55 protein-coding genes, 1 tRNA gene and 1 pseudogene (1 of these 57 running past the window's edge) are annotated in these 57,671 nt (G+C 43.7%); 35 read left to right on the top strand and 22 right to left on the bottom strand.

The window, feature by feature from the left end:
• Positions 1–1,376 carry the 5' portion of a cation:proton antiporter gene (locus AACT52_RS19150; RefSeq protein ID WP_073632886.1) on the bottom strand. 544 nt of this gene lie to the left of the window's left edge, so 1,376 of the gene's 1,920 nt are visible here — the first part of the coding sequence; it begins with the start codon at positions 1,374–1,376; the stop codon falls past the left edge of the window.
• Between the two features lie 393 nt (positions 1,377–1,769).
• Between AACT52_RS19150 and AACT52_RS19145 the strand changes: the two genes are divergently transcribed.
• Positions 1,770–1,842, top strand: a tRNA-Glu gene (locus tag AACT52_RS19145).
• An 82-nt stretch (positions 1,843–1,924) separates the two neighbouring features.
• Here the strand turns inward: AACT52_RS19145 and AACT52_RS19140 are convergent.
• From AACT52_RS19140 to AACT52_RS19125, 4 genes are all read right to left on the bottom strand, one after another.
• Positions 1,925–2,506, bottom strand: coding sequence for an SRPBCC family protein (locus tag AACT52_RS19140; protein ID WP_233153995.1), 582 nt, complete (start codon positions 2,504–2,506; stop codon positions 1,925–1,927).
• Positions 2,499–4,529 carry a sensor histidine kinase gene (locus AACT52_RS19135; protein WP_233153994.1) on the bottom strand — a complete coding sequence of 677 codons (2,031 nt, stop codon included), beginning with the start codon at positions 4,527–4,529 and terminating at the stop codon, positions 2,499–2,501. The genes AACT52_RS19140 and AACT52_RS19135 overlap by 8 nt, the downstream gene beginning before the upstream one ends.
• Positions 4,492–4,653, bottom strand: coding sequence for a hypothetical protein (locus tag AACT52_RS19130; protein WP_198940956.1), 162 nt, complete (start codon positions 4,651–4,653; stop codon positions 4,492–4,494). Before AACT52_RS19130 ends, AACT52_RS19135 begins: the two co-directional genes overlap by 38 nt.
• Positions 4,654–5,347: 694 nt before the next feature.
• Positions 5,348–5,683 carry a ribbon-helix-helix domain-containing protein gene (locus tag AACT52_RS19125; RefSeq protein ID WP_073632883.1) on the bottom strand — a complete coding sequence of 112 codons (336 nt, stop codon included), beginning with the start codon at positions 5,681–5,683 and terminating at the stop codon, positions 5,348–5,350.
• A gap of 82 nt (positions 5,684–5,765) precedes the next feature.
• Here AACT52_RS19125 and AACT52_RS19120 point away from each other — a divergent pair, with 82 nt between their 5' ends.
• From AACT52_RS19120 to AACT52_RS19085, 8 genes and pseudogenes are all read left to right on the top strand, one after another.
• On the top strand, positions 5,766–6,002 hold the full coding sequence (locus AACT52_RS19120; protein WP_337251617.1) for a hypothetical protein: 237 nt from the start codon (positions 5,766–5,768) through the stop codon (positions 6,000–6,002).
• Between the two features lie 81 nt (positions 6,003–6,083).
• Positions 6,084–6,227, top strand: a pseudogene (locus tag AACT52_RS19115) (HNH endonuclease); the annotation flags it as partial.
• A gap of 42 nt (positions 6,228–6,269) precedes the next feature.
• A complete protein-coding gene (locus tag AACT52_RS19110) occupies positions 6,270–6,659 on the top strand; it encodes an alr0857 family protein (RefSeq protein WP_073632881.1) in 390 nt (129 codons plus the stop codon).
• A 140-nt stretch (positions 6,660–6,799) separates the two neighbouring features.
• Positions 6,800–7,216 carry a GNAT family N-acetyltransferase gene (locus tag AACT52_RS19105; RefSeq protein WP_233153993.1) on the top strand — a complete coding sequence of 139 codons (417 nt, stop codon included), beginning with the start codon at positions 6,800–6,802 and terminating at the stop codon, positions 7,214–7,216.
• A gap of 377 nt (positions 7,217–7,593) precedes the next feature.
• The gene (locus AACT52_RS19100; RefSeq protein ID WP_073632880.1) at positions 7,594–7,836 is read left to right on the top strand and encodes a hypothetical protein; all 243 of its coding nucleotides are present in this window, start codon (positions 7,594–7,596) and stop codon (positions 7,834–7,836) included.
• A 17-nt stretch (positions 7,837–7,853) separates the two neighbouring features.
• Complete coding sequence (locus AACT52_RS19095; protein WP_073632879.1) at positions 7,854–8,216, top strand: hypothetical protein; 363 nt, start codon at positions 7,854–7,856, stop codon at positions 8,214–8,216.
• Positions 8,217–8,488: 272 nt separating this feature from the next.
• Positions 8,489–9,028: a Dps family protein gene (locus AACT52_RS19090; RefSeq protein ID WP_073632878.1), complete on the top strand. Its 540-nt coding sequence runs from the start codon at positions 8,489–8,491 to the stop codon at positions 9,026–9,028.
• Between the two features lie 127 nt (positions 9,029–9,155).
• Positions 9,156–9,923 (top strand): ChaB family protein, encoded by a 768-nt coding sequence (locus AACT52_RS19085; protein ID WP_073632877.1) that lies wholly within the window; start codon positions 9,156–9,158, stop codon positions 9,921–9,923.
• 73 nt (positions 9,924–9,996) lie between these two features.
• Here AACT52_RS19085 and AACT52_RS19080 read toward each other — a convergent pair whose 3' ends face one another.
• Together AACT52_RS19080 and AACT52_RS19075 are read right to left on the bottom strand one after the other, a co-directional pair.
• Positions 9,997–10,419, bottom strand: coding sequence for a TIGR02588 family protein (locus tag AACT52_RS19080; protein ID WP_073632876.1), 423 nt, complete (start codon positions 10,417–10,419; stop codon positions 9,997–9,999).
• Complete coding sequence (locus AACT52_RS19075) at positions 10,416–11,309, bottom strand: TIGR02587 family membrane protein (protein ID WP_073632875.1); 894 nt, start codon at positions 11,307–11,309, stop codon at positions 10,416–10,418. The genes AACT52_RS19080 and AACT52_RS19075 overlap by 4 nt, the downstream gene beginning before the upstream one ends.
• A gap of 566 nt (positions 11,310–11,875) precedes the next feature.
• On the opposite strand from AACT52_RS19075, the gene AACT52_RS19070 reads away from it, so the two are divergent.
• The gene (locus AACT52_RS19070) at positions 11,876–12,058 is read left to right on the top strand and encodes a CsbD family protein (RefSeq protein ID WP_041036722.1); all 183 of its coding nucleotides are present in this window, start codon (positions 11,876–11,878) and stop codon (positions 12,056–12,058) included.
• A 174-nt stretch (positions 12,059–12,232) separates the two neighbouring features.
• On the opposite strand, the gene AACT52_RS19065 is transcribed toward AACT52_RS19070, so the two are convergent.
• Both AACT52_RS19065 and AACT52_RS19060 read right to left on the bottom strand, forming a co-directional pair.
• Complete coding sequence (locus AACT52_RS19065) at positions 12,233–12,505, bottom strand: GlsB/YeaQ/YmgE family stress response membrane protein (protein ID WP_073632874.1); 273 nt, start codon at positions 12,503–12,505, stop codon at positions 12,233–12,235.
• A 1,027-nt stretch (positions 12,506–13,532) separates the two neighbouring features.
• Positions 13,533–14,252 carry a response regulator gene (locus AACT52_RS19060; protein WP_073632873.1) on the bottom strand — a complete coding sequence of 240 codons (720 nt, stop codon included), beginning with the start codon at positions 14,250–14,252 and terminating at the stop codon, positions 13,533–13,535.
• A gap of 428 nt (positions 14,253–14,680) precedes the next feature.
• Here AACT52_RS19060 and AACT52_RS19055 point away from each other — a divergent pair, with 428 nt between their 5' ends.
• The 5 genes from AACT52_RS19055 (at position 14,681) to AACT52_RS19035 (ending at position 21,493) form a co-directional block, all read left to right on the top strand.
• Positions 14,681–17,074 carry a PAS domain S-box protein gene (locus AACT52_RS19055; RefSeq protein ID WP_083630410.1) on the top strand — a complete coding sequence of 798 codons (2,394 nt, stop codon included), beginning with the start codon at positions 14,681–14,683 and terminating at the stop codon, positions 17,072–17,074.
• Positions 17,075–17,463: 389 nt separating this feature from the next.
• Positions 17,464–17,895 carry a response regulator gene (locus AACT52_RS19050; RefSeq protein ID WP_073632872.1) on the top strand — a complete coding sequence of 144 codons (432 nt, stop codon included), beginning with the start codon at positions 17,464–17,466 and terminating at the stop codon, positions 17,893–17,895.
• Between the two features lie 208 nt (positions 17,896–18,103).
• The gene (locus tag AACT52_RS19045) at positions 18,104–19,432 is read left to right on the top strand and encodes an ATP-binding response regulator (RefSeq protein WP_073632871.1); all 1,329 of its coding nucleotides are present in this window, start codon (positions 18,104–18,106) and stop codon (positions 19,430–19,432) included.
• A gap of 60 nt (positions 19,433–19,492) precedes the next feature.
• Positions 19,493–20,617 carry a sensor histidine kinase gene (locus tag AACT52_RS19040; protein WP_073632870.1) on the top strand — a complete coding sequence of 375 codons (1,125 nt, stop codon included), beginning with the start codon at positions 19,493–19,495 and terminating at the stop codon, positions 20,615–20,617.
• Positions 20,618–21,058: 441 nt separating this feature from the next.
• Positions 21,059–21,493 carry a DUF2294 domain-containing protein gene (locus AACT52_RS19035; protein WP_073632869.1) on the top strand — a complete coding sequence of 145 codons (435 nt, stop codon included), beginning with the start codon at positions 21,059–21,061 and terminating at the stop codon, positions 21,491–21,493.
• Here the strand turns inward: AACT52_RS19035 and AACT52_RS19030 are convergent, their stop codons facing one another.
• Positions 21,494–21,955, bottom strand: coding sequence for a response regulator (locus AACT52_RS19030; protein WP_073632868.1), 462 nt, complete (start codon positions 21,953–21,955; stop codon positions 21,494–21,496).
• Positions 21,956–23,004: 1,049 nt separating this feature from the next.
• Here AACT52_RS19030 and AACT52_RS19025 point away from each other — a divergent pair.
• The 6 genes from AACT52_RS19025 to AACT52_RS19000 all read left to right on the top strand — a co-directional run bounded on the left by AACT52_RS19025 (position 23,005) and on the right by AACT52_RS19000 (position 29,492).
• A complete protein-coding gene (locus AACT52_RS19025; protein ID WP_073632867.1) occupies positions 23,005–23,916 on the top strand; it encodes an AAA family ATPase in 912 nt (303 codons plus the stop codon).
• A gap of 73 nt (positions 23,917–23,989) precedes the next feature.
• Complete coding sequence (locus AACT52_RS19020) at positions 23,990–25,192, top strand: AAA family ATPase (protein ID WP_073632866.1); 1,203 nt, start codon at positions 23,990–23,992, stop codon at positions 25,190–25,192.
• A 318-nt stretch (positions 25,193–25,510) separates the two neighbouring features.
• Positions 25,511–26,761 (top strand): AAA family ATPase, encoded by a 1,251-nt coding sequence (locus AACT52_RS19015; RefSeq protein WP_073632865.1) that lies wholly within the window; start codon positions 25,511–25,513, stop codon positions 26,759–26,761.
• A gap of 1 nt (position 26,762) precedes the next feature.
• Positions 26,763–27,653, top strand: coding sequence for a GNAT family N-acetyltransferase (locus AACT52_RS19010; RefSeq protein WP_073632864.1), 891 nt, complete (start codon positions 26,763–26,765; stop codon positions 27,651–27,653).
• 26 nt (positions 27,654–27,679) lie between these two features.
• Positions 27,680–28,516, top strand: coding sequence for a GNAT family N-acetyltransferase (locus tag AACT52_RS19005; RefSeq protein WP_073632863.1), 837 nt, complete (start codon positions 27,680–27,682; stop codon positions 28,514–28,516).
• A 13-nt stretch (positions 28,517–28,529) separates the two neighbouring features.
• On the top strand, positions 28,530–29,492 hold the full coding sequence (locus AACT52_RS19000) for a threo-3-hydroxy-L-aspartate ammonia-lyase (RefSeq protein WP_073632862.1): 963 nt from the start codon (positions 28,530–28,532) through the stop codon (positions 29,490–29,492).
• Positions 29,493–29,502: 10 nt separating this feature from the next.
• Here the strand turns inward: AACT52_RS19000 and AACT52_RS18995 are convergent, their stop codons facing one another.
• A complete protein-coding gene (locus AACT52_RS18995) occupies positions 29,503–29,778 on the bottom strand; it encodes a hypothetical protein (RefSeq protein ID WP_198940954.1) in 276 nt (91 codons plus the stop codon).
• Between the two features lie 101 nt (positions 29,779–29,879).
• Between AACT52_RS18995 and AACT52_RS18990 the strand changes: the two genes are divergently transcribed.
• The 6 genes from AACT52_RS18990 (at position 29,880) to AACT52_RS18965 (ending at position 34,270) form a co-directional block, all read left to right on the top strand.
• Positions 29,880–30,425, top strand: a complete 546-nt coding sequence (locus AACT52_RS18990) for an RNA 2'-phosphotransferase (protein WP_073632861.1) — start codon at positions 29,880–29,882, stop codon at positions 30,423–30,425.
• 376 nt (positions 30,426–30,801) lie between these two features.
• A complete protein-coding gene (locus tag AACT52_RS18985) occupies positions 30,802–32,304 on the top strand; it encodes a YHS domain-containing protein (protein ID WP_073632860.1) in 1,503 nt (500 codons plus the stop codon).
• A gap of 18 nt (positions 32,305–32,322) precedes the next feature.
• Positions 32,323–32,571, top strand: a complete 249-nt coding sequence (locus tag AACT52_RS18980; protein ID WP_073632859.1) for a toluene-4-monooxygenase system B family protein — start codon at positions 32,323–32,325, stop codon at positions 32,569–32,571.
• A complete protein-coding gene (locus tag AACT52_RS18975; RefSeq protein ID WP_073632858.1) occupies positions 32,564–32,947 on the top strand; it encodes a Rieske 2Fe-2S domain-containing protein in 384 nt (127 codons plus the stop codon). Before AACT52_RS18980 ends, AACT52_RS18975 begins: the two co-directional genes overlap by 8 nt.
• A gap of 12 nt (positions 32,948–32,959) precedes the next feature.
• The gene (locus AACT52_RS18970) at positions 32,960–33,241 is read left to right on the top strand and encodes an MmoB/DmpM family protein (RefSeq protein ID WP_073632857.1); all 282 of its coding nucleotides are present in this window, start codon (positions 32,960–32,962) and stop codon (positions 33,239–33,241) included.
• Between the two features lie 9 nt (positions 33,242–33,250).
• Positions 33,251–34,270, top strand: a complete 1,020-nt coding sequence (locus AACT52_RS18965; protein ID WP_073632856.1) for an aromatic/alkene monooxygenase hydroxylase subunit beta — start codon at positions 33,251–33,253, stop codon at positions 34,268–34,270.
• A gap of 5 nt (positions 34,271–34,275) precedes the next feature.
• On the opposite strand, the gene AACT52_RS18960 is transcribed toward AACT52_RS18965, so the two are convergent.
• Both AACT52_RS18960 and AACT52_RS18955 read right to left on the bottom strand, forming a co-directional pair.
• A complete protein-coding gene (locus AACT52_RS18960; protein WP_073632855.1) occupies positions 34,276–35,076 on the bottom strand; it encodes a Uma2 family endonuclease in 801 nt (266 codons plus the stop codon).
• A 132-nt stretch (positions 35,077–35,208) separates the two neighbouring features.
• On the bottom strand, positions 35,209–36,588 hold the full coding sequence (locus AACT52_RS18955) for a lipid-A-disaccharide synthase-related protein (RefSeq protein ID WP_073632854.1): 1,380 nt from the start codon (positions 36,586–36,588) through the stop codon (positions 35,209–35,211).
• 150 nt (positions 36,589–36,738) lie between these two features.
• Here AACT52_RS18955 and AACT52_RS18950 point away from each other — a divergent pair, with 150 nt between their 5' ends.
• From AACT52_RS18950 to AACT52_RS18940, 3 genes are all read left to right on the top strand, one after another.
• Positions 36,739–38,862, top strand: coding sequence for a BamA/TamA family outer membrane protein (locus AACT52_RS18950; protein WP_073632853.1), 2,124 nt, complete (start codon positions 36,739–36,741; stop codon positions 38,860–38,862).
• Between the two features lie 35 nt (positions 38,863–38,897).
• Positions 38,898–40,103 (top strand): RNA-guided endonuclease InsQ/TnpB family protein, encoded by a 1,206-nt coding sequence (locus AACT52_RS18945; protein WP_073632852.1) that lies wholly within the window; start codon positions 38,898–38,900, stop codon positions 40,101–40,103.
• 212 nt (positions 40,104–40,315) lie between these two features.
• A complete protein-coding gene (locus tag AACT52_RS18940) occupies positions 40,316–41,998 on the top strand; it encodes a serine/threonine-protein kinase (RefSeq protein ID WP_073632851.1) in 1,683 nt (560 codons plus the stop codon).
• A 47-nt stretch (positions 41,999–42,045) separates the two neighbouring features.
• Here AACT52_RS18940 and AACT52_RS18935 read toward each other — a convergent pair whose 3' ends face one another.
• A complete protein-coding gene (locus AACT52_RS18935) occupies positions 42,046–43,038 on the bottom strand; it encodes an SGNH/GDSL hydrolase family protein (RefSeq protein ID WP_073632850.1) in 993 nt (330 codons plus the stop codon).
• Positions 43,039–43,482: 444 nt separating this feature from the next.
• Here AACT52_RS18935 and AACT52_RS18930 point away from each other — a divergent pair, with 444 nt between their 5' ends.
• Positions 43,483–43,914 (top strand): hypothetical protein, encoded by a 432-nt coding sequence (locus AACT52_RS18930; protein ID WP_198940953.1) that lies wholly within the window; start codon positions 43,483–43,485, stop codon positions 43,912–43,914.
• Here the strand turns inward: AACT52_RS18930 and AACT52_RS18925 are convergent.
• The 3 genes from AACT52_RS18925 to AACT52_RS18915 all read right to left on the bottom strand — a co-directional run bounded on the left by AACT52_RS18925 (position 43,880) and on the right by AACT52_RS18915 (position 47,141).
• Positions 43,880–44,785, bottom strand: a complete 906-nt coding sequence (locus AACT52_RS18925; protein WP_443216658.1) for a DNA-methyltransferase — start codon at positions 44,783–44,785, stop codon at positions 43,880–43,882. The genes AACT52_RS18930 and AACT52_RS18925 overlap by 35 nt on opposite strands.
• A gap of 385 nt (positions 44,786–45,170) precedes the next feature.
• A complete protein-coding gene (cynS, locus tag AACT52_RS18920) occupies positions 45,171–45,611 on the bottom strand; it encodes a cyanase (protein ID WP_073632849.1) in 441 nt (146 codons plus the stop codon).
• 132 nt (positions 45,612–45,743) lie between these two features.
• On the bottom strand, positions 45,744–47,141 hold the full coding sequence (locus AACT52_RS18915) for an RNA-guided endonuclease InsQ/TnpB family protein (RefSeq protein WP_073632848.1): 1,398 nt from the start codon (positions 47,139–47,141) through the stop codon (positions 45,744–45,746).
• Positions 47,142–47,216: 75 nt separating this feature from the next.
• Between AACT52_RS18915 and AACT52_RS18910 the strand changes: the two genes are divergently transcribed.
• Positions 47,217–47,414: a hypothetical protein gene (locus AACT52_RS18910; RefSeq protein ID WP_073632847.1), complete on the top strand. Its 198-nt coding sequence runs from the start codon at positions 47,217–47,219 to the stop codon at positions 47,412–47,414.
• Between the two features lie 362 nt (positions 47,415–47,776).
• Here AACT52_RS18910 and psaB read toward each other — a convergent pair whose 3' ends face one another.
• Positions 47,777–49,993: a photosystem I core protein PsaB gene (gene psaB, locus AACT52_RS18905; RefSeq protein WP_073632846.1), complete on the bottom strand. Its 2,217-nt coding sequence runs from the start codon at positions 49,991–49,993 to the stop codon at positions 47,777–47,779.
• A gap of 123 nt (positions 49,994–50,116) precedes the next feature.
• The gene (psaA, locus tag AACT52_RS18900) at positions 50,117–52,375 is read right to left on the bottom strand and encodes a photosystem I core protein PsaA (protein ID WP_073632845.1); all 2,259 of its coding nucleotides are present in this window, start codon (positions 52,373–52,375) and stop codon (positions 50,117–50,119) included.
• Positions 52,376–53,014: 639 nt separating this feature from the next.
• Here psaA and AACT52_RS18895 point away from each other — a divergent pair.
• Positions 53,015–54,790 carry a hypothetical protein gene (locus tag AACT52_RS18895; protein WP_233153992.1) on the top strand — a complete coding sequence of 592 codons (1,776 nt, stop codon included), beginning with the start codon at positions 53,015–53,017 and terminating at the stop codon, positions 54,788–54,790.
• 59 nt (positions 54,791–54,849) lie between these two features.
• Positions 54,850–55,017: a hypothetical protein gene (locus AACT52_RS18890; RefSeq protein ID WP_158054692.1), complete on the top strand. Its 168-nt coding sequence runs from the start codon at positions 54,850–54,852 to the stop codon at positions 55,015–55,017.
• A 366-nt stretch (positions 55,018–55,383) separates the two neighbouring features.
• On the opposite strand, the gene AACT52_RS18885 is transcribed toward AACT52_RS18890, so the two are convergent.
• From AACT52_RS18885 to glsA, 3 genes are all read right to left on the bottom strand, one after another.
• A complete protein-coding gene (locus AACT52_RS18885; RefSeq protein WP_233153991.1) occupies positions 55,384–55,980 on the bottom strand; it encodes a hypothetical protein in 597 nt (198 codons plus the stop codon).
• A 65-nt stretch (positions 55,981–56,045) separates the two neighbouring features.
• Positions 56,046–56,510, bottom strand: coding sequence for a MarR family winged helix-turn-helix transcriptional regulator (locus AACT52_RS18880; RefSeq protein WP_073632912.1), 465 nt, complete (start codon positions 56,508–56,510; stop codon positions 56,046–56,048).
• Between the two features lie 56 nt (positions 56,511–56,566).
• Entirely contained in the window at positions 56,567–57,481 is a 915-nt protein-coding gene (gene glsA / locus AACT52_RS18875; protein ID WP_073632843.1) for a glutaminase A, read from the bottom strand.
• Between glsA and AACT52_RS18870 the strand changes: the two genes are divergently transcribed.
• Positions 57,482–57,671: hypothetical protein (locus AACT52_RS18870; protein ID WP_233153990.1), on the top strand; the 190-nt coding region annotated here is incomplete at its 3' end.

The following is a 57,671-nucleotide window of genomic DNA, read 5'->3' as shown; positions in this document are numbered from 1 at the left end:
TCTTCCAAAACACCACTATCCAAGGCGCTGCTGGCTATCACCCTGAGATTTTGCGCTTCGGCTTGTTCGCAACGTTTTGGGTCAGTATCAATCATCACCACTGGTTCTTCCCGTTCTTGAAACAAGCGGGCAATCAATAAACTCAACGGATTACAACCGACAATCACCGCCCCAATGGCGTCTTTTGAGGTGATTTGTAACCACTTGGCAATCCAGCCCGCCGTTAGCCCTTGGCAAACCACGGTCATAATAATTGTGAGAAACACCAAGGCTTTGATGGCTTCTCCACCATTGACACCACGCTGCGTTAGTAAAATCGCAAATAAAGACGCAACGGAGGCAGAAACGATTCCTCTTGGCGCAACCCAGCTTAAAAACAATTTCTGTCGCCAATTAAGATCACTGTTCCAGGTACAAAAGAGGATGTTAATCGGGCGAACGACAAACATCAGAACCAAGACGGTGAATACACCACCCCAACCTAAGGCAAATACACTGGCAATAGATAGGTCAGCGGCTAGCAAAATGAATAGCACCGAAATGCTGAGAATCGTCAGTTGACCTTTGAAACGCCGCAACAATCGTTCTTCTGGCACTGAGGAAGCACCAAAAACGACTCCTGCGACGACAACTGCCATCAATCCCGACTCGCTACGAATCATTTGTGATAGGGCAAATAAGCCCCACAACCCCGCTAAGACGACCAGGTTTTTCAGTTCAAACGATAGAAAATTGGCACGTTTGCTAATTAACGACATCAGCCACGCGCCTGCTGCACCAATCACGCCACCAATGCCAAGGCGCATTACGAGGCTGCTCATTGCCGTGATGAAGTCGGTGTGGTTGTTTAATATCGTGTTTAGCACCACCACGGCGAGGATAGCTCCCACTGGGTCAATCAGAACGCCTTCCCCTTCCAAAAGCGTTGCGACTTGTCGATCCACATTAATTTGTTTGAGCAGAGGACTAACTACGGTTGGTCCTGTCACCACAACGAGGGAAGCGAAAAGAAAAGCAATAGACCAAGGGAATTCACCTAGCCAGTGAGCCGCCATACTGCCCCCAAGCAGCGTGATCATCGTTCCCAGGGTGACGAGCAATTGCAGGCTCGTCGAAACTTTGCCTAACTCTTGCAGATCCAGGTTGAGCCCGCCTTCAAACAAAATGATTGCTGTGGCTAAAGCGACGATAACTTCCAGCCCAATGCCTAGCATATGGGGGTGCAAGACCCCAATGCCATCAGAGCCAAGCAGGATGCCAAACATCAACAAAAACACGATGCTGGGTACCCGAAGGTATGCAGCCAGCACTTGAGCGGTAATGCCTGCAAAGACAGTAATCACAATCTGCAGGGTGATTTCAAAAGATGCTTCCATGCGATAGATTTTGAGTGATATATTTCAAAATCTTTTGTAAAGGATAGTAAATATTAACTCTACTGGGTGCAACATGACACCCACTGTCCCTTACTAAGTCGAGCTTTGTTTGATACTTAGTTTGATATACTACAGCATTTTTTTGTTTTTTGTGAAACAGCAGTGGCGCTCGCCTCTGGTGTAAAGGAAGAACCTACCTTGCAAAGAAACCCCTACTTTGGAGTATGCAGTCATTCTAAACTCTCAAATCTGAGTTTTGCTTCCTCATTTTTAGGTACTTTTGCTTATTGACAGTTGGAATGTCCCAATTTTGGATCAAGCTCAGAAATTTTTTTTTTAACCTGTTGACATAGAGAGCGAAAATCGATAGATTTATATAAGTCTGAGCCTTGCGCCCCCATCGTCTAGAGGCCTAGGACACCTCCCTTTCACGGAGGTAACGGGGATTCGAATTCCCCTGGGGGTACTAAAAAACGAAAAAAGAAGAGGGAAGATAGACACTATAAATTTTCTCTCTTCTTTCTTCATTATTGTCTCTTCCTTCTTGATTATTGTGACGCCCTTTGGCGAATTGCAAGAAGGTTCAACCGCATATCGTTACTGAGACGACGTTCAATGATTCCGACTGGCATAGTACGTTTCGGCCAAACCTTGACAGTGTAGCACAGATGAGTTGCTTTCTGCTGATCAAGGGAATCAGGCTGTAGTAGCCAGCTACCAGAAAAGTCTTTAAAATCTCCTTCTACCATACGGAAATTAATTTCCTTGGGGAAGTATTCTTCTAAGTCGAGAACGACACGCGCACAAAAGTTAAACCCAACAAAGCGCCCAGAACCCACTTGTTCTAAACGAATACCTCCTTGAGGATGCTCAAGGAGGCGGCTTTTCGTTAAGTTGGGCACGAAGTCAACTAAAGCTTCATAATCTGTGAGTACTTTCCAGACTTGTTCTACTGGTTGGGGAATTTGGAGCATAGCAGTAATTTGTCGCTGTCGTTCTGCTATTTTCTCGATTTGGACTTCTACAGCTTGTAAATCATCTGTATCAGCAGGCGAATTCAAATCGAGATCGCTGTCGTCGCCGATGGCTGATAAATCCAGTTCCTGTTGGATGTTGTGTTCTTCAGTCACTTTGGGAATATGAGTCAGTTTCAGTGGAAAATTGGGGCAGCGTCAGAGTAAAGCAGATTTTGCTTAAGCTGGAATCCTCAATGGGCGTACTCTCCACTGCAATTGCCCCATTTAGATGTTGCACTAAAGACTTGACGAGCGCAAGTCCCAAGCCAGTTCCTGGAGTCCATCTGCCTTTACCCCGACGGAACCTATCAAATATGTAAGTGGCTTCTTCTTCTGAGATGCCATGCCCTATATTGATCATTTTAATAATAACTTGATCAACTTGTTGATTGACTTGGTGAGTCGCTTGCAAATGCACAACAGTGTCATGTTGCGAGTATTTGCTAGCATTTGTTAATAACTCTTGCAGAATACGGTCAAAACTTTCTACTTCGGTTTCCAGTGTGAGTCGCGAATCTGGTAAATCTAGAGAAAGGCTTATGCCTTTGTCTGCGAGTTTGGTGTCAAAAGCGGCTGCTAAATCATGAATTTTCGCATTTAAATCCGTCGTTTCTAACTGCGGGCGTTCGTGACGAGTTTCCAATTCCTGGAGGGTTAGTAAGTCATTAATCAAATTAATTTCATCGGTGCAATCTTGCTCTATCATGTCGGCGTATTTAACTTGACGCTCGTTTAATTGCCCAATTTGACGTAAGTTACGGATAGCCAAACGCATCCTTGTGAGTGGATGACGCAAGCGATCGCTCATATTGCTTAAAAATTCATCCTTCAAATCGTTAAGCTTTTGCAACTGTTCTGTTTGTTGGCGCTTAACTTCGTAAAGTTTTGCTTGGACTTCCAAACTGCGTTGCAGTTGTGCTGTGCGTTCATCTACCAACGTTTGTACTTGCCGCAATGTTTGTGTTTGAATTATGGCGTTGCTAAGTTGAGCACAGACCATTTGCACTATATTAAGTTCTGTTGATTGCCAATTGCGAGCAACTGCTTGCTGTAACACCAGAAATCCTAATACTTTGCCTTGAATCTCTAAGGGCATTAATAGCACTGCAGGCAGCACTTCTAGTGTAAATACTGGGGCTACTGTTAAAGTATCTTGTAAATCTGTATCGTCATTGATGATTAAAGGTTTTCCAGAGTCTAAAAAGGCACGTTGGCATAAACTGCAGTCGGCAAGAAAAAAGGAAGTCTCTGAAGTGTCTAACTGATGAGTTAGGGCAATTTCTGTTTCTTTATGCCATTTTCCTACAACCGTCGCTTTTGCTTTGGGAATTTGTTTTTTTGCTCGAGTTCTAAACAACGGATCAGTATATTTTAGTAGTATGAGCAAACCACGATCCGCTTGCAGAGCTTCTGCTGTCGAAGCAAGCGCTAACTGAAGCATTTGATTTAATTCCAGGTTGCTACGACTAAGTACAGTGAGTTGCTTGATCAAGCTTTGATGCTGGACATAAGTTTGCACGTACTGATTTTGGTCAGCAATCTGCTGTGCTTGTGCGACTTGAGAAAATGCGATCGCGCAACACGGTTCTACTGCATTTAATAGTTTTTTTTCGGATTCACTCCAATTGTATGGCTGCGATTTGATTAAACTAATGACGCCGTTATTTTTACCACCAAACCGAGTGGGGATTGCCAAAACAGCCTTTATAGTCAGTGGCAAAGATTGCCGTCCAATTGCCAAACTTTTTTGAATTGTTGAAATATCCTCAATGGTCAATGTTTCACAAGCGCATTCCATCACTGGTAAGTCTAATTGCTGCGCACTAGAGAACATTTCATCTCTTTCAGACAACTCTAAATTGTCTTGGATAGACCAATTAGCCGTTATTGGCTCGCTGGACACCTCAAGTGATACTGTCACTAAGCTACAGCAATCTACTTTAAAGGCAACTCCTAGCACTTTGGCAATTTCTTGCAGCATCCTTTTTGGAGTTGAGCTACTGGCGATGATTTTATTAATTTTTTGTACTAAGTGGTAGGCTGGTTCTTCCTGATGCTGCATCAGCGCTCCATGCGGGTATTGTTTTTGTCGATCTAGTTCACTTAGGCGCTTTGACGGCAATAAAGGCTTGTTCATTCTTGGCACACTCTTGAATATTGACCTCATTTTCTTCGTAAGCAACCTCTCGGCATATCTCACCCAAAGCTTGTGCTACTGCACCCTGATGAACCGCAAATCTTTTCTTAAAACTATCTCTCACCTGTTATAGCCCCTTTCTATTTGAGATGACCAATCGAGATGATGGAATGCCTCGTATCTTAAACGACCTATTTATTTTTAGAAAAAAAATATTAAAAATCTATCTATCTAAGATGCTGTAGTCAAAGAATGCTTGAGTGTTCTTCGCCTTCAATCACTTACTCACCTTGAGATAGAATATCCTGTTTGGCTTTATACATAAACCGTAATTTCTCTGGAATTTAAGCTAAAATGCCATAATTTTATCCGCGTTAACACTGATAGAAAAAACCAAAAAAAAGTAATATTTCTTTCACGTTATCCTTCTATTGAATGGGTGAGAACTCACTGAACTAGCCAAAAGAAAATACTGTAGCGCGGAAAGCTTCACAGATCCTTTATGACCAGATCCCATAAACAGCCAAAAATTTTCTTCAGCGTTATTCTGTGACTTATATCCTTTACAATACTTTACTTTTTTCTCAGGCTTAGGTTTTTATGTGTGAAGTGTTGTTCGAGATCCTGCTCGTGAAACAGCATCAGTCGTCTGGAAGGCGTGCAAATCTGTTAGGGTTGACCATTTAACAATTTGATGAGTATATAACCAATTATTTATCTAATTAAATTTGCTTGTTACAAAAATAGAGCCAAAAATGAATGCAGCTTAGTTGCAATATCACATGGCGCAACTAAGCTGCATTCACTTGAACAAAAGTTTAAGGAGCTAAACTCTCGACACTTAGAGGAACCATATCGCCATTTCTTGTAAGTCCTAGTAACATCGGTTGTTTCGGCGCAATGAGTTGACCTGTCAGTACACAGCGTTCTTCTTGTTGTGCTGTTGCGGCTATGCTAGCGCGAATATCGGCTCGCGAAAATCGGGGTTTCCATTCACCTGATTTTTGCTGGACGTAATTCCAGAGGATGTCTCGAATCAGAGCTTGATATCCCTGATTGCCAGCGAGTTCTTTGAGTTTATCTTTCAACTCCCGCTCTAGGCGGATGCTGGTGACTTCCATGTCGGTGGTTGGTGTGCGAGCTATTGTATGCATCACTTTTTCTCCTTAAAGTATGGACAGGATAGTAATACAAGTGTAGTATGTTTAAAGGAATGTTCAATAGGTGAAATTTTCTGTGAAATCCGTTTACCCCATCTCTACTTCCTTGCGTGTTGCCAACTGCCGATTTAGTTGGAAATCAGCCGCTGTGGGAGTGGAGTATTTATTTATGGGAGACGAAAGCCTGAATAAATGGCAACTCACAGAGGGTAATCATGATTCTCGATATGACAACATTGGTGTACTGAATGCAGTACCAAAACTAGAACAACGAAGCGGGAGGTACAGGCAACAGCATGCTGTACCGATATAGAAGCAGAAGACTTAAAGGTCAAATTCTAACCCCCGCTTTCAGCAAACAAGAAGCGGGGGTTTGTTTATAAGGAGTCAAGCTGTGACAAGCGCGATGCAAGTTTTAGAGCAATCTGTGGTGGTGTTTTCTCAAAATTACTTGCCACTATGTCGGGTTAATATTAAGCGGGCGATTGTACTGTTAGTGGCAAATAAGGCTGAGCCACTAGACTTGGACATCCAAAGCAGAATGTGCAAGCAAACCTGGAATAACAGGAGAGCATAAGGAATGCTGAAATTAACATACACCGAAACGAGCTTTTGTTTAGAATGTTTAGCTCAATCGCTGGAAGAATGGGTGCAAGCGCGAGTGATTTTGGCAGTGCGAGTCGGTCAATGTCTATGCGTTGAACCCAGTACTGCTTCCTTTTTGCTTCCTGTTCATTTGCCAGGAGTAGAAATGCTTAAGGCTCTTGTTAAAACAGAAGACAGTGAAATCATTGCTCTGTGCGGTTGTGATCACGAATATGTGGAAGTCACTCTGCGGGGTTGTTGGCTATCAAATGGTTCTCAGGATGCTGAGGGTGTGTTTGTCACGGCGATCAGTGAAGCCACTGAGTTCTTCGTTTACAAACTTTGGCAAGAAGCTCAACACAAAGCCTCTGTCATGAGCGAATGATCAGCTTTTAGCTTTCAGCCTAGTTGCTGAAAGCTAAAAGCGATTGGAGATTTCATAAGCCTCACATCAGCAGGTGCAACTCCTGCACCCGTTACCATAAACACAGATTCTTATGATTGTGCGAGAAGCAAGGTTAGACGATGCATAGCGCGATCGCCAAAGTTCATGTAGATACTTGGCGAACGACATATTCTAGCATCATACCAGATGAATACCTCGCTAATTTGTCCTATGAAAAGCGAGAGAGTCGCTGGGGACAAATGCTCAGTACAGCAACACAGAACCAGCATTTTATTTATGTTGCCGAGAACGCAACTGGGCAGATTATTGCTTTTGCCAATGGTGGTCCAGAACGAACTAGTGACCCAATATATAAGGGTGAGTTATACGCTATCTATATTCAAGCTGACTACCAGCGACAGGGACTTGGACGCCGCTTGACCCAATTAGTCGTTGAAAGGCTGTCTGAGATAGGGTTGCACTCGATGTTGGTCTGGGTTTTAGCCGATAATCCTGCGTGTAGATTCTATGAAGCCCTTGGGGGTCAGAAGGTGTAGAAAAAGCACATTGAGCGTGGTGGAGTCACCCTAAAAGAATTAGCTTATGGCTGGAAGGACATAAAAATACTATATAGCTGGGTATAGCCGGACGTAGCTATTAGGTAGTTAGTGGTTGTATCTACTGTTTATTGTTAAAAAATAAAAAATTTACATACGAATTTCATATGTTAAGATTGTTTACCATATTAGTAAGAATTACATAGTTAATGCAATTAGCAATTAGAGCTTAACCTGCCAAAATTGCACAAAATTTATCTACCTGTGGATTGATTCTGTATATAAGTACAGAAAAAAAGTTTCAGTCTACAGGTCGATTCATATGTCTGTGTATTCAAAGTAGAAAGAAGATTAGCCTGACCCTTAACGAAATCTCATTGGCAGCAGCAATCAAGCAAGTAAAAATAGAAGCGCAGCTATATTTTAACACTCAAATTGACAAAATTAAAGCATACGCTTCTGTGTTGAAAGTTAAGATTGTTTTGCAACCACTGCTCAAAACTTTCTCGAGAGATACCAAATTGGGTAAGCTAGAGTGTATCCAAGATTCACAACAGACAGTATTTATGATGCTTGTCAAGCCTTGGGGTGTAACCAGGCGTGATTTTTGGATAGCCTAATTTTTGGAGGAGTTTAAATGAAGAATATTGGTTTTGATTTATCTATGTTGCGTCCAGTGCGTTTTATCATAGTGGCATTTACTTGTGCCTTACTGATTTTCTCTTATGCTTTGCCCGCTGCTGCGACGATCGGTAGCCAAACGAGCAATCCTGAAGATGAGGTTACACAGCTAACTGGAATTCAGAAAGAAACAGACAAACTATCTACACAAGCACCTCCAGGATTGGAACAAACACAACGGAGATCAAACGAGGGACTTAACGAGATTCAGGGATCTGCTGATATTGAGAAGATGAACCGTCCTGAGAATTCTCAACAAGCAAAGACAGTAGAAGATCAAGTTAAGAACGCGTTGGGTAAACTCACAGGTAACCAGTAACCTGCATTTCATGGTTTTTATCGAGAGTGTGTTTTGAAAGTGGGTGTGACAAATAAATTATTGCTCAATGTTCTAGCGTTTTGAGCAGTTTGCATAGTTATCACCGTTTAGTAGACATCTTGATTGCCTAGTCAAGATGTCTATTTCTATTTAATGAGAAAAGTCTGATTTTTCCTCTTGATGAAAAAAACACAATCCTTCCTTTGGTTGATGATTGTAGGGGATGGAATTTGTGAAGGTTAGTAAAGAAGCTCGCTGAGGGATTTAAAGTAATGCGCAAGATAAACATTGGTTTGACGGAAGAACAACGTCAAGGTGTGATTAATCTGTTGAATCAAGATTTGGCAGACGCCTATGTACTGTTGGTGAAAACGAAAAAGTTCCACTGGGATGTTGTCGGACCTCAGTTCCGCAGCCTGCACCAAATTTGGGAAGAGCATTACCAAGCACTGACTGAAACTATCGATGCCGTAGCTGAGCGGGTTCGTGCCTTGGGCGGGTACCCTGTTGGTACATTGGAAGGATTTCTCAAGATTGCGACTCTCAAGGAAGAAGCTGGTAACGTTCCCACAGCAACTGGGATGGTGGCTCGGCTGGTAGATGACCACGAGCAAGTTATTCGGAACCTGCGTGATCATGTGGATCAGACTGCTGAGCAGTTCCACGATCAGGGAACCTCTGACTTCCTGACAGGACTGATGGAAGGGCATGAGCAGATGGCTTGGATGCTGCGCTCATTTATTGAAGGGCAGTCACTGCAAGCAGACGGTTCTAACCAGATAGCAGAAACCAAAACCCCTGTAGGCGTGTAGCCAGCAGCAGATTTAACCCAAAGCATAGCGTCTCTTGTTGACAATGGCAGACTGAGGTTTCCTGCATCTACCGCATCTACCCCCCTCAGTCTGCCGACTGGAAAAGCAAAATTCAAGGAGTCTTTAAGTGCCTGAAACATATACAGCAGAACGTACCATCTCAGCTGTTTTTAAAGAGCAGAAGCAAGTTGATGATGTGATTCGGCGTTTACTAGACCGGGGTGTTTCCAGGGATCATATCTCGGTATTGGGCAGAAACTTCCAGTCAGAAACTCGAATTGCTGGCTTTATTAGTAAGAGGGATGTGATTCTCGGAGGTTTGAGAACCGGGGCAATCTTTGGTTCCTTGTTCGGTTCCTTCCTCAGCTTACTCACAGGTGTAGGCGTACTGTTCATTCCTTTTGTCGGTCCGATTGTAGCAGCAGGTCCTATTGGTGCAGTGCTGTTAGGAGCCGCAAGTGGAGCGATCGCAGGTAGCGCAGGTGCAGGTTTGGTCTCTGTTCTCACCGCATTGGGAATGCCAGAAGACAAAGCCGCAGTTTACCAAACTCGCTTGCAAGCTGGCGAGTTCTTGGTGATGGCAGAAGTTGCTGGCGATCGCGGTGGAGAATTCCAATTGCTGATCGAGAGCGCTGGTGGCGAAGAAGTGCACACAATTGAGACAACTCTGGCTCGTGCTTGTACCAGTGGCTGCAACAGCCCAGAGGATTTGTCTCCTGAGGTTCGCTCTCATCTTTCTGAGCAAGCTCAGCGCACATTTATTGAGCGCTATAACACTGCATTAACTGAGACAAATGACCAAACAAAGGCTGAACAAGCTGCCTGGGAGGCAGTTCATCAGCAATATGATGAAGATGAGAATGGCGTTTGGTCTAAGGCGAAAGCGACTGTTTAGTCAATTGGTAATAGTCAAAACAGTCAATAGTCAACAGCCTATAGTAATTGTTGACTATTGACTCTTTTGGCTATTAGGGCAATTTGTAACCAGCAACTCTTATTGTTAACTGACCCTGTCGAGGGTCACTTCTGAAGATAAACGCTCCTTCTTCCTTCTCACCACTAGATAAAAAGTCAATCTGCAAATCCCCCGTTTCTTCTACTTCACCCTTCATTTGCAACTCAGCCATAATTTGAATAGACTCAGCTGTTTCTCCTCCAGTATTCACAACCTCAAAAGGAACATAAAACTGTCCATTCACTTCACGAATTGTCTTGTTGCTGACAGAAAGGACAGGGGGTTGATGCTTTTCGTTGAGCCACGTATAACCTACCAAACTCACAACCACTGCTAGGAGAAATGAAGCTGCACCGAAAGTTACCCGTTCAGCTGGTGTTCTCTTTGGTTGCTGTTGTTCTTTTTTCCCATTCGTTAATTCATTTGTTTGACTCATACTGCTAACCTTCCTGCTGCACCGCCGATAGTTGCAGGTAATCCCAGCAGCAAAGTGTGTTCAAGCCAAATGGTCCAAGGGTCCCCAAATGTCAATTTTTGAAAGAACCACAACATGAAAGCGGCTGCTAGCAGTGACACCAAGTATGCCACCACAGTTTCGCTTGTAGGTCGTTGGAAAATTCCTTGTTGCTGCCTGCGCTTTTGCTGATCTGAAAAGCCTGCTTCAAAAACAATACCATAGGAAATGAGGATAGATGTGGCAATAATTGCCAACAACCACGGCGGTGTCACTGCTGCTGCTAACATAGGAATCTCATCTGTTGGCGCGATGTTAAATGCAATTACAGTTGCACCAATCAAGGTTGCACCTATATCGGCAAAGGTGGCAGATAACTCGTCTGGTTTCTTTGTGGTGTCATCACTTGCTTGAGCTCCCGTTCGCCCTTGAGCATTGGCATCACGAGTATCTCCTAAAAACTGGTTGGCTAATGCCACGCCTAAGGTAAATGGTACACCTTCATAGACAATTTTACCCAAGGCTTCCTTAAGGGGAGTTTCAGGTGTCAGTTCTTGGAGTAACAAAAGCACAAAGGCGGAGCAAGTCAATCCAATCGCTATTGCTTCTACAGTATCTGTGACTGATCCGTAGGGTGGTGAGTTCCGTTTGCTTCTACGAAAACCTTCTGTCCGGTTAAGTAGGAAAACCACGATGAATGTCAGTGCGATCGCCAACATCATCATTGAAGGTTTTGCCAGTGATCCTATCCACCAAACCTCCATTGTGTAGAGCAAAGGAATGCCAAACAAAAAACCTCCACATACACCCCGAATAATGTCATTAATCTCATTGACCCATACATTTTTTCTACGCTTTCTTCCTACACCCATACTTTGCTTGTCATGAGTAGTTTCTTTTATGGTAGGTATTTCGTTATCAAAAATCTGTTAGAGACGCGTTGTATCACAAGTTCTCGGCTAAGAAAGCCAAAGAAATCATTGCTCATTCTTTCTCTAATTATTTCAAACGTATTTATCCTGATATCAATTCTCTGTAACAATGCGCTTAATAATTACCCCCCCTTGAGACAAGTGGCGTGGGACTATAGGGGGGTCGAATTCAGCTCAACTTCATAGAGAAATGGTATGAGCGACAAATTAGCCTTTATCTTTCCTTAAAGGTCTACATTTATTTCCTCACAGCCCACTTATTAGGAAATTTGACAATATTTAATCTGGGAAAGATATTTTTTATCTTACTTTATTGATATTTATTACTTGCATCTATCATGAGATAGGACTATATATTAATTTATATCAAGTAATTTTCTCGAAAAAAATTAATAAAAGTATGCTTTTTTTATGCATCAAATCCTTCTTCTGATAGGTACGCAGCAAAGCAAATCCTGATACTTTCTTTGATATAGAGAAATAATAGCTAAGAGAAGAGGTACGATATGAGCGTTGAGAAGAGAATAGAAGCAACAGCAAAAAATATCGAAGGCAAAATTCAAGAGGTAGTTGGTGACTTAAGTGGCAATCCGCAAGATAAGGCTGAGGGTCAAGCCAAGCAAGCTGAAGCCCAAGTTATTCACACTACCGAGAATTTAAAAGATGAGGTGAAGAAAGTTTTAGAATAGTCTATTCGCGTAACTATGTTCAAAAGTTCAGTGAAATTGTTCATTGACACAATCTTTTATAAAATATTCCACTGTGTATAACTACATTACACAGTGGAGTATTTTGATAGCTTGGAACAAAAAAAGGTTAGCCCTAAAAAATCGGCTCTAACCATTGTTTCTACTATCATCAAGCTAAACAGCGCTGCGACGAGTGATTAAGCCCCATATGAAAATGGCTATCATTGCGCCAAGAATAGCAACAATCAAACCAGGAATACTCAGGGTAGCTGCAGTTAGTTGGATTGTTCCTGTCTGTAACAAGCTAACTATGCTACCTCCAACAAATGCTCCAATAATACCTAAAATCATAGTGGAAACAATTCCACCACCTTGACGACCAGGATAAATAGCTTTACCAATTGCGCCAGCTATAAGACCAAGAACTATCCAAGCAATAATATTCATATTTTGATTCTCCAATTCCTTAACACTGCCATCTTTAATCTATCAATTCAAACTAAACGGCTCTTCTACCGCAAGTCCAGTAGCAATTCCGTCGCAAGAGATAACTGTTAGAAATAAAGCCTAATGATTTCTGTAGAGACGTAGTATGCACTTTCACTACACTCATGCAATTGTCACAAATCACACTTAAGTGAACGGTATTGTATTAAGTAGGTCGGTACAAATAAAGTTAACAAGTTTTGGCAGTCATTAGTCATTAGTAAGGATTTTAGGCGTTTTTACATTTCTTAAGGTAGTTCTGTTTATTTCCACCTATCTACTTATATTTAAATTAAATATACTTTTGCTTATCAATATTTTTAATCAGGCAAAACTGACCGATTGCACTAGCTGGATTCCTGGTAAAAATTCTTAACTTTTGGCTGATATTGAAAGTTCTTATATAAGGACTTTGCAGTTATTTAGCAAGAATATAATTCTATGAAAATACAAATAAATTATCAGCCAAGAACTGGAAGTTTTTGGCTGATATGAGGAATTATTGAGAAGGCTGCAAAATATCAGTCCGAAAGTTAAATGCTATCTAGGACATAAACCAACTTCTTATTTCTTCGCTGGTCAATGTCATGGATGCTTTATAAAAGTCATTAAGTTATTCGTCATAAGTCAAAACAACAGACAAGAGGAGAAATGATAAAAGAAAACCGCTAAATCTACAAATTGGCATTCACACTACAACAGACTGTACTCAAGTGAGTGTTTGGAAGACTGAATATTGAACCTAGCACGTTAGAGGAAGTGCAAAGTAGATTAGAGTGTTTGAACTCGTGTTCATCACTCAACTTAAAGGTTATAGGCACTCTTGTATGCGCACTTTTGCTGGGAATTTCAATCTGTGATCAGATTGTGACTGCAATTGTCAGAATTCTACAGTGCATTTCCTCTTGAGAGTAGGGCGCTGAGGCAAGTGATTCACGTTGGGCTAATTTGATGATTGACAAGGCTCAATCCAAAATCAGTATATGCTTCATGCGACTAAGCCAGAACGTAAAGCGCGAACAGCAGCTTGGGTACGATCATCGGCACACAGTTTATTCAGGATGTTGCGGACATGGGTCTTAACGGTACCAACTGTGATGTATAGTTTCTCAGCAATCTGTCCGTTGCTACACCCAGCGACAATCAACTCTAAAATTTCCAGTTCTCGTTGTGTGAGTGGATAAGTTTCTAAAACTTGCTCGTACTCAGATGACAGCGCCTCAATTTTTACAGTCTTGGGCTTATCAGATGCCTGGTTTTCTGGGATACCTTGCCGCATTTGCTGCAGCACCACGTTAGCGATGGCCGGATCGATCCAAGAGTTCCCTGTGTGAGTCGCTTGAATTGCTTCCGTCAACTTATCGATGCTTGTATCCTTCATATAGTAGGAGTCAGCCCCGGCTGCAAAAGCCGCAAGCACAGCATCTTCTGAATGATCCATTGTCAGAACAAGGATTTTCGTTGATGAATCATTTGTCTCTGTTTGGTACTGTCTGAATCTTCTGGTGAGTTCAATTCCATCTATGTCAGGCAAACCAATATCTACAACAGCTACATCTGGCTTAGCTGTTTCCAAAAGTTTCAGCCCTTTTGTCCCATTTGGTGCTTCACCAACAACTCGAAGTGTGCTATTTGACTGTAGTGCAGCCTTTAGCCCCATTCTTGTCAGGTCATGATCTTCAATTAAAACGATACTAATTTCACTCATTGCTACACTCACTCTGTGTAAATTGCATCTGTCAAGAGCCGACCTTTTGCAAAGTGTTTCTTTTATTTTCCAAAACCAAAGATAGATGATATTTTATCAAACTTGCATCCACCGATAGAAATAAGGAGCTTACTATCTTCCTCTCATTTGACAGAGGCTAATATCTAGCTTGGGATATATGGAATATTTATGAAATATTATGAAATACTTGTACACATTCCAACTGGTACCCCTCAAATGACGCAACTACCTATTTACCAGACGGATGAAAGCAATTACCTTTGATCGAAGAATGTATCTTTCCTAGTCATTGAGTCCTAATTAAGCATTTGTTACTCGTTTTTCGCTACCAAATAACTCTGGCTGAAAATTCAACTATAACGCTTATTTTCTATCATCTTTAAGAAAAATTAACAAAAAACAAAGGTATGGTTCAATATTTCAAACCTGCTGACACCAATACAGAGAAATTAGAGCAGGTCGAAGCAGCTTTACGAGAAAGTGAGCTACGTTTTCGTGCCATCTTCAACCAGACCTTTCAATTTATGGCATTAATGAAGCCAGATGGCACTCTCGTTGAAGCTAATCAAACAGCCTTAGAATTTGGAGGACTGACGAACGCCCAACTGATTGGTCGCTTCTTTTGGGAAGTGAACTGGTGGGATTTAGCAGATCAGGCAACCTTACGAGAAGCAATTGCTCATGCAGCCAAAGGAAAATGCATTCGCTGTCAAGTCAATGCCGCTCGCTCAAACAATCCACTCGCAACTGTTGACTTCTATATTAACCCATTGCGAGATGAAACTGGGCAGATAGTATTATTAGTTGCAGAAGGTCGCATTTTCCCCAATGGGAATTTAGAGCATTCGCCAAATCACCGAATTGTTCAACAATTGCAGCGTGAACAAGCCCAAGTACAGTTGGAGGCACTGAACGGACAACACCAGCTTTACAGGGATATTGTCAATAATATGCAATTCGGCTTGGTTGTGTGGCATTTAGAAGACCCGAACGATATTACCTCGTTGCGGTTAGTGACTACAAACCCTGCTGCATCGCGCCTGACTGGAATATCTCTCGAACAAGATGTTGGCAAGCAAATTGTTGATTGTTTTCCTAATATGCTCCTGCAAAGGAGAACATCTTTGGAACTGTACGCAGAGGTTGCCTATTTTGGTCGAGCAATAGATCAGTATGAAGTTTATTACGGCGATGAACGCATACCAGGTAGCTATTTCAGCGTTAAAGTGTTTCCATTACCAAATCGGTGTATTGGAATTGCCTTTGATAACATTACTGGGCGCAAGCAAGCCGAACGGGCGTTGCAAGAAAGTGAGCGCAGGTGGGCAACTCTAGCACAAGTGTCGCCTGTGGGGATTTTTCGGACAGATTTGTCGGGAAACTGTCATTATGTTAATGAACGATGGTGTGAAATTGCTGGACTTTCTCTAGAAGATGCTCTGGGAAAAGGTTGGCGATCTGCTGTCCATCCAGAAGATTTAGAGCGTATCGACTCGCAAGTCAAGCAAATTATTCCAGAATACCTGCCATTTGAGTATGAGTTTCGCTTTGTCCATCTTAATGGGAGGATAAATTGGGTGTTTTCACAAGCAGTGCCAGAAACTGACGACGATCAGGTGATTGGCTACGTTGGGACAGTGACAGATATTACTGAGCGCAAGCAGTCAGAACAAGCGTTGCGGGAAAGCGAGAAAAGATTCCAAGCGATGGCAGAAAATGCTCCGGTGATGATTTGGGTGTCTGGTTCGGATACGCTGCGTACTTACTTTAATAGTGGTTGGTTGGAGTTTACCGGACGCACAATCGAACAAGAACTAGGCAATGGTTGGACTCAAGGAGTGCATCCTGAAGATATCGAGCATTGTTTAGAGACATATATTACTGCGTTTGATGCTAGGGAACCGTACGCGCGTGAATACCGCCTCAGACGTTTTGATGGTGAATATGGCTGGATTTTAGATAAAGGGACTCCCCGGTGGAATCCAGATGGCAGTTTTGCTGGGTACATTGGTTCGTGTATTGATATTAGCGATCGCAAAGAAGTAGAAATTGCTCTCCAGCAAAGAGCAGAAGAACTCACGCGCATGAATACAATCTTGGCGCAAACGACGACATTGTTGAAAAAACGTAACGATGAACTTGACCAGTTTGCCTATGTCGCGTCTCATGATCTTAAAGCACCCTTGCGGGCGATCGCCAGCCTTTCAGAATGGATAGAAGAAGACCTCGCAGATACACTTCCAGAGGAAAACCAACACCAGATGCGCCTGTTACGAGGGCGAGTCAGTCGTATGGAAGGGCTGATCAACGGTTTGCTAGACTATTCACGAGTTGGACGCACTCAAACTCCATCGTCAATGGTAAATGTTAACGCATTGCTGAGGGAAGTGATGGACTTGCTCGACCCACCAGAAACTTTCACGATTGAGGTCGAACCAGGAATGCCTAGCTTTGTGACCAAACGACTACCTCTTTTCCAAGTGTTTAGCAACTTGATTGGTAATGCGATTAAGCACCACAACAGAACAGATGGTCATGTGAAAGTTTCCGTACTAGACCAAGGACAGTACTATGAATTTGCTGTATCTGACGATGGTCCCGGCATTGCCCCTGAGTATTATGATAAGGTCTTTCAAATCTTCCAAACGCTAGAAGCTCGCGACCAAAAAGAAAGCACAGGAATTGGTTTAGCAATTGTTAAGAAAATAATTGAAACAGAAGGCAGTACCATTACCTTAGAGTCCCAGCTAGGAGTAGGAAGCACTTTCCGCTTCACTTGGCTCAAGCAACCACTTCAATAGACTTGATGCCAGTTAGTTGTAAGGAAAAGGGGAAGGGGTTTGTGGAAATGGGGAAAATTCTTCCCTTTCCCCTTTTCCCTTTAACCGTTCCCCTCCCCGAAGGGCTGTTGACACTCTTGTGGGGAGTTAATATGTACTTCTGACCAAGGGGTGAAGACGGGTGCATCACTGTGTGTCTAGAATTATGATGAGCTAAAGGGGGTATTTTCTTTTACTCTGATTTGGCTGTGTCTGCTTTTTATATAATCATTCTCAGCCCAGTTGGGCTGTTTGTGCTAGTGCTTTAGTGCTATGACACATCCACAGGCAATTATCTGCCATCTTAATTCCAGTAATTTTTATCAATCCGCTGGAATGTAGAGCAAACAGGTTGTATTCAATCAAAGGAAATGTCAGAAAAAGTGATTAACATACTACTTGTGGAGGATGACGAAGTTGATGTCATGAATGTAGAGCGGGCATTCAAGAAAGTAAATATTAATAATCCACTTTATGTTGCTACCAATGGAATTGAGGCGCTAGCAATGTTGCGTAGCAAAAACGGTGAGCCGCCCGAGGTTCCTGTAGAGCGACGCTTGATTTTACTAGACTTAAATATGCCAAAAATGGGAGGAATAGAGTTCCTGCAAAAATTACGTTCTGACCCTCAATTAAAACCAACCCCTGTGGTAGTTATGACCACCTCAAACCAAGATAAAGACCGCGTAGAAGCGTACAACCTCAACGTTGCGGGCTATATCCTTAAGCCTGTGACTTTCGCGAACTTTATTGAACTCATGGCAACGCTGAATAAGTATTGGACATTGTGCGAAATGCCATAAGCTAATATTTGGGGCAATTTGAGGTTTGAGATCTGAAAATAGTGTTGTTAGTGATCAATGGTTGGTTGTTTAACTAGCCTTCTTCGACTATAAAATTTAACTAAATTTTTTTTAAAGCAACTTCTAACAATAAAATCTTAGACATTTGCTCAGAAAAGATAACTGATATAAAGAAAAATAGTGTGTTTCATGGCAATGGCTAGAAGTAATGGAAGAGAAACTCAAAATTTTAGTAGTAGACGATGACGAAGTAGACCGAATCGCAGTGCGTCGTGCGCTTACCAAAGCAGGCGTTGAAATGGAACTGTCTGAGGTGGGCGATGGCAAAAGTGCGATCGCTCTCCTAAATAATGGTACTTCGTATGACTGTGTATTTCTTGACTATCGCTTACCAGACCAAGATGGTTTAAGCCTGCTGCAAAACCTACGTTCCAATAATATCAGAGTGCCTGTTATCGTCCTCACAGGTCAAGGAGACGACCAGATAGCAGTTGAACTGATGAAAGCAGGTGCTAGCGATTATCTCTCCAAGTCGCGGTTATCATCAGAAATCTTGGCACAGATTTTGCGCAATGCCATCCGGGTTCACCGCGCAGAAATGCAAGTCGCTTTAGCAAATCAACAACTGCGCGAAAGTAATTCGCTACTCATTCGTAAGAACCAGGAACTGGAAGCACAGCGGCGACATATAGAACTACAAAATTTGAAACTCATTGAAGCATCACGCCTGAAGTCGCAGTTTCTGGCAACAATGTCTCATGAATTGCGGACTCCCATGAATGCCATCATTGGGTTTTCTCAGCTCTTGTTGCGTCCTAAGTGTGGTGAACTGACAGATAAGCAACAAGATATGATACAGCGTATATTCAACAATGGCAAGCATTTGCTGATGCTGCTCAATGAAGTTCTCGACTTTTCTAAACTAGAGGCAGGAAGGTTAGATTTAAAACCAGAAATCTTTGATTTGTCAAAGCTCGTCAATGCTACCGTGCAAGAGATGCGTTCTCTGGCAGAGGAAAAAAATCTGTCTTTGTTGATTCAAATTGAGTTGCAAAACCTTGTCGTGTTTAATGATCCAACTCGTATACGACAGATTTTAACAAACCTGCTCTCAAACGCCATCAAGTTTACAGAGTCTGGCAGTATTGCAGTTGAACTTAAGGAAGTGCCAGGAAATCAAGTGGAAATTGCGGTTTGCGATACTGGCATAGGTATTGCTCCTGCGGATCTAGAAAATATTTTTGAAGCTTTTCGGCAAGTTGATCAAAGTACCACTCGCAAATATTCCGGGACAGGATTGGGTTTGCCAATCATAAAAGCGCTGGTGCAAATGATGGGTGGTAACATCACCGTTGAAAGTCAGTTAGGTCAAGGTTCTGTCTTTCGGATTCAACTTCCCCGTCAAATATCATCTTCAATGCAACATGGTGCAGATGGGGCATCAAATACTCCTGCGTCCGCCAAAAAAAGTTTTTGGAAGCAGGAAATTTCTCACTTTGCTCAAGAAGGTCTGCAAAACAAGAGTAGAGACAGGTAACTCTAAAATAGAAAACGGAAATCAAACTATAAATTTTTATTCTCTATAAAGCAAATAACTATGTTAGACGAAGAAGCTTCTAAAGTAGAACGTATACTTGCCGTTGATGATAATCCTGATAATCTCGTGTTGCTACAGACAATTTTAGAGGTTGAAGGATATGAAGTTGGGTTAGTAGACAATGGTATGGATGCTTTAGAGCAAGTTGTTCAGTCTCCACCCGATCTGATTCTGCTAGATGTCATGATGCCGGGAATGGATGGCTATGAAGTGACACGCCGCATTCGTAAGAATCCAGAAATATCATATATTCCAATACTGCTGATAACGGCACATCATGATGCAAGTGTTGTCGAAGGCTTGGATGCAGGAGCAGATGATTTTATTCGCAAACCATTTAATCATGAGGAGTTACTGGCAAGAGTGCGATCAATGCTGCGACTCAAACACAGTATTGATGAACAACAAAAAATGGCACGCCAACGCGAGGACTTTGTTTCACGTCTGACTCACGATTTGCGAACTCCCTTAGTAGCTGCAGATCGGATGCTGCTTTTGTTTGAGCAAGAAACATTCTGCCCAATTTCTGACGACATGAAATCCGCTATATCCGCCATGATGCGCAGCAACCAAAATTTGTTGCAAATGGTGAACAACCTCCTTGAAGTTTACCGCTTCGAGGCAGGGAAAAAGACCTTGCAAATGGAAAGCTGCAATATGGGGCTTTTGGTTGAAGAAGTTGCTCAAGAACTCAGTTCTCTTGCAATGGAGAAGGGGTTGGCTGTGAATGTAGACAAGAGCAAGTTAGATCCACAAGACGAAACTGCTGGTGTGGTGAAGGGCGATCGCCTAGAATTACGGCGCGTGATCAGCAATCTTATAGGCAATGCTATTAAGTTTACAGATACAGGAAGTGTAAATATTACTATTTCTGAAACACCCTCAAACCCTCACGGTAATCCTTGGGTGATCATTGAGGTACAAGATACAGGATACGGCATTGCAAAAGAAGACCAAGCAAAAATCTTTGAGCGGTTTCGCCAAGGTAAAAACAAACGTGCTGGCAGCGGCTTGGGATTGCATCTATCTAGCCGGATCATTGAATCACACAAGGGAAATATCGAGGTTTTCTCTGAACTTGGCAAGGGCAGTGTCTTCGCTGTACGTTTACCGAAGCAAGCTTGAGTGTAACTCTCATTCCAAAGGCTGCTTGACGTGGGTGAATTAGGCTTGCTTCTGAGTAGCAAAAACGCTACTTTGTTAATGTAGCCTGTGCCCAGGACTACCGCAGTGCGCTCCACGCCATTGCAGCTTTCGGCTGAATATACGTATCAGCCCTTATGCCAAGAGGTGAAATAGAAATTTTTGAGAAATACTGCATTCGGATGGTGAGTTTCCGCAATTCTTCCCAATATAATTTTATCAGTAATTAGGGATTCCTGAGTTTTTTTACACTTAATGATAAACCTACACTGCTAACGACAACTCAAAAACTAAACAGACGTAGTTTGGGGTTTTAACTCCAAGCAAGTATGAGCGACGCGTCAGAAGTTCAGTAACTCATAATTCATCACATGACTTTCTGGCTTGTCGTTAGTGGTCTAAATCTCTAGGAAAAAGAAACACATGAGTACATCAACACCAACTCGCGGTCAAGTAGAAAGAACATTAGCACAACGTATTCAAGCTCTGTATCGTGACCAACTTGGACATCAACCCACTAAGGTGATCTGTCAGCTATCGGAGCAAAATGTAGTGATTGTCATGGAAGGTTCGATCACGGCACCAGAACTCTTGCTGGCTCATACAGGTCGGCTAGAACTGGCTGAACAGGTTCGCTCAGATTTAGATGATGCTATTCAGCCACAACTTAAGGCACTGATTGAAGAAACTTTAAATGTTACAGTTATAGAAATACTCAGTGATGCCACATTAGAGACTGGTCGTACTGGTATTATTGCTGTTTTGACGGATACACCTACTGTTCGCACTCCGACTCCAAATCACAAGGCAAGGAGAAGAACTTTATCGGACACAAGTTTGACTCCAAAATCTGCGTGATTATGATTCATCCTCACATAAGTTAAAAACGGAATTTGGATTCAATTTCTTACAGAGGTAGCGGCGCACTAGAGCTTCTAAGTCTTCTATCATGTAAGGCTTACTGATGTAGTCGTTGAAACCTGCATTGAGGATGTGTTCTCTGTCTTCCGCACTAGCCAATGCTGTCACTGCAATAGCTGCAATGTTACTAGTTAGCGGTTCCTGTTTCAGAGAACGCACAATATCAATCCCACTCACACCAGGTAACAAAATATCTAGCAGTATCAAGTCTGGCTGATACTCTTTGGCAACAAGTACTGTTGTTAAACTATCTTTTTGACATATTAGCTTACAACCGAGCGACTCAAGAGCATAACTCAACAACAGTAAGTTATCTTCATTATCCTCAACCGCCAATATTAAAGGCGACTGGGATTTGTGCTTCATTTTATCACTTATAGCGACTTGTGCCTGTTCCATTTCTTCTCCATAAGATTCATATGATGTTCATCATCTGTCTTGAGAGAACAAACGAGGCATTCTGTGAGCGGTCTGTTGGCGCTCACATTAGACTGGCTCGTGTCTCAACTCTGTCAAGTTGATGATCTTTGCTCACCCAATTAGCTCCAAGGAAAGAATACCTCAAGCAGACAAAGTGAGAAGACACTTTTTCATTATATGTAAAGTGGACAAAAAGTTTAGCAAAGAAATCATAAGTACTTAATATATTTAATAATAATTTAACGTAACACCCTGGAAGATACATATCTGCATGGCATTTTCTTATACAAAGTTAACCAACCTCTTTAGGAACTGGGGTATTGGCTTGTAGCGTGTAGTGCCTTTTTAGGGCTGCAAGCGAAGAATATCGGTTATATCAAGTCCGCTTAATTACTTATAATTCCTGCTTGACTTCGCCCCAACCCTGTTCTTAGCAAGGAGAGGGTTGGGGTGAGGTTCTTCGTTTTTCATAAGTGTTCATCCGGACATGATATTACACCCATACCCTCTTAGCCTCATACCGCACAAAGAAAGCGCGGCTCAACACTCCTTATTTATTCTGATGGTATAAAAATGGAAAAATTTTTGTCTAGCTCCTTGACACACCATGTAGTATTGAAGTAGTATAAAAGGCAAAATAAACAAAAACCAAAAATTTCTCAATCAATTTGCTTGTCTAGTTGCTGCTGAAGGAGCGCATACATAAACAAGAAGGTGTCACCGCTAAGCCCTTTGGGCAGGCTACGCATGCCTCGCGGAGCGAGAAGCTTACGCGCTTGGCGCAGCCTGCGCTTTGCGCTTATGCTTAATTCAAAATTCAGGATTCAAAATTATCAATCCCGATAACTAAAGTTAGGGGCTTGAAGCGGCAACTAAGACCACAGCATGAGTGTCCCTAGAGTGAATCTTTTTTTACCAAATTGCCACTACAAGTTATACGAGATTATCTTAGATAAGGTGAGATGTGTATCCCAGGATCTAAGTGGATATTGCTTACTCTACTCAATAACTTGTAAAAGGGATGGGATATGGCTTTTTGGGATAATGAGATTGAAGCTGAACTGCAACGCATGAAAGCAGAGCTAAAGCGCTCTGGAAAAAAAAATTATACAGATCAATCTGATTTGAATCCTGAAGGTTTGGAGATTGTTCTTGAGCAGCTAAATAATCTTGTGGGGATGCAGAATGTTAAAGATGAGATAAATACTCTGATTAACTTCCTTAAAATACAGAAGCTTCGCGAGGAAAAAGGACTTGCTAATATTTCTGTCACATTGCACTCTGTATTTTGTGGACCTCCTGGAACTGGAAAGACGACAGTTGCTCGTCTAATGGGTGAAATATACAAACAGCTAGGGATACTCGCTAAAGGTCATCTTGTGGAAACTGATAGATCAGGATTAGTTGCAGGGTACGTTGGACAAACTGCAATCAAGGTAGACCAGCTTGTTGAGTCAGCATTGGACGGGGTGCTGTTTATTGATGAAGCTTATGCACTTGCACCAGAAGGATCTAAGAATGATTTCGGACAAGAAGCCATAGACACTCTATTGAAAAGAATGGAGGATTCTAGAGACAGATTGGTAGTCATTGTTGCTGGCTATAGTGAAGAGATGTCAAGATTTATTGATGCCAACCCTGGGCTACAATCAAGATTTAATAAGTATTTTTACTTTGAAAATTATAAACCTAATGAGCTACTCAAGATTTTTGAAAAAATTTGTAGGCAGAATCATTTCAAGCTAACGGAAACATCAAAGCAGGTATTACTGAAGAAATTCACTGAATTATACACAAATCGAGATAAGAAGTTTGGAAATGGAAGGCTTGTGAGAAATATCTTTGAAAAGACAATTGAGAGGCAGGCAAACAGACTCGTAAAATTTTCTGGAGTCAGCAAAGAAATGATGATGACAATCATGCCTGAGGATATCTTTTAAGTATGCTATCGTGCGTGAGTAAAGCTTAATGCACCGATTTGTAAAGCTGTTATACTGCTGCACAACTGACAATATGGACTTTGAATACTATAGAAACAATGAAGGCGGTTCTGCCAATAGTAACCGTCAAAGCTTACTGGCAACAGGCTGGCGACCCTTCCATAGAGAGTTGGACTGGGAGTTTATATGGCAACTGTTGTCTAACGACACGCGGGAGTTTACTCAAAAAAGTTTGAATCTAGCAAGTAATATTGCTGAGGTATTGGGACGGAATAATTATACTTGGTGGGCTAATTTCTTAAATATTGTATCTGATAATACGCGCTACGAAGTAGAAAAATATTGGAATTACGTCACACCCGACCCCCTAACACCAGATCATCGTTACAAAGACGTTTTAAGTACGGAAACGCCTATCGTCCAATTTGTCAGCCGTAACAGTATTCCCATTGATTATGTTCTTAATCGTCTTCAAGAAATTACTGTGTTACGCGTTTTAGATGTGTTGGGACGTCCTGATATCATCACGCAATATTATATGGAACGGGATTTTTATCTGCCAGTCGAGAAATTTGTGAACTGGGAGCGTTTGGACGTTGTTAACACCGTTTATGCTTACTGGTCTAAGGATGACATTTGGCTACAAATAGATTCCTTTGATAGAGGACGACGGCAGTATACTTTAATGGCAAAAAATCTGACTCCACTGATTAACAAAGCGACATACGACCTGGCAATTATGCTGAGTGGATATCAAAGCCGTGTGGGTAAAGTTAACAGTCAATTTCCCGTTCGGAGTTTCCCCACGGATATTCAAGGGTTTACTGATTCAGTTCAGCAGGCGATTCTTAATCAGAAGCAGTTAGCGGTTTTGGTACATGGAGAACCAGGTACGGGTAAAACTGCATGGACGCAAGCAGTCGCAAAAGAAATTTTGATGCCTTTGGGGTATGTGATTTTTATTTTGGATCATGATGCGATCGCCAACTTTGTCCCGCCAACATACTTAGAAAGAATTTGTATCATTATTAATGAAGCTGATAATTTAGCACAAAATCGTGCTTCTGAGGTGGCGCAGTACAGTAACAAAACCGAACATATTTTGAGTTTGCTGGATGGAACGTTGTACCAAAGTGTGATTGATGAGGCTGGTATTCATATACAGCAGCGATTAGTTGTGTTGATGACTTGCAACACCACAGAAAGATTAGACCCAGCAATGCTACGTAAAGGCAGGGTAGATTTGATGTGTGAGTTTACGCAACGGTTTGTTTAATGGATGGGTTTCTTAGCCTAGCGTCTTGAAGTCATTATGTTTACGTTAGAAAAGCGAATTCTTCTGTAGTAAATATCTGGAATTTGTTTCAAAGCTTTTGTAGAGATTGTAAGGAAAATCTATTCCCACAAGATAACAAATTACTCCTATCCCGCCAAAAGATTACCTATTAAAAAAACCGCCAAGAGCGCCAAGAAAAAATAGGTAATCATGCACAGGGAAGGGAGTAGGAAAGCGACAATACGCTTTAGAAGTAGGGTGGGCATTGCGCACCTAAAATAAACGTGTCTTTCAACAAATTTCAAAGTACTTAAACTCGTGAAAACTCAACAACTGATTTTAGAAGCACTTAACCTTCCTACTAACGCCATTACCTATTATGTCAGTCAGGAATTAGCAGCACTTTATCCGAAAAAAGCACTGCTAGAAGGTAGTGATTATGCTTTTGATTTAGAGAGGTACGCTGAGGCAAATTTCTGTACTATTAAAACATCTGATACCTACATCCATAATCAGATTATTTCTGGTTGGGATGGCATGGAAAACAAAATTGATAACTCTACTGAAAATGGCAACTTTGAAGTGACATGGGAAGGATATAACTTAGATGTCCTGCTCATAAGTTTTCAGGATGGTTATTGTAAAACCAGATATTATTGGATTTTGGCTGACAGCAAAGACATTGCTGAAAAGTTTTTTGCTGCTGTTTGTGAGTGGAACTCGGAAGTTAGAAGCGAAATTTTGGTATTTGAAGAGGGTTATTGGTCAAAAAATACAGAGTTGTTTGAGTCAATTCAGAATGCAAATTTTGATAATCTGATTTTGCCCAGCGCTCTTAAACAAGAAATTCAAGACGACTTGGCAAAGTTTTTTGATTCACAAGAGACTTACGAAGATTGCGGTTTACCTTGGAAGCGAGGGATTTTGTTTATCGGCTCTCCCGGAAATGGCAAAACCCACGCCGTCAAAGCTTTGATTAATAAGATGCAGCAGCCGTGCTTGTACGTCAAAAGCTTAAAGTCGGAGTACGAGAATCCTCACCACAACATTCGTCAAGTCTTCCAAAGAGCGCGACAGTCCGCACCGTGTATTCTAGTTTTAGAAGACCTTGATTCCCTGGTAGACGCGGAAAATCGCTCGTTCTTTTTGAATGAACTTGATGGTTTTGCCATCAATACGGGAATAGCGATTTTAGCCACAACGAACCATCCAGAACGTATAGATCCAGCAATTTTGGAGCGCCCCAGTCGCTTTGACCGCAAATATTATTTTGAGTTACCAAGTTTGACGGAGCGCGTAGCATATATAAACTTGTGGAACGACAAATTTCAACCTGCAATGCGCTTGTCTGAAGCAGCAATAACTCAGATTGCTGAAATGACGCATGGCTTTTCCTTTGCCTATCTTAAAGAACTCATTCTCTCATCTATGATGCACTGGATGCAAACAATGGAAGCTGGTGGAATGGAGAAAAGCATATTTTTACAACTTGCTGTTTTGCAACAACAAATGAATAGCGCAACTGTTGAGTCAGGAGCTACGAAGAGGAGCGAAAATTCAGGAGAGTGAGATGAAACTCCATCGGTTTGAGGATGCAAGTCAATTTTATGAGCGGGTGAAAGACTACTTGCTGAGTCAGGAAGCATTGCATTGCCTGTTACTAGGAATTTGCAATACTTTAATTCACCATCCACAACAATATGATTGCCAACCGTACCTGGCAAGTGTAGAGATGGATGGAAAGATTGTTGCAGTGGCAATGAGAACACCGCCTCGCAGGTTGATTTTATCAAAGATAGAAAAGTTTGCAGCAGTGGAGGCGATCGCCTGCGGCACTGCGCTCCGCGCAATCGCGGAAGATTTGCATTCTGAGCAGCAGCAGTTACCAGGCGTCAGTGGTTTAGCTGCGGAAGCTCTTGCTTTTGCTCAAGTTTGGCAAGATATTACGAGTCAGTCCTATAAACTAGAGAAGCAATTACGAATTCATCAACTTGACAAAGTGCAGCCAATTTCTAGGTCAAGTGGGTACTTGCGCCTGGCGACTGAGGATGAGTCGTTTTTCTTAGTAGATTGGTACAAAGCATTTGCAATAGAAGCCTTTGGATCTGTTGAGGGAAATGAAGAACGCACTATAAAACATTATTTAAGCCAGAACAGTCTCTATGTTTGGCAGGATCAAGTACCAGTATCAATGGCTCGTAGTAGACTATTCACACCGAGTAGTGCATTGATTGGACCTGTGTACACGCCCCCAGAGTACCGAAGAAAGGGCTATGCTACTTCTTGTGTGGCGGCTTTAAGTCAAACCCTTTTAGATCAAGGGTGTCGATACTGCTTTTTGTTCACTGATTTGGCAAACCCAACTTCAAATCATATTTACCAGGCGATCGGCTACCAAAGAGTCGGAGATTGGAACGATTACTCTTTCAGCAAAAACATTACCGTTGATGCTACAGCATAATTCTGTCACTACCATAAGTGATGTTAATGAAAATCAATCGTTTTGAAGATGCAAACCAATTTTACGAGCGGGTAAAAGACTACTTGCTCAAACAAGAAGCACTCCATAATATGCTACTTGGACTTTGTAACGCCTTGATTCACAACCCCGAACGCTTCGAGGAAAAGCCCTACTTGGCAACTGTTGAAGTGGACGGAGATATCGTTGCAGTGGTGATGAAAATACCTCCGCGAAACTTGCTATTGTCAAAGATACAGGATTTTGGGGCTATTGAGGTTATAACCCAAGACCTCCACCTGACCCAAGAGTCATTACGAGGAATCAACGCCCCTACTATTGAGGCAAAAGCGTTTGCAGAGGCTTGGCATTCCCTGACTGGTCAATCCTACCAACTAAAAATGGCGCTGCGTGCTTTCCAACTGGAGCAGGTGCAAGCAATTCCCCAAGCAACAGGTCGCTTACGTATTGCTACTGAGAGTGAGCGAGAACTTCTTATCGGTTGGTTTGAAGCCTTTGGGCTGGAAGCCTTGGGTAGTGTTGAGCCAGGAGTTGAACGTAGGGTAGAACACTATTTGCAGTCGGCTAGTGCTTACATTTGGGAAGATGAAACCCCCGTCTCAATGGCGTGCCAAGTTGGTGTAACGCCCAACGGTGCAAGGGTTAGTTTGGTTTACACACCACCAGAACACCGCAGAAAGGGTTACGCCAGTGCTTGTGTGGCGGCTTTGAGCGAAACCTTACTTAAAGCGGGACATCGATACTGCTTTTTGTTCACTGATTTGGCAAACCCGACTTCAAATTACATTTACCAGGCGATCGGCTACAAATCTGTAGGTGATTTGTCTGATTACTCTTTCACTTAAAATATTCCCATCAATGTCACAGCATAATTCTGTCACCATAACTGATGTTGAAGCCGCAGCCAAGCGTTTAGCTGGTATCGCTCACCGCACTCCTGTTCTTACCTCAAAAACTGTCAACTCACGCACCAATAGCCAAGTGTTTTTCAAGTGCGAGAACTTCCAGCGCACGGGATCTTTTAAATTTAGAGGTGCATACAATGCATTGTCACAGTTATCTGAACAACAGAAGCAAAAAGGCGTTTTGACGTTTTCATCAGGGAATCATGCTCAAGGAATAGCACTTGCTGGACAACTGCTAAATATTCCTACTACCATCGCTATGCCTGATGACGCTCCATCTGTAAAGCTAGCTGCGACTTGTGGGTATGGCGCTGAAGTCATTTTGTATAACCGCAAGCAAACAAACAGGGAGGAATTAGCCCAAAGTTTACTAACAGAGCGAGGAAGTGTGTTGATTCCTCCTTATGACCATCCTCACATTGTGGCAGGACAAGGAACTACTGCCAAAGAACTTATTGAGGAAGTTGGTGAACTAGATTTACTGCTTGTTTGTTGCGGTGGCGGTGGATTACTTTCTGGTTGTGCGATCGCCACTAAAGCTGTATTACCTAAGTGTCGGGTGATAGGAGTAGAACCAGAACTTGCTGATGATGCGACACGCTCTTTTCACACCAAAACCCTGCAAACTGTCAACAATCCCGATACGATTGCTGACGGTGCGCGTACTCCTTATTTGGGTAAGATTACTTTCCCGTTGGTGCTGCATTATGTCGATGATATGGTTACGGTATCAGAAGAAGCGATTCTTCGCACCATGTTCTTTTTATGGGAACGCCTCAAAATTGTCGTTGAACCGACTGGGGTGTTAGCAGCTGCGGCTTTGTTGGAAGGAGTAGTGAAGGCACCGGGGGCTAGAGTTGGGGTGATTATTACCGGTGGTAATGTGGATTTGGCGAAAGTCAACCAACTCTGGTGAAGGAATTTCTCTAGGACGATCTAAACAGCAGTCGGATGATGAGTTCGTAACAGTAGCCACCGAGTAACACGCCAGCGGCTCCAATTAACCCCATTAACGGAGGTACCGGAGCTGGTAACTTCATTGCAGCAACCGCAATGCCGATAATCCAGCCTCCTAGCAGAGATATACCAGCCTGTTTGAAGAAATCCATTATTGCGTCCACTATCGTGACAAGTTCTATCATACGATGAGCCGCTAATTCTAAAAACCTGACAACTCCATCACCCTTGAACCTTTCTTCCACTCATTAGGTCTTATATGAATTTGGGGGAAGCAAAACTGAATCAAGTTTTCCCAAATTATGTCCCCACTCAGAAAATTGCATCGATTTGATTGAACAAGTTAATGGACAATTCTCGCCTCGTTAAAATCAGCAAATATCTCAGTAAACACCTGCGTCATCAACCTGATCGCCTTGGTATTAAACTTGCTCCTGGTGGCTGGGTTCCTGTTGATGAACTGTTAGCAGCTTGTGCGAGAAACCATTTTCCTCTCAGCCGTGAGGAACTGAATGAAGTCGTCGCAAACAACGATAAAAAACGCTTTTCCTTCGACTCTACAGGCACTTTAATTCGTGCTAACCAAGGGCATAGCGTAGAAGTTGATTTGCAATTGGAACCTGTTGTTCCTCCAGATATGCTTTATCACGGTACGGCACAAGGTTCGGTGGAGGCAATTCTCCAAATGGGATTATCCAAAATGTCGCGCCATCATGTCCATTTATCACGAGATATTGCCATAGCAAAAGCTGTTGGTGCAAGGCATGGAAAACCTGTGGTGTTTGCGGTAGATGCAGCGGCGATGTACCAAGCAGGTTACACCTTCTATTGTTCTGAGAATGGTGTTTGGCTCGTGGATCATGTGCCACCAGAGTATCTGCAAAAGCTTTAACAGTTACCAGTTATCAGTTATCAGTTTCATCCTTTGCATGTTTAAGTCCCCCACCAAGAGCACCAGAGAGCGTTGGTGGGGGGTTTAAATCCCCCAAAGCGCCCGCAGGCGTCACTGCGTAGGTAGCTGTTCACTGTTTTAAGTGCATAAGTTACTTTTGCTGACACCGATTAAATATATAAGGGGAGTTATCCGACTTTCCATAAGTCGTTAAAAGAATCCACATAATGTAATTTTAGTCAATGCTTAAAACTGGGTAAAATTACTCGAGATTGTTAAGACCTCGGATTAAAGTTGACCTAGCTATCTAAGATTGCAAACTTGCTCATTAACAACTTTGAGCAAATAAATCCCAATAAATGGAGAACTGGTTTTTATGCCCAAGCTCAATCGCTCTGACTGGTACGATTTGGCACGTGACATGAATTGGGACTTCAAGTACGTGACTTACGATGAAGTCTTTCCTCCAGAAATCGCGGGTAATTACGACGTTCCAGAAAAGGATTGGTACGAATGGGACGAGTCTTACAAAATCACCTACCGGGAATACGTCCATAACCAATGTGAAAAAGATACAGGTGTGTATTCTGTCAAATCAGCGCTCAGTCGCTCCAAACTGTTTGAGCATCTCGATCCAGGTTGGGTTTCTTCGCTGAAAGCTCATTACGGCGCTATGATAATTCCAGAAATTCTGGCAGTGTTGGCGGAATCGCGTATGAGCCGCTTTGGTAGAGCGGCTGCTTGGCGCAACATGGCGCTTTTTGGCACCCTTGATGAGACCCGCCACACTCAGATCCAGCTGTTGTTTGCTCACGGACTCTTAGAAAAAGACATCCAGTTTGACTGGACTCACAAGGGAGTCCATACAAATGATTGGGCAATTATTGCTGCCCGTCATCTTTGTGATGATATGTTTACTGCCAGCGATGCGATCGCAACAGCACTACAGTTAACCTTTACTTTAGAGTCTGGTTTTACCAATTTACAGTTTTTGGGTATGGCTGCGGATGCTCTTGAGGTGGGCGATATTGAGTTCGGCGCACTCATCTCTAGCATTCAGACAGATGAATCGCGCCATGCTCAGCAAGGTGAGCCAACCCTGAAAATTCTCCTCAAACAGGGCAAAGAAATACCACAGAAGCTAATTGATACGATGTTCTGGCGCTCATGGCGTATCTTCGCTCTGCTGACGGGTTTGTCGATGGACTACTACACACCTCTGGAGCATCGCCAGCAGTCTTTCAAAGAGTTCATGGAAGAATGGATTCTTAAACAGTTTGTAGATCTGTTCCGTGATTTGGGTGTTGAGCTCCCCTGGTATTGGGATCTTTTACTGGAGGAATTGGAATGGTATCATCACGCAATACACTTGGGTGTCTGGACTTGGCGTTCAACGTTGTGGTGGAATCCAGACGCTGGCGTTTCCCCACCTGAGCGTGAATGGCTCCAGTCAAAATATCCCAATTGGGAAAAGCAGTTTGGTCCATATTGGGATGTGATTACTGAAAACATACGCAACAATCGCATCGAACTCACTTATCCAGAAACTTTCCCAGCAATTTGCAACCTTTGTCAACTGCCAATTAGCTCCGCGCCGTCGGCTCTTGAAGCTCCCAAACCTAGAGTGGTTAAGCACAAAGAACGCGTGTACCAATTCTGCTGTGAGCCTTGCAAGTGGATTTTTGAACAAAACCCAGAACGATACGCTGGACATCTGTCGATTGTAGATCGCTTACTTGCAGGTCATATCCAGCCCCCCACCATAGCAGGAGCGTTAGCTTACATGGGCATTACGCCTGATGTTGCTGGAGACGACGCAGACAAATATGCATGGGCGAGCATCGGATGTGAAAAAACGGGTGAACGCAAAGCTTCTTAAGAAGATAGGAAAAGCATTATGGCAATAGTTCCACTCTCAGCAGCATTTCGGGGCGATTTCGTAGTTTTGGCTGTTGTTGTCGAAGATACCGACACAATGGACGTAGTTGCCCAGAAAGTCGCCCATCATGTGATCGGCAGAAGACTACCTGCGAAAAAAGCTCCGATGAAAGTTAAACATAGCGAGCGCATTCTCGCTTCTGAGATGACAGTTGCAGCAGCAAACATTCAACCCAGTGATTTCGTGGAGATTTTCTACGATGAATAACGCTCCCAAATTCAACTGGGTTGAGGTTGCTAGTTGCGACGATATTTGGGAAGGCGAAATGCTGGATGTCGAATTGGGTGAAAAACAAGTCTTATTGGTACATTGCCCAGGCGGTAGACTCCAAGCATATCAAAGTACCTGTCCCCATCAGAGAATTCCACTAAGTGAGGGCAAATTCGATGGCAAAGCTATCACTTGCCGAGCACATCTGTGGCAATTTGATGCTGCTACGGGCAAAGGCATCAACCCAGAAAAATGTCAGTTGTTCAGTTATCCACTCAAAGTGGAAAATAATCTGATTTACATCGGCATACCTCAGGAAGAAAACACCGCCACATTAACAATTCAAAATTCAAAATTGAAAATTCAAAAATAAAGAAACACTATCATGTCAACTAAACTTGTTGGTCCTGTCGTACGTGACGGCGAAATAGCAGAAGCACTGATTACAGCAATTGAGCGCGATAATCCAGATGCCCAAGTGTATGTCGATGATCGTGGTGGATATATTCGCATCCACACTGAGAAATATTGCCGAGTCACTCGCCAAAGTTTGGAAGCAGCCCTCGGTCGTTCCTGTCCTCTCTCGCAGATAGAGCCTGCTTTAGCGACTTTCGCGGGGCGAATCCAATCTGGTGATCAAGAGATTGTTTGGTATTTAGAAAATTAGAGGATAACAATGTCAACTCAACAACGACTCCAGAGAAGAAAACGGCGCACTTGGAGCCAATTTGGTGATTTACGACGAGTTCCCAGTGAATACGAAATTGTTACTCATAAGCTGCATTATCATTTTCGGCGTGACCCAGCTCCTTTTGAACTAGACCCGAGTGCCCCGATAAATCAATGGTACTTAAAGTACCGTGAAGGCTCACCATTTCAAGTAGATGATTGGGAAGATTTCCGTGACCCTAACCAGTTGACATACCGTAGTTACATTAAACAACAACATGAACGTGAAACTTACATTGATAGTCTAATTGACGAGTTTGAACGTAAAGATAGCGACGCTCATCTGAGCAAGGACTGGGTACAAATTTTAGAAAGGCTTTATATTCCCTCACGTTTTTCTACTCATGTACTGCAAATGGTTGCTCAATATATTGGGCAAATTGCACCTTCTGCTTACATCACCAACGTTGCCCATTTTCAGGGGGCTGATGAGTGCAGAAGCTTGCAGCGCAGTGCTTACCGAGCTAAAGCTCTTTCCCTTGTCCACAGTCCAGATTTGGCATCAAGTGAGAAAACACGGCAGATTTGGGAAACAGATCTTGTTTGGCAACCGATGCGCGAATTGTTAGAGAAATTGTTGATCGCGTACGACTGGGGAGAGGCTTTTGCTGCTCTCAATCTGGTAGCCAAGCCTTTGTATGACGAGCTGATGCTCAATCAACTTGGAAAACTTGCTGAACAAAACGATGATAATTTATTGGCATATATAAACAGCGATTTTGCACTCGACAGTCAACGCAGCCAAGAATGGACCAAGGAACTGGTAAAGTATGCTGTTGAACGGCGTGGGGAGAATCAACAACTTCTTCAGGCGTGGGTGAACAAATGGAAACCTCTGGCTTATCGTGCAGTTGAAGGACTCGCTGTTGTCTTTGGTAGTGCGCCATATTCTATAGAACCTGCTTATGTGACGCAAAGTGTTATTGCAGTTCATAAAGCATTTTTGACTCAGTGTCATTTAGAGTGAACTTTTCAACTTAGTGCATTTGGGTCTACGCCCAATGCACGTAATTGTTCCCGCAAACGCGCATTCTCCTGTTGTGCTGTTTCCGCTCGTTGGCGTTCAGCTTCTGCGCGTTGGCGTTCAGCTTCTGCGCGTTGGCGTTCAGCTTCTGCGCGTTGGCGTTCAGCTTCTGCGCGTTCTTCTCCTGTGAGTAACAGATTTCCTGCTTCATCCCACCAACGCAGCCAAGGTAACTGTGCATTCAAATAGTAACCTCGCCAAATACCCAATTCCACGCCCATAGGGGCAATAGGATAATGTCCCCTCTCGTTAGGACTCATCCGTTCGTAGCGCCCTGCAACCCATCGATAGACTTCTACTGATGCTTTTTTAACTTCATAAATACCGTAAAAAGCCGGGCGAATCACTTGTTCGTAAATCCAAAATTTGCCTTGGTAAGGGGTGTTATCCCTTTCTTCTTCCCCATTACCAGAAAGGAATTCCAGAACAATCAGGGGTGCGATCAGTTCTTGCCAAAGAACGTAGGAACGCCGTATTTCACCGTTAAGAGTGGGTGGTACATTAGGCACATAAAACCAGTCTGGTGCCTCTGCTCCTCTTTCTGGTGGATCTGTCATTCGCCAATAAATACCACAGTCTTGTCCGATGCAATATTGCCCATCCGGCTGAATTTCTTGCAAGCGTGGTTGAATCGAGTCGGTCAGTAAAATACTCTGGGGATGTTCCTGAAAGTTCTTCACAAAGGTACCATCAGACTCTGGTAGCTGGGTATGGTCTGGTAGGGCTTGGGTCTTGGGTTCAATCACCATCACATTACCTCGCCGAAATCATGAGGGCGTAAATATAATGTAGCTAAGTATTCCACTATCAGTTATCAGTTATCAGTTATCAGTTATCAAGTACCCGCAGTATCAAGATGTCCCAAGTCAATCTTCTTTTGTTCACTGGTCACTGTTCACTGTCCACAATAGCTCCATCAAATACTCAGCAATTCTTTTAGCTGCTCCTGGTTTCCCCATCCGCCGGATACCATTTTCCGCGATCGCTTGCAAAGTGTCTGGGTTGCTGAGAAGCGATCGCACTGCCCCAGCTACTTCTACTGGCTCTTCTACTAAAATCACAGATGCTCCTAAATGACGGCTTTGTGCTTCAGCAAAGACGGGGGTAAATTGGGGACCACTTCCGGGAATGGTAATTGCTGGTTTGCCCAAACCCACAAATTGTTCTGTTGCTGTCCCCGCCATGGCGATCGCCATATCTCCCAAATGCAAGCAGTCGTTATAGGCATTCTGCGACAAAATAAAAAACGCATTTTTTTGCTTAAATGTCAAGGCATTTGTATCAGGAATTTTGATTGGAGGTTCAGCGTGGGGATGCCAGCCTTGGGATTCAAGAATTTGGCGGATACTTTCAAAGTGTAAACTGGGGGCGATCGCTCCCAAAAATACCACTGTTCCAGAAGTGTGTCCTACAAACTCTTGCTCTGTGACAACAGCCATCATTGCAGATACGGCAATCATAATTTGGTGCCAGTTGGCGTATGCTTCTGGGGGACGCGAACCAGGGAGAATAGTCACAATCAAAGGTCGAGCTAATTCTTGTTTTTCTATGTCAGCACTATAAAATCTTGGACGTGGAATTGATGGTTCCAAACCATCCATCATTGGGTTGCCCAAATCAAAAGCGGGAATCGGCCACTTTTTCAATATCTCTGCTGTCAGCGAATCTCTAGGAAACACTGCCTTGCAACGTTGACGACTCATCAACCAACGTTCCCAAGGGTGGTAAATTGAACCGGAAAAGTTTTCCCACGATGCCCCTCTATTTTTCCGTTTTAATAAATCAACTTCATCTCGCACATAGTACTCTGATTTCGCCGTACCCACAAACGCATAGCTGGCATCACTCAACCAAGCAAATAACAGCGGTATAATATCGCCCACCGCTAAGATAGCTTTCCTGTTACCTAATTTTGTTTGTGTATTTACCCAGTGACGTACAGCGTTTATTTGACTTGCAGTAAGTTGTAACAAACCACCTTGTACATCTCGTACAAACTGGCGTCCATCCATGTAAACAAAGCCACCAGAGGGCATTGTACGTACTGAACCAATCAGGCGAATATTCAACTGTTGGTAAGCGTGTCCTTGTCCGACTAATGGCAAAGCGAAGATTTCCGGTGGGTTGGGTTGTTGCTGAAGTTCTTGCAAGATACGGACGGAGATCACATCCTCTCCATGTCCGTTGCTTAAAACAAGTAACCGCAAGCGAGAACTTTCTTCGGAGTTAGAGGTTACGGGTAAAGGTGATAATTCACTCATGAGAAACAAAAACTTAAATACAAGTGTCTTTTGGGAGAAGAGGAATGAATGGGGGTATAAATCGGCGCAAAGCAGGAAGTTAGTATTATCCCCATTACCTAACCTCAGTACGGAAGTACAAACTAACTCCCAGTGAATTAGGCTACTATTATGCGAGTTTCTTCTGCTGCAATTTTTACTTTAGTGACTTTAGCGGCTGGCAATGCTAGTCAGCAAGCATTGGCTGCACCCTCAGATACTCCTGAACAAGCTGAAAAACATGATAACTTAGTGGTGCCGGTGACTGAAGAAACACCTGCACAGATAGAAGGGATTGCACACCCGGAAACAGTAGTTATTGGACAATTTTCGCAAAAATCGGGCAATGTGCAAAGTGGTGGTAGCCATAATTCAGTTGTGATAGCTCCCCAAAAGAACAAACAGACACAGGAACAAGAAACAGCACAAGAAGTAGGAAGAGAAATTACTTTTCCATCCTCCCCATCTTCCTCATCCTCCCGATCTTCCTCATCCTCCCCATCCTCCCCTCCACCTACGAACAGTGATTTAGTAGTCTCTGCTACAGAAGTGCAGATAGTAGGAGCGAATGAAGAATTGCAGCAGATCATTCGCAGTGTGATCAAAACTCAGGCTGGTGGAGAAACAAGTCAAAGTCAGCTACAGAAAGATGTTACAGCAATTTTGCAGACAGGTTTATTTACGAAAGCTCGTGTGAATAGCCAATCTACACCAACTGGCTTAAGTGTAGAGTACCAAGTAGAACCAGTGATTGTGCGTTCTCTACAACTTTCAGGGGCTAATGCGCTGACGTATCAAGTCGCCAGGGAACGCCTTGAACCTCAAATAGGAAAAGTCATCAGCCCGAATGGTCTCAAGGAAGCAGTACAACAAATTAATAAATGGTACGCTGACAATGGTTATAAAGTTGCACGGGTGATATCAATCAAACCCAGCGCTGAAGGAATCCTGACTTTAAATGTTGCTGAAGGTGTCGTCAACGATATCAAGTTTCGTTTTGTTAATGACGAAGGCAAGTCAGTTGATGACAAAGGTAAGCCAGTCGCAGGACGTACCAAAACAGATTTCTTGCAGCAGCAACTGAAGCTGAAGCCAGGACAAATATATCAAGAAAATTTAGTTAAACAAGACTTACAGCAACTGTATAAAACTGGGTTATTTCAGAATGTTAACGTTGCTTTTGAAGGAGATGCGACAAAACTGGATGTTATTTACGAAGTCAAGGAGATAGGAGCGCGTTCTGTCAATTTGGGTGGTAACTATAGCGCCGATCAGGGAATAGTAGGCACGTTAAATTATCGAGATCAGAATGTTGGCGGGGTTAACGATACTTTCGGTGTCAATCTTGAAGTGGGTGCCCGTGACTTTCAATTTGATTCCAAGTTTACCAGTCCTTACCGGGAAACCAATCCAGACAGCTTTGGCTATAGTGTGAATGCCTTCCGCAAGCGGGGACTTTCTGACATTTTTGATGGAGATGTCAAGCTGGCAAATGGCGACAGAGTGCGCGAAGGTCGAGTTGGGGGCAGTTTTAGCTTTCAGCGACCAATTGAGGGCTGGGATACTTCTTTAGGACTCAACTATACCCGTGTCAGCCTTCGCGATCGCGACGGGAAAATTACCCCCACCGATGAAAAGGGCAATCCCCTGTCTTTTAGTGGTACGGGTATTGATGACTTGACGACTGTATCTTTAAGCGCCATCAAAGACGAACGGGATAATCCTTTGAATCCGACTCAAGGTTCTATTCTCAAACTTAGTACAGAACAGTCGATTCCTATTGGGGAGGGAAACATTTCCATGAATCGCATCAAGGCAAACTACAGCCAGTTTATGCCTGTGAAGTTATTTGAGTCTAAAAACCCACAAGTCTTTGCCTTGAATCTCCAAGCTGGTACAGTCTTGGGCGATTTACCTCCTTATGAAAGTTTTAACTTGGGCGGTCCCAATTCGATACGCGGTTACGATGGCGGTGATGTTGGCAGTGGTCGTACTTATGTATTGGCTTCCGCAGAATATCGCTTCCCGATTATCCAGGCATTGGGAGGTGTATTCTTTGCTGATTTTGGCTCAGACTTAGGTACTGGTGAAACTGTCTTGGGAAACCCTGCGGGAGTTCGTGGTAAACCAGGAACTGGTTTTGGTTATGGGGCGGGGGTGCGTTTTGACTCACCCTTGGGTTTAATTCGGGCTGACTTTGGACTGAATGACCAAGGAGAAAGCCGACTGCATTTTGGTATCGGTCAACGCTTCTAAAACTACAATGATCAAAGTACCAGAAAATACTTTGTATGGCGTACAAAGCTTTTAAGACCAAATTAAAACTCAACAACGAGCAAAAAACCTTGATGTCAAAACACGCAGGTTACTGTCGGTGGGTGTTTAATTGGGGTTTAAGGCTTTGGAGCGAAGCATACAAACAAGGGTTGAAAACGGCACTTGCTTCAACGGGGGGAACCCCCGCAACGCAGTGCCTCCCAAATGTGGGGATGTTGAAAAAGTTTTTCACAAACTACGTCAAGCCCCAGTACTCCTGGATGAACGAATTGTCATCCAAAGTGTACCAGTATGCTTTTATCAATTTAGCGGATGCATTCAAAAGGTTCTTTTCTAAACAGGGCAAGTATCCCAAATTTAAAAAGAAGGGTCGTTCTGACAGCTTCACTATAGACAATTCAGGTGCGCCAATCAAAATAGGCGGACTACGGCACAAACTACCGTTTATTGGATGCGTACGGACTTATGAAGGTTTGCCAGAGTGCGTCACAAAAAAAGTGACCATTAGCCAGCAAGCTGGTGACTGGTACTTGAGCTTTCACATTGAAATACCATGTCCACAGCCAACACCAAAACAATGTTTGAGTGTTGGGGTGGATTTGGGAATCAATGCGCTTGCAACACTTAGTACTGGTGTCGTGTACCCGAACCTAAAGGCGTATCGTCAAGCCAAGCAGAAACTCAGCATTTTGCAGCGTGCGATTACCCGTAAGCACAAAGGGTCGAGTAATCGGCGCAAAGCAGTATTAAGACTAGCGCGTCAGCACCGACGAGTTGCTAATATCCGGACTGACTACATCCACAAAATCACAACACACATAGCCCAGAACCACGGCGAAGTTGTGATAGAGGACTTAAATGTGTCAGGCATGATGACTAATCACAAACTTGCAGCAGCCATTGCTGACTGTGCGTTTTACGAATTCCGCCGACAACTTGAGTATAAGTGTGAGCGATATGGTTCTACTCTGGTGGTAGTAGATAGGTTCTACCCCAGTAGTCAACTTTGTTCTAGCTGTGGCTTTCAACAAAAAATGCCACTCAACGAGCGTGTTTATGTTTGTCCAAACTGTAAAGTCGGTCGGGATAGAGACTTAAACGCCGCAATCAATCTATCAAACTGGGGGAGGCTTTCTCCTGGAAAGCCTATGGAGCAGGTGCCGCCGACGGTCTGCGATGAAGTAGGAAATAAACGCTTTGAGCAACCTCGGTTGTTTTGAGTAGATTTTATAGAGCAGAAGAAAAAGTTTGGAACAGTCGTCTGTGGAGTGAGGTCATTGAAGAATGCTGAGTAATGAACTAGATTTGATATCGCTTAGGATTCACGTTAGACTCAAAACTCAAGACTGGAGCTTTGCTTTGTTTCACTCTTGAGTTTATGACGCAGTACTCATTATAGTTACTCAGCACTTGAATACTCAGGACTCCCTATATGTTAGCTGGTAAAACCTTGCAGGGTGGCAAATATAGCTTAGACCAGGAAATAGGTCGAGGCGGCTTTGGTATTACATTCAAAGCAACTCACCACTTCTTGAATCATATAGTGGTGATTAAAACTCTCAATGAAAAGCTGCGACAGCATCCTGATTTTGTCAAGTTCTCGCGCCAATTCCAGGATGAGGCGAGACGATTGGCGACTTGTATCCACCCAAATATTGTCCGCGTGAGCGACTTTTTTGTTGAAGATGGGTTGCCCTACATGGTGATGGAATATATTCCGGGTGAAACTTTGGCAGAAGCATTTGTCTTACCAGGGATGCCTTTATCAGAGGTGACAGCAATTCATTACATCCGCCAAATTGGAGCCGCTTTGCAAGTGGTGCATCAAAATGGTTTGCTGCACCGGGATGTGAAACCAGACAACATCATCCTCCGCAAAGGAACTTCTGAGGTGGTGCTGATTGATTTTGGCATCGCACGTGAATTTAATAATGGGGTCAGACAAACTCACACAGGTATTGTTTCTGAGGGCTATTCCCCAATGGAACAGTATTTGTCACAAGCAACCCGCACTCCTGCAACCGATGTTTATGGTTTGGCTGCAACACTTTATGCACTGTTGACAGCACAAGTGCCTATGCCAGCACTGCTACGCGATCGCGAACAAATGCCTGCTCCCCGCGAGTTACAACCCTACTTAAGTGCTGCTGTCAATCAAGCCGTGATGCGTGGTATGGCAATTGAGGCTCGCTTTCGTCCACAGACAGTGGCAGAATGGTTGGTGCTGTTACCGGGCAATAGAGAAGCTACACAGCAACCAGTATTAACACAAACAGTGCCAACTGTCAATTTATCTGTCGATGCATACCCAGATTTGCCACCGCAAGTGGCGGCTCTGAGCAAAACGTCAACCCCATCACCTTTGGGGAATGTCAATTTCAACAAAGTTGTCAACAAATTCTCGTCACCTAAGGTGTTTATTGCCACGGGTGTAGCTCTTGTGGCTGCTACAGCAGGTTTTGCTGTCACAAGTATAGTTACCAAAACTCAGCCACGCTCATTTCCACAACCTGTTGTAGAAAAGCGTGATGCTAACGAGGAAACACCTAAAATAAACATTACACCATTGCCTTCAACTCAACAGACTAACACTGCCGAGAAAGAAAATAATGCTTCGTCGCCAGTTGAATCTGCACCCACCTCCACACGGCGTAGGCGTATCCGTAGTGTTTCAACTGAAGAATCTCCCAGCCGCAATGTCACAGAAGAATCGCCTCAAACCTACTCCAGAAAATCCCGCTCTCGCCGATATCAACAAGAATCCCAAGAAGCTTCCCCTTCCCCTAGCAGTGATTCCTCGTCGCCATTAGTTGAGCGACTCCGGGCAATTCGCGAATCTCGCAAAACTTCCTCTTCACCATCTTCAGTAAATAACCCACCGTCTTCTCGTGGCGCTTCTGAGTCGTCGCCCCCACCCAGCCAATCGAATAATTCTCCTGTTGTTATACCAGCACAGCCATCTACAGCGGAATCAAAGCAGTCTGATTCTCCTGCTGTAGTCGTTCCTACAGTAGAACAAGTGAAGCAAAATTCATCATCCGCTGAAACTCAAACTGAACTGCAACATGACAAGGAAGATAAGGAGCTGCAAAACCCACAAACTGATAACAATTAGTTCATAGTTGATCATCAAAACTGGAAATTCCAGAGTTTTTTTAAGTACTAAAATATTGACAATTTAGTAGCTGTGTGGTATTTACTTTGTTCTACCTGATGTAGTAGCGATCGCCAAACCTCGTACCCTTCTGTGTTCAGATGCAATCCATCTGTGGTCAATTCTTGGCGCAAGTTACCTTCAAAATCTGTAAATGAATCATAAAGATTCAAATAATCAGCTCCTTCTTGTCTCGCGATTAGGGCGAGTTGATCATTAAGATGACGAATACGGGTATTAGGGATTGCAGACAAACGAGTTGGCAGAATCGATTGGATAAAAATTATGGTTTTTGGGTGAGTTTGTCGCAACTTGCGGACAATCTGGCGGTAATTGCCTAAAATGATTTCGTCTTTTGTACCCTTCCGCAAGTCGTTAATTCCAGCCATGATATAAATCACATCTGGTTTGGTTTCACCAAAAACAGACAACCTTTTTAAAATACCATTGGAAGTCTCTCCAGAAATTCCCTGATTCAGCCACAATCTACCTACAGGCAATTTTTCTCTAGGAAACCATAAACTTAAAGAATCACCCACTAGGATTCCTAAACGATTATCCCCTTGACTTTGAGCCATTGCTTTGGCTTCCATAGCCAATAAGTTTTTCCAATCCTCATATGTCAGTTGAGCTTTCTTCGTAGATATCAACGATGACTTTATGCTGTCTTCTGGTAAGCTTGGATAAATCTGACCCGCTTTCAGCGCCGCTAACCTTTCGTAGTAAAGTTGGTTTCCAGATGTAATTCGCCGAGGAACGAGTTGAGTTTTTGGGCTAAGCTGCGATTCTACTGGCTTTGGCAACCAAGAGTCACTAAATTCTGGTAGAGAAATTTCTGCGCTAGAGAATATTTTTCCACCGACACTTGGCTTTAAATCGTCTTTTAAATTCCAAATGACTCCGCTATTTCCTAAGTTGACATTTGGCAGATGTGGAAGAGCTGATGTTGGTATTACCAATCCTGTTAACAAGCCTGCTGCCAACAGATAAAGGTCCCTCATCTTGATATCTCTCCTCGACGTACTGCTTTTTTCTATTGGCAGCATTAATTAGTTGAATTCAGGAAAATTTTAAATAGTTATCTCATTATTTTTATTTATGTATCTATTTGTGTAAAGCTTGGCGACATTGTATTTATAATCTCTTCAAGGTTTTTGCATATTGCTTATACCAATTTTCATTAGACCTTTTGCGTAAGTAGATTCCATAAGTAGATTCCATCTGTGCCCACCCCCCTCATTCCCCCCTACAAGAGGGGGGAAGACAGAGGAAAAACTTTTATTTATTGTGCATCTGTGGTTAATTATTCTTTTTTTTGACTTTTGCAAGAAGTCTATTGTTGTCAAAAACTACTCGCGTCACCTCATGTGGTACGGCATCTAGGAAGCAGGTTTTTATGTAGCATTTTATACTGTTTTTGTTCGTCGTCAAGGTTGGGTGAAACCATGACACGCACAGGACAACATCCCCCACGAGTACTCTTGAAGCACCCACAGATATCTGTGGTGGCTGTAGTGATTGCGAAGAATCCTGCTTATACGTCTCAACTCCTAAGCTATCGGGATGAAGTGGTTTTCACCGATACCAGTATTCGGGAGTATTGGGACGCTAATCTAAAACTCTGGGTTGATAGGGATATCAATGCCGCTATCAACCTCAAGAGAGTGGGGCTGGACGTGTTCCCCACTATAAAACGCCGTAAAGGTGGCATCGTGATAGTTGGTTCTATCACTGATGATACCTCCAAGGAAGTTCTACGTATTCTAAGGCGCAAAGCGCCACGCTTCGCGAACGGAATACTTGAGAAGCCTACACCTCCCGCTCCGGGTAGGTGTAGGAGCGTCACGAATCTTCAAACCGGTAACGACTACCGATAATATAATCTTCATTAATTTCAAACGAAATCCATCGGCGTTGTAAGATTTCTGCAACGAAACCCGTTGTGTTAGAACCTGCGAATGGATCTAAAACAATATCACCTTCATCAGTCAAAAATTTAATGAAGAATTGTGCAAAACCTTGAGGAAAACGTGCAGGATGTGGTTTAATTCCTGCAGCTTTACAGCGACGCAAGTAAGCACTATTGGATTCTGTATTCGCGATTTCTAATAAATTTGGTGGAATAGCGCCTTGATTATCCTTCTGAAATTTGTCAGAAATATCGTGACCACTAGGACGGATTTTTGCTTTATAGCCATTTTTAAGTAATTGCTTCATACTTTGGCTATATGGCTTTAAAACTTTTCTATTGTCGGCTTTGGGGTGAGGCGTTTTAGACAACCACCAAACCACATTCACTGAATCTTTAACACGAATCCGTCTGATTGTTACCCATTCAGCAGGTGTTGGGAGTCGTGCTGGATTATAGTGATAAAATTCTTGAGCGAGAAAAAAGCCGACTTCCTTACACAATCTCACTAAAAGCTCATATTGGTAGATACTTCGTACTGGATGACCAGGAAGATAAGCTCCACCTAAATCTAAAATAAATGAGCCATTTTCTGCTAGAACTCTTTTAAATTCGTGGGCAAAAGGGAGAAACCATTCTATATATTTTTCTTCACTTTCGTTGCCGTATTCTTTTTTGCGTGTGAGTGCAAATGGAGGTGAAGTGATGATTAAGTTAATGCTGTTGTCTTCAAGAAATTGAAGTAATTTTAGGGTATCACCTAAATATACTGCTCCGTTTTTCTGAGAATAGTAAGGCGTAAAATTTAGTATTTTTTTTTGTGTTTGTTGTTCTATCAAAACTTCTAACTAGGTGACAATTTAATTATAAAAATAACAGCCTCATGTCATCTATCTTCAAGACTATATAAGTCTGGTTCATGATATAGAAAATCAAATGCTTTACCATACTGTGCAAGTTGCATTAAGTCGTGGGTTCATGGATATGAGCTATCAAAAAATAGCTTTTCTTCTAAGAAAGAGCGTTCTTCTTCTGAAAGAGATAAGATGACTTTTACCAGTGATTCAACAAGTTTAGTATTCATATGTGACATACTCTGGGATTTATGCTAATCCGTTCTTGCCAGTTTGTCATTGTTCTGATCACTTACAACATAGGCTTATTGTAGGCGATCGCTCTGCTGGCTTACCTGATAAATTACTTTGTAAATAACTTCTATCAAACTTACCACTTTTTATATGGTAAAAATTTACCAGACATAACCACTTTCACTCGCTCCCCTTTAGGGTCTTCTTCTTTTTCAATTTCCAAAGTAAAATCAATCGCACTCATAATACCATCACCAAACTTTTCGTGAATGACGGCTTTCATCGGCATTCCATAAACTTGCATTATCTCGTAGAAACGATAAATGAGTGGATCAGTTGGGACAACTGGACCAAGACCTTTCACCGGATATTCAGTCAATTCTTTCACATAACTTGCATCCAGCCCTAATGCTTCAACTAATAACTTCGCCTCTTCCTCTGAAGCACTAGCTTGACGGTAAATGACAGATGCAATCCACACTTCGTCACGTCCCAGAATCTTTTCCAAATCGGCAAAGGTTAGTCCCTTATCTTTTTTCGCAGTCAAAAGCTTTTGAGTCACTTCAGGGATGGACACTGGAAAACTCCTGCAGTTAAATGTTACTTCTTTTGTAGAAAAAGTTTATCGCTTTTTCACAGCTTATTGTCTCATAAGCTTGGTTTGAAAACATGAAAATACCCAGGACATACCGAATCAATAGTGAACTACCTACACCGCCTGAGTACAAGTCGGTGTAGGCTTCTGGCACGCTCTTAACGTTTTCAGAACTTCCTTCAAGGTACTATTAGTAGTAGAGTTAGTTACTACTGGATTCCCTCTACGGCGTTTTATCGTTGGGAACAGTCCCAGCCCAACGCGCTTTATGTTGATGGATGCGTTCACATCACGATCAACAAGGAGCGATTCTTTCTCATCCCAATACGAGCGGATGTCGCAGTTAGTGAAGATGAACTCGTCACGATACGCGAGTAATTGAGATGTATATGCAGGGTTTACTGCTATCGTCCTAGCCCCAGCTTTTGCAGCTATGTATTCTAGGATGGTGAAAAACTGCCCGAATGCAGCATCAGCCCAAGACTTGTTCAACCCAGACTTAGCCGACTGACCATTAGGTAAGTATTTGCCGTCAACATCGAGTTTGGCTTTGTTTCGCTTCGACAAAGCTTTTAGGTTTAAGTCCTCATGAATGAAAACTTTTTTACCCGTTTTTACCAGTTGATGGGCAGTTTTAAATGCATGGTCACGACGAGAACGGGCAATACGTTGATGTTCTCGTGCTTCTCGTTTTGCATTTCTTAGACGCGCTCTACTACCTTTTTTCTTGCTTGCTTTACGTTTGGAAACCTTAGCCAAGCGTTTTTCAGACTTCCTGAAAGATTTCAGTGCTGGGAGTTTAGTGTTCTGTGAAGTTGCAAGATAGTCGTCCTCATGCAATACCGCGTCCAATCCAACAGTGTTATCCCAGGTAGGAACCACATCGTCAGCGGTGAATATTGGGACTGAGGGGTCTTCTAAACAAATTGTGATATACCAACCGTCTGCCGACTTAGTTAGCAAAGCATTTTTAAGGATAAAACCGTCTGGCAATGGACGGTGTAGCCGCACCTTTATCCAGCCATCAAGCTTTGAAATGGACAAAAACAACCAGTCCTTTTCGATACGCTCAACACTGATGGCTTGACCTTCTATGCGCAGAGTGCGGTAACGTGCAGCGCTTTTAAAACGAGGTTTGCCACTACAAGTCCCGTTGCAGTCACCTTTAAGGAAGCCAGAAAAAGCGTTGGCGACTCGCTTTGAAACATCTTGCAACGTTTGGGATGGAACGCGCTTATAGTCTAGCAACTCGCCCGAATAACCAACCTTAAGTAGGTCTTCCTTAATGATGGGAAGCTGTTTCTTTTGAGAGTAAAAATCAGGTCTATCTCGCAGTTGGGGTAATGAACAGACCAAAGGACAAACATTGATGCTGTTGCGGTTGTGTTCGTACCAATCAAAACGGTCTCCTAGTTGCTTGTTATACCAGTGGCGGCAAACTCTCAACCAGCTATTCAATTCTAATTTTTGATTGGTATGAAAGTAGACGCGATACTGGTAATTAAGCAACATTTGTTTCGTTTGTCTCGTTGCTTTAATTTCTTTTACTATCTATAAATAGCTTATAGCCATAAGCAAAACAAGTCAATGAGAAAAGGTAAAAAAGCTGTAAAGAATGTGCCTCTGTTCTATGAAGAAGTGAAAACCGCGCACCATATAATCGTTACACCCACAGCGTGGCGTACGTTGCAAGCGCGTGCAAAAGAGCAAGGAATAAGTGTCAGCGAACTCATTGAGCGTTGGGCGATACCTGACAAAAACTCGGACACCCCCCATCTGGATTAACTACGTTAATCTACGATGAGGGGTGTACCTCGTTTTTGTCCCGCGATTCATCCCACACCTCCCTACGGGTAGGATGTGGGGCTTCTCGCGGGTTAAGCTAAACGCTAGTATTAAAAGTGATGAAATAAACCGCCCCATCTAACTCCCAATCAGGCAATCTTCTCTGGGTGATGTTAAACTTTGACTCTTTCATTTACCAAACAAAACTTATTTCTCTTGTGGGGTGGGCCGGAAAGCCCGCCCCAAACCCTTATTTATAGTTCCCAGCACAAAAGTTTAAATAACTTAGATAACAAAAAATCCCCCACCCGAAGGCAGGGGATTTTATTTACTTACCTACAGCTACTTATTCAGTCAACTCATTAACCAAACTTACCAGCAGTAGAGGCAATCAAGAACGCTGCGTAGGTGAGGACGTAGCCAACTGTAAAGTGAACTAGACCCGTCAACCAACCTTGAACGATGGACAGAGCAACGGGCTTGTCTTTCCAGCGAACCAAGTTCGCTAAAGGAGTGCGCTCGTGTGCCCAAACCAGTGTTTCAATCAACTCTTGCCAGTAACCTCTCCAAGAGATGAGGAACATGAAACCGGTTGCCCAAACAAGGTGTCCGAAGAGGAACATCCAACCCCATACAGCTAAGTTATTCATACCGTATGGGTTATACCCGTTGATCAACTGAGCGGAGTTAGCCCACAGGTAATCACGCAGCCAGCCCATGAGGTATGTAGAAGACTCATTGAACTGAGCTACGTTGCCTTGCCAAATACCCAGGTGCTTCCAGTGCCAGTAGAAGGTGACCCAACCAACGGTGTTGAGTGCCCAGAATATGGCGAGGAAGAACGACTGTTCCCAAGCGGAAGTTTGGCAAGTACCGCCGCGACCTGGACCGTCGCAAGGGAAGGTGAAACCGAAATCCTTCTTGTCAGGCATCAGCTTAGTACCACGGGCATCCAACGCACCCTTAACACAAATGAGGACAGTTGTGTGTATAGCGAGAGCGAAGGCGTGGTGTACTAAGAAGTCACCAGGACCAATGGTCAAGAACAGGGAGTTGGTGCCATTGTTGATAGCATCCAGCCAACCAGGTAACCAAGGACCGCCAGCCAAGGAAGCAGCGCTGTCAGGATTGGACAGTAGGGTGTTTAAACCGTACAGTACTTTCCCGTGAGACGACTGAACGAACTGTGCAAACACAGGCTCAATGAGGATTTGCTTCTCAGGGGTGCCGAAGGCAACCACTACGTCGTTGTGTACGTACAGACCCAAGGTGTGGAAGCCCAAGAAGAGGGATACCCAGCTCAGGTGCGAGATGATCGCTTCTTTGTGCTTCAGTACGCGGTCGAGTACGTTGCCCTTGTTTTGATCTGGGTCGTAGTCACGTACCCAGAAAATTGCAGCGTGGGCGAAAGCACCGACCATGAAGAACACAGCGAGGTACTGGTGGTGAGTGTACAGTGCTGCCTGGGTTGTGTAGTCCTTAGCTATGAAGGCGTAAGGAGGCATTGCGTACATGTGCTGCGCTACCAAGGAAAGAGCAGTACCTAGTGCTGCCAGGTGTATGGACAACTGGAAGTGTAGGGAGTTGTTATATGTGTCGTACAGTCCTTGGTGAGGCAGGTTGAACTGACCTTCGGTGTTGATGCCAAAGAAATTCTTGGCGTTCAACATTTCTTTGATGCTGTGACCGATACCGAAGTTGGTACGGTACTGGTGACCGGCGATGATGAAGATAACCGCGATCGCCAGGTGGTGGTGAGCCATATCAGTCAGCCACAGGGACTGAGTCTGAGGATGGAAGCCACCTAAGAATGTCAGAATCGCAGTACCTGCACCTTGAGATGTGCTGAATAAGTGGTCCGCGGTGTCGGGGTTAGCAGCGTAAACGCCCCAGTTACCTGTGAAGAATGGTGCCAAACCTTCTGGGTGTGGCAGGGTGGTTAGGAAGTTATCCCAACCTACGTGCTGTCCGCGAGATTCGGGGATCGCAACGTGAATTAAGTGACCAGCCCAAGCCAAAGAACTCACACCGAACAAACCAGCCAAGTGGTGGTTCAAGCGAGGTTCAGCACTCTTAAACCAAGCCAAGCTAGGACGGTACTTAGGTTGCAAGTGTAACCAACCAGCGAACAGGAACACTGCTGCCAAGATGAGGAGGAACACTGAACCTTGGTACAGGTCATTGTTCGTCCGCATACCAATGGTGTACCACCAGTGGTAAACACCAGAGTAAGCAATGTTAACTGGATAGTTAGCGCCGCCTTGGGTAAAAGCTTCTACTGCTGCTTTACCGAAGTGGGGATCCCAAATCGCGTGGGCAATTGGGCGAATATGAAGAGGATCTTTAATCCACTGTTCAAAGTTGCCTTGCCAAGCTACGTGGAACAGGAGGCTGGATGCCCACAGGAAGATGATTGCCACATGACCGAAGTGAGTCGCGAAAATCCTTTGGTAAAGATTTTCTTCTGTCATGCCATCGTGGCTTTCAAAATCATTTCCCGTAGCCATCGCATACCAGATCCGACGCGTAGTCGGGTCCTGTGCGAGATCCTGGCTAAATTTTGGATATTTCGTTGCCATAGGTTTGATAAATTCTCTGACCTTCAGCCATCAGGTTTTTAGACTTCTGAGTTCTGAGTTCTGAGTTCTGAGTTTTCAAATCAAAACTCAAAACCCAAAACTCATGACTCATCAAGCTGATTTTTAGCCCAGTGAAATGATTCGTGCGTGGAAGAACGCCCAGGTAGTCACAATTCCTCCCAAGAGGAAGTGAGCCACCCCGACAGCCCGACCCTGAATGATGCTTAGAGCGCGAGGCTGAATTGACGGTGCTACTTTCAGTTTATTATGTGCCCAAACAATCGACTCAATGAGTTCTTGCCAGTAGCCTCGACCACTAAACAGGAACATCAAGCTGAATGCCCAGACAAAGTGAGCTCCTAAGAAGAGCAGACCATAAGCTGACAGCGCACTGCCGTAGGAGTTAATCACTTGTACAGCTTGTGCCCATTGGAAATCACGCAACCAGCCGTTGATTGTGATGGCACTTTGGGCAAAGTTACCACCAGTGATGTGGGTCACAACACCATCTGAGTCTACCGTTCCCCAGACATCTGATTGCATCTTCCAGCTAAAGTGGAAAATTGCAATTGAAATGGTGTTGTACATCCAGAACAAACCGAGGAATACGTGGTCCCATCCAGATACCTGACAGGTACCGCCACGACCAGGACCATCGCAGGGGAAGCGGAAGCCCAAGTTCATCTTGTCTGGAACCAGACGAGAACTGCGGGCAAACAGGAATCCCTTCAACAGAATCAGCACTGTGACATGAATTTGGAATGCGTGAATATGGTGGATCATGAAGTCCGCCGTACCCAGCGCAATCGGCATCATTGCCACTTTGCCGCCTACAGCCAGGATACCACCGCCGAAGGCATAGCTAACGGGTTCTAGTGCATTGGGCGCAGTTGCACCAGGAGCGACCGTGTGCAGGTTTTGTACCCATTGGGCAAACACTGGCTGCAACTGAATTGCCGTATCCGAGAATGTATCTTGGGGACGACCCAAGGCACGCATCGTATCGTTGTGTACATACAGTCCAAAGCTGTGGAAGCCCAGGAACATACATACCCAGTTCAAGTGAGAGATGATTGCATCTCTGTGACGAAGTACTCGATCCAGCACGTTGTTCTGGTTCACCACCGGATCGTAATCCCGCACCATAAAGATGGAAGCGTGAGCGGCTCCACCAACAATCAGGAAGCCGCCAATCCACATGTGGTGAGTAAAGATGCACAGCTGGGTGGCGTAGTCAGTTGCCAAGTACGGATACGGAGGCATCGCGTACATATGGTGCGCCACGATGATGGTCAATGAACCCAGCATTGCCAGGTTGACTGCCAATTGAGCGTGCCAAGAGGTGGTGAGGTTTTCGTAGATACCTTTGTGACCATCACCAGTGAAGGGACCTTTGTGGTTTTCCAGAATCTCTTTGATGCTGTGACCAATACCCCAGTTGGTACGGTACTGGTGACCAGCAATGATGAACAGGACAGCGATCGCCAAATGGTGATGAGCAATGTCCGTCATCCACAACCCGCCTGTGACTGGGTTCAGACCGCCCTTGAAGGTGAGGAAGTCCGCATACTGACCCCAGTTCAACGTCCAGAAAGGCGTTAAACCATTGGCAAAGCTGGGGAACAGCTCGGTTATCAAGTCACGATTCAAAATGAATTCGTGGGGCAACGGCACATCTTTAATGGCTACTCCCGCATCCAGCAGCTTATTAATAGGCGCGGATACGTGAATTAAGTGACCTGTCCACCCCAAGGAACCCAAGCCCAATAGTCCTGCCAAGTGGTGATTGAGCATCGACTCCACGTTCTGGAACCATTCCAGCTTAGGAGCGCGCTTGTGGTAGTGGAACCAGCCTGCAAACAGCAACAAGGCTGCTAACACCAAACCGCCAATCGCGGTGACGTAGAGCTGGAACGTATTTGTAATACCCCAGCCACGCCATATTTGGAAAAAGCCGGAGGTAATTTGAATGCCGTGGAAACCGCCGCCAACATCTGCATTTAAAATTTGTTGACCGACAATTGGCCAAACGACTTGAGCGCTAGGTTTGATGTTGAGGGGGTCGCTCAGCCAAGCTTCGTAGTTTGAAAAACGAGCGCCATGAAATATCATCCCGCTCAGCCACAGAGTCACTACAGCTAAGTGACCGAAGTGTGCCGCAAATATCTTGCGGGATACGTCTTCTAAATCGCTTGTATGTGTATCAAAATCATGGGCGAGTGCGTGAAGGTTCCAAATCCAGGTTGTGGTTTTGGGACCTTTGGCTAGGCTTCTGTCGAAATGTCCCGGTTTTGACCACAGTTCAAATGAGGTTGGAACCGGATCATTATCGACTATGACTCTTGCCTTTTTTTCCTCTCGCTCCGGAGGACTAATTGTCATTCGACCTCCCCTCTTAGCAGGTTTGAAAAATCATGAATACCACATATTGTCTTCATGGCTTTAGTTAAGCTTTATCGCGGCCTCCAGAAATAGACTTTACTGGAGCAGCGGCGAAGACCGTCTGTGGAGATTGCTTTCTGTTGAATTATAAAGGCTTATCTCGTACATAGTTAGAGACTTGTTAACAATAATTCAAAATCGGTGAATCAATTGTCTCATCTACCTTTTCCTTTGAAACTCCTGAGCAAAAAGTCAATACTTTATTCATTTATTTTACATCCCTTAACATTTAGCAAAACTTATGCTTTTATCACAAAAAGCTATTTTTTCGGGTTTAACTGCTTTTGCTTAATATTACTTAATATATGTATTAAAGAAATTTTTGTCATAGCAGATAATAAGCTTTCATGAAATTATTGTGCAAAATTTTGTAACAAATATGACTTTTAAAAAGCGATGACTCAGATAAGTCATGGCAAAACCACATTTTTGAGAAATATCCAAGTCGTTTGTAGGGGCACAGAGCAATGCTGTGTTCCCCTACAAAGGTGGTGTATGCAACCGAGAAGCGCTATAGTGACCAATGGACAGTTTGAGCCAAAATTATCACTTGTTTAGGAGTATGACTGGGTGGAAAGCATGAACTTGTGGCGGAAGACCGCAATGGCTATCCTCAGGTTGCTAATGGTATGCGTGCTGGTGTTAACTTTGACCAGCTGTGGAGAGAAAGCCGTTAGCCAAGAACCGTCTGGCAGCTTGCCAGAAAAAGCTCAACTTTCAAAGCAAATCTCAGAAGTTTCCCCACCAGCAACAATCCAAGAACTGCGCCTAGCCTTGGAAGTTTATCAGCCACAAGTAACACTAGTGACACCTAAACAGGATGAAATCCTGCAAGAAAACACAGTCACAGTTCGCTTTCAGGTCAAAGACCTACCTATATTTAAAGATCCAGAACTCGATCTTGGTCCCCATTTACACGTCATTCTTGATAACGAACCTTATATAGCCGTATACGACCTGAATCAACCCCTGGTTTTGCCAGACTTGTCCCCAGGTACCCATACACTACGTGTCTTTGCCTCGCGTCCTTGGCATGAAAGCTTTAAGAATGAAGGTGCTTATGCCCAGTCAACATTTCACATCTTCACCAAAACCGACGACAACAACCCCGATTTAACCAAGCCACTGTTAACATACAGTCGTCCCAAAGGCAGCTACGGTGCAGAACCAATTTTACTGGACTTTTACCTAACTAACGCCCCATTGCATCTGGTTGCTAAAGACAATCCCAATGACGACATAGCAGATTGGCGCATTCGCTGCACAATTAATGATGAAAGCTTTGTTTTAGACCGCTGGCAAGCCGTTTACCTTAAAGGCTTTAAACCAGGTAAAAATTGGGTAAAACTTGAGTTCCTCGACGAACAGGGAAACCCTGTAAAAAATGTCTTCAACAGCACAGTAAGACTTATTACCTATGAACCCAAGGGGAAAGACACTCTATCTAAAATTGTTAGAGGAGAACTGTCAGCAGATCAAGTTCGCAGCATAGTAGACCCGAATTATACCGCCAAAATACCAACTGCCGAACCCACACCTACCCCAACTTCAACGCCCAAGGTTGAACAAACAACACCTGAAACACAAAAGGAAGAAAAGCAGCCTGTTCCTGAAACTGAACCGACACCTATCCCAACTTCAACGCCCAGCGTTGAAGAAACAACACCTGAAACACAACCTCAAGCTGAAAAACAGCCCGTTCCTGAAACTGAATCTCAGCAAGCGCCTCAAATACAGCCTGAGAAACCAAAATCAGGCGGCTTTTTCAATCGGTTACAGCGTCGAACAGGCAAGGCACCTACTCCACAAACAACTGCTGAACCAACTCCTGGCTTACCTCCCACTTTGCCAGAGGTTATTGAGACTCCCCAACCAGAAATCACAGCACAACCACAGCCAGAGGTGACACCCCAAGCCGAAGCAACGCCTGTACCACAAACAGTTGCTCCTCAGCCAGAACAAAGACGGGGATTGGGTGGGTATTTTAATCGTCGGGCAGGCAAGATACCAACGCCACAAACAACTGAACCAACTCCTGGCTTACCTCCCACTTTGCCAGAGGTTATTGAGTCCCCTGCAGCAGAATCAGTTGCACCTCAAGGAGAAACCACGGCAGAACCCAAACCACAGCTAACGCCAGAAGCTGAAACAACCTTACCTCAAAAAATCGCCCCCGATCCAGAAAAACCAGAATTGACACGGTATTTCAGCCCCCGTCAGTACCCAGGTGCTGCACCATCTCATACCTTGCCGCAAACTGCACCAGATGTTATTAAGCCTCCATCACTTCTTGAAACATTAGAAAAGGCAACCACGCCCGAACAGTCAAGCGAAGAAATCCAGGAGGCACAGTAATCAGCAGTACGAGAACTAAAACCAGATTTGAATTATGGAAATTTGACAAGGTTTGAACAGTGCGATCGCTCTTTAGGGCGATCGCACTGTTTCTCGACCATCTCTTTGGCTTAGTTGTAGTAAGCTATCACAACTCTACTGAAACCGTTCCCAGCACATCTAAAGGTGCTGTTATGACTCTTGAGTCGGTTTTAATGCGAGCCGCTTATCGAGAATATAACTGGTAGTAGTTAATCCAATTCCAATGCTAAGAATAGCCAGTAATACCAAGAAGAAGGGATCATGATTGAGGAGATAAAAACTGATTAAACACACAAAGAAAAAGCTCCGCACAATTAGTGTTGTCGAATAAAGCGAACTGAGACGAAGCCGAATCATTTGCACAACAATGATTCCTAATCCAATCACGAACATACCCGTAATACGCGGAAATATGTCTCCATAATCACTATTGGACAACAGAAGTTTCAGAGCAAAGCGTGGTGCTAATAATAGCATAACGCCGCTTGGAATGAGATAGCCAGCCAAGTAAAACAAGCTTAGTCGTGTTCTTTCCATTGAAGTTCTTTAAATAAATGAGTTCATGTTCTTGCTCAACTAAATTGAGAAAGACAATGAATTAACTGGGAAAACACTTGGCAAATGCCTGAAGAAATTTGAGTGAACCATTGACGCGAATCTTGCGTCGCAACAACGCCCAAATTAAGTTCTGCTCTTTTGTCAAAAACTGAAGCCAAGCGTCGGTGTCGGGGTTTATGCGACACCACCCACACTTTGCCCGGAAATCGCTCCATCTCCATTGGGAACGCTGCTGATGGATTCATCGCTCGCACCCCAATCTCTTCCAAGGTTTTTACGATGCTCCGTGCTACGTCATTCGTGTGGTCGTAATTAGCATGAAACTCAAGGTTGGCAATGGATCGAGCAGGGGTACGGACATTTTCGCGATTCATGCGGCATACAAAGCTAATTAGCGTTTTGGTAGCTGGAAACGCAGCCAAAATGTCTTGCCGTTGATTATCAATGGCAGGTCGTTCTAGTTCCACAAATCCGACATCATCAGCACCAGCGTCTAGACACAGCTTCCGCAGCCGATCCGCATCGAGGACTGCAGGACTCGTTGCACGGTTTTCCACAGTGATCTGCTCGCGCCACCGTTTAACGGTTGGATGATCATCGAACTTGGGCATACTGTCCTCCAAAATCACGCTTTTTATGTATATACATATATTATTTGTATTATTTGTCAAAATTTTTAGGCGGTATCTGTTAGAGCTAGGGTATCAGACAGCAGCGAGAGTAACTCTTGCGATCGCTGTTGTCCAAATCGCGCTTGCACTTCGGCTTGAGCTTGTTCCCATAACGGTAAGGCTTGGGCTAAGAGCGCACGACCTTCAGGGGTGAGCGATACAAGCCTGATTCGTCGGTCTTCACCAGGTTCCATGATGACCAATTTCCGTTTTTCAAGTACTTTGAGATTCCTCGTTAAGGTCGTCTGATCTGTGAAGAGCTCTTGAGCCAAGCGAGTCACGGGTGTAGATTCCACTAAATGAATCGCCACCAACAGCGTAAATTGGTTTAACACCAATCCCACCGGACGCAGTGCTGCATCATAGATTTGCGTCACAATCCGCGAAGCTCGACGAATATGCATTCCCATGCAGCTTGACGGAATGAGGCTGACCTTAGTGAGATTGGATTGAGAATTTGGCTTGGTCATAAAAGTATGTATATACATAAATTTTAGACTTGTCAACTATTAAAAACTTTCGACTGCTAGCCAAAAACACTTAATTGTAAACCTTGGGATAAAGCTTCAACAAAAGCGATCGCCCCGATAGAATTACCAATACTATCCAAGGCAGGACTGTAAAGTGCGATCGCCCCTTGATTTGGTACTATCGCAACCACTGCGCCACTGATACCAGATTTCATCGGCAAACCAATCCGTAAAGCATACTCAGAAGAAGCTGCGTACAGCCCACAGCTTAACATCAGCGAGTTGAGAATACGGCGATGCTGCGGCAAAATCAATTCACTTTCAACAGCCAAAAGCAAACCCAAACGGGCTAAGTCTTCCACATTACCTGAAAGACAGCATATTTGCTCGTAAGTGTCAAGAGCTATATCAGGATTCTTTACATAGCCTGCTTCGGTAAGATATTGCGTAATCGCTTGATTTGCTTGGGAGTCAGATGCTCGCACAGAAGCCAGCATAACTTCATCTAACTTGAGGTGAGAACCTGCGAGTTGGTTGAGCCATTGACAAAGTTGTTGACAGCGATCGCTAGCGTCTTTTCCTGGTAACTTATCCGCAAGAGTAATTGCTCCACTGTTAATCATAGGATTGCGGGGTCGTCCATGATCAGCAATCAGTTGCTCTAAGGAATTGAAAGGAGCATCCGATGGTTCAACCCCAACCCACTGAAAAACCGTCTCTGCTCCAAATTGTTCTAGTAGATACAGTAGCGAAAACGGCTTTATCGCGCTCATCAGGGGGAATACACAACTTGTATCGCCTTGGCTGAAAGTTTGCCCCGAAGCACAGCAGATGTGAACCGCAAACCAATCGGGATTAGCTAATGCCAATTTGGGAATACGGTTAGCAACTTGTCCTTGATGTGCCAAGACTTTGGCTTGTTGCGCCCAAGCTGATAACTTGGTAATAGTTAGCCTTTCCAATCCAACCATGTGACATCCTCCTACACTCCCCTATCGGGTGAGTGTAGGCTTCCCAACCTCGCGATTGAGATTTCCTGGTTGTTTTCCCCTCTAGGGTGTTTCACTACTTACCTAGAGCAGCCTTATGACTTACTCCCCGGCAGACCGATTGCCCAGGCGGTTTCCGTTCCGCACAGCCCGTGCGTACTGACTACCAATC

Source organism: Scytonema sp. HK-05, assembly GCF_963872035.1.
Classification (GTDB): domain Bacteria; phylum Cyanobacteriota; class Cyanobacteriia; order Cyanobacteriales; family Nostocaceae; genus Kalymmatonema.
The sequence above is the reverse complement of the archived record's forward strand: the minus strand, read 5'-3'. Positions and strand labels throughout refer to the sequence as shown.

What these genes read in the sequence shown, in the direction of transcription:
- AACT52_RS19075 (WP_073632875.1), bottom strand. Translation starts at nt 11,309, where the DNA reads ATGGGTGTAGGAAGAAAGCGTAGAAAAAATGTATGGGTCAATGAGATT.
- AACT52_RS19030 (WP_073632868.1), bottom strand. Translation starts at nt 21,955, where the DNA reads ATGGAACAGGCACAAGTCGCTATAAGTGATAAAATGAAGCACAAATCC.
- AACT52_RS18985 (WP_073632860.1), top strand. Translation starts at nt 30,802, where the DNA reads ATGCCCAAGCTCAATCGCTCTGACTGGTACGATTTGGCACGTGACATG.
- AACT52_RS18975 (WP_073632858.1), top strand. Translation starts at nt 32,564, where the DNA reads ATGAATAACGCTCCCAAATTCAACTGGGTTGAGGTTGCTAGTTGCGAC.
- AACT52_RS19070 (WP_041036722.1), top strand. Translation starts at nt 11,876, where the DNA reads ATGAGCGTTGAGAAGAGAATAGAAGCAACAGCAAAAAATATCGAAGGC.
- AACT52_RS18970 (WP_073632857.1), top strand. Translation starts at nt 32,960, where the DNA reads ATGTCAACTAAACTTGTTGGTCCTGTCGTACGTGACGGCGAAATAGCA.
- AACT52_RS19095 (WP_073632879.1), top strand. Translation starts at nt 7,854, where the DNA reads ATGAAGAATATTGGTTTTGATTTATCTATGTTGCGTCCAGTGCGTTTT.
- psaB (WP_073632846.1), bottom strand. Translation starts at nt 49,993, where the DNA reads ATGGCAACGAAATATCCAAAATTTAGCCAGGATCTCGCACAGGACCCG.
- AACT52_RS19045 (WP_073632871.1), top strand. Translation starts at nt 18,104, where the DNA reads ATGGAAGAGAAACTCAAAATTTTAGTAGTAGACGATGACGAAGTAGAC.
- AACT52_RS18915 (WP_073632848.1), bottom strand. Translation starts at nt 47,141, where the DNA reads ATGTTGCTTAATTACCAGTATCGCGTCTACTTTCATACCAATCAAAAA.
- AACT52_RS18910 (WP_073632847.1), top strand. Translation starts at nt 47,217, where the DNA reads ATGAGAAAAGGTAAAAAAGCTGTAAAGAATGTGCCTCTGTTCTATGAA.
- AACT52_RS19050 (WP_073632872.1), top strand. Translation starts at nt 17,464, where the DNA reads ATGTCAGAAAAAGTGATTAACATACTACTTGTGGAGGATGACGAAGTT.
- AACT52_RS19055 (WP_083630410.1), top strand. Translation starts at nt 14,681, where the DNA reads ATGGTTCAATATTTCAAACCTGCTGACACCAATACAGAGAAATTAGAG.
- AACT52_RS19035 (WP_073632869.1), top strand. Translation starts at nt 21,059, where the DNA reads ATGAGTACATCAACACCAACTCGCGGTCAAGTAGAAAGAACATTAGCA.
- AACT52_RS19090 (WP_073632878.1), top strand. Translation starts at nt 8,489, where the DNA reads ATGCGCAAGATAAACATTGGTTTGACGGAAGAACAACGTCAAGGTGTG.
- glsA (WP_073632843.1), bottom strand. Translation starts at nt 57,481, where the DNA reads ATGGTTGGATTGGAAAGGCTAACTATTACCAAGTTATCAGCTTGGGCG.
- AACT52_RS18895 (WP_233153992.1), top strand. Translation starts at nt 53,015, where the DNA reads ATGAACTTGTGGCGGAAGACCGCAATGGCTATCCTCAGGTTGCTAATG.
- AACT52_RS18960 (WP_073632855.1), bottom strand. Translation starts at nt 35,076, where the DNA reads ATGGTGATTGAACCCAAGACCCAAGCCCTACCAGACCATACCCAGCTA.
- AACT52_RS19000 (WP_073632862.1), top strand. Translation starts at nt 28,530, where the DNA reads ATGTCACAGCATAATTCTGTCACCATAACTGATGTTGAAGCCGCAGCC.
- AACT52_RS19080 (WP_073632876.1), bottom strand. Translation starts at nt 10,419, where the DNA reads ATGAGTCAAACAAATGAATTAACGAATGGGAAAAAAGAACAACAGCAA.
- AACT52_RS18930 (WP_198940953.1), top strand. Translation starts at nt 43,483, where the DNA reads ATGACACGCACAGGACAACATCCCCCACGAGTACTCTTGAAGCACCCA.
- AACT52_RS18950 (WP_073632853.1), top strand. Translation starts at nt 36,739, where the DNA reads ATGCGAGTTTCTTCTGCTGCAATTTTTACTTTAGTGACTTTAGCGGCT.
- AACT52_RS18885 (WP_233153991.1), bottom strand. Translation starts at nt 55,980, where the DNA reads ATGCCCAAGTTCGATGATCATCCAACCGTTAAACGGTGGCGCGAGCAG.
- AACT52_RS19010 (WP_073632864.1), top strand. Translation starts at nt 26,763, where the DNA reads ATGAAACTCCATCGGTTTGAGGATGCAAGTCAATTTTATGAGCGGGTG.
- AACT52_RS18980 (WP_073632859.1), top strand. Translation starts at nt 32,323, where the DNA reads ATGGCAATAGTTCCACTCTCAGCAGCATTTCGGGGCGATTTCGTAGTT.
- psaA (WP_073632845.1), bottom strand. Translation starts at nt 52,375, where the DNA reads ATGACAATTAGTCCTCCGGAGCGAGAGGAAAAAAAGGCAAGAGTCATA.
- AACT52_RS19125 (WP_073632883.1), bottom strand. Translation starts at nt 5,683, where the DNA reads ATGCATACAATAGCTCGCACACCAACCACCGACATGGAAGTCACCAGC.
- AACT52_RS18990 (WP_073632861.1), top strand. Translation starts at nt 29,880, where the DNA reads ATGGACAATTCTCGCCTCGTTAAAATCAGCAAATATCTCAGTAAACAC.
- AACT52_RS18880 (WP_073632912.1), bottom strand. Translation starts at nt 56,510, where the DNA reads ATGACCAAGCCAAATTCTCAATCCAATCTCACTAAGGTCAGCCTCATT.
- AACT52_RS19065 (WP_073632874.1), bottom strand. Translation starts at nt 12,505, where the DNA reads ATGAATATTATTGCTTGGATAGTTCTTGGTCTTATAGCTGGCGCAATT.
- AACT52_RS18940 (WP_073632851.1), top strand. Translation starts at nt 40,316, where the DNA reads ATGTTAGCTGGTAAAACCTTGCAGGGTGGCAAATATAGCTTAGACCAG.
- AACT52_RS19005 (WP_073632863.1), top strand. Translation starts at nt 27,680, where the DNA reads ATGAAAATCAATCGTTTTGAAGATGCAAACCAATTTTACGAGCGGGTA.
- AACT52_RS18945 (WP_073632852.1), top strand. Translation starts at nt 38,898, where the DNA reads ATGGCGTACAAAGCTTTTAAGACCAAATTAAAACTCAACAACGAGCAA.
- AACT52_RS19105 (WP_233153993.1), top strand. Translation starts at nt 6,800, where the DNA reads ATGCATAGCGCGATCGCCAAAGTTCATGTAGATACTTGGCGAACGACA.
- AACT52_RS18935 (WP_073632850.1), bottom strand. Translation starts at nt 43,038, where the DNA reads ATGAGGGACCTTTATCTGTTGGCAGCAGGCTTGTTAACAGGATTGGTA.
- AACT52_RS19135 (WP_233153994.1), bottom strand. Translation starts at nt 4,529, where the DNA reads ATGAACAAGCCTTTATTGCCGTCAAAGCGCCTAAGTGAACTAGATCGA.
- AACT52_RS19060 (WP_073632873.1), bottom strand. Translation starts at nt 14,252, where the DNA reads ATGAGTGAAATTAGTATCGTTTTAATTGAAGATCATGACCTGACAAGA.
- AACT52_RS19020 (WP_073632866.1), top strand. Translation starts at nt 23,990, where the DNA reads ATGGACTTTGAATACTATAGAAACAATGAAGGCGGTTCTGCCAATAGT.
- AACT52_RS19025 (WP_073632867.1), top strand. Translation starts at nt 23,005, where the DNA reads ATGGCTTTTTGGGATAATGAGATTGAAGCTGAACTGCAACGCATGAAA.
- AACT52_RS18965 (WP_073632856.1), top strand. Translation starts at nt 33,251, where the DNA reads ATGTCAACTCAACAACGACTCCAGAGAAGAAAACGGCGCACTTGGAGC.
- AACT52_RS18955 (WP_073632854.1), bottom strand. Translation starts at nt 36,588, where the DNA reads ATGAGTGAATTATCACCTTTACCCGTAACCTCTAACTCCGAAGAAAGT.
- AACT52_RS19040 (WP_073632870.1), top strand. Translation starts at nt 19,493, where the DNA reads ATGTTAGACGAAGAAGCTTCTAAAGTAGAACGTATACTTGCCGTTGAT.
- AACT52_RS19110 (WP_073632881.1), top strand. Translation starts at nt 6,270, where the DNA reads ATGCTGAAATTAACATACACCGAAACGAGCTTTTGTTTAGAATGTTTA.